A 57,671-nucleotide genomic window follows, 5' to 3' on the forward strand; every position below is an offset into this window, starting at 1 on the left:
CGGGTGGTGAACTCGCTGGGCCGCTACCGGGTGTTGCTGCTGGGCAGCCTGTGCGCCGCTCTCGGCCTGAGTCTGGCCATCGCCTTCAATCACGCCACCGTGTCGCTGGTCGGTTTCATGCTGGTCGGCCTGGGCGCCTCGAACGTGGTGCCGATCCTGTTCAGCGCTGCAGGCAACCAGCGCGACATGCCGGCCAATTTGGCGATCGCCTCCGTCACCACCGTCGGCTATGCCGGTATTCTGGCCGGCCCGGCTCTGATCGGCTTCATCGCTCAGTTTTCCAGCCTGACGGTGGCCTTCGCCTGCGTAGCCGCTCTGCTGTTGGCGGTGACCGCCAGCGCCAGGGCCGTCACTCGCTGATTCAGGAATGCGCAGCCACTATGCAAAATAAACAATTGACCATCAGCTCCAGCAACATTACCCGCTGCTTCCTGCTGTTTATCGTGCTGCTGACGATCGGCATCGGCCTGTATGGCTACAACTACACCAATGCCTGGCTGGCGGAAAAGAAGTACGCGCTGAACAGCATTGCCGGTTCGCTGCAAAAGCGCATCGATACCTACCGCTATATGACCTATCAGGTCTATGACAAATTCGGCAATGCGCCGGCGCAGAATGTCGATCCCGGTTTGCAGGAAACCCGCCTGCGGCCCGACGTCTATTATATCGAGAAACCGCACAAGAAAACCGACGCGGTGATCTTCGGCAGCCATGACGAGAGCACGCTGGCGATGATCGCCAACATCTCAGACTACCTGGACACCCGCTGGGGCGCCAAGACCGAAAACTACGCCATGTATTACCTCAATGGTCAGGACAACAGCCTCAGCCTGATCACCACCCAGCCGCTCAAAGAGCTGGCTTCGCGCTTTCGGGAAAGCTACCTGACCACCTCGGCGGACGAACGCCGCGCCGAGATGCTGCAGCAGGCCAATATGCTCGACGAGCGCGAGAGCTTTTCCGATCTGCGCAAGCAGCGCTTCCAGAACGCCTATTCGTTCTCGATTCGCACCACTTTCAATCAGCCAGGGCATCTGGCGACGGTGATCGCCTTCGACTTGCCGATCAACGACATCATTCCGGCCAATCTGGCCCGCGCCAATTTCCTGCTGCAGCCGGACGATGTCGATCTCGACGACAGTACCATCCCGGCGGAAACCGTCCTCGGCACCCATGCGACGATGAGCGGCGGCTGGGTGGAGTTCAGCGCCGCCCTGCCCAATGCGCCGCTGAAGGTGGTGTATCGCGTTTCGGCCATCAATCTGGCCATCGACCTGCTGCGCAACAACATCTGGCTGATCGCGGTCAACTTGCTGCTGCTGGCGCTGTCGATGCTGAGCATCTACTTTATCCGCCGCCAGTACATTCGCCCGAGCGAAAACATGGCGGTGGAACTGGAGGCCGAGCGCGCGCTGAATCAGGAAATCGTCTCCAGCCTGCCTTCCGGCCTGCTGGTCTACAGCTTCGCCAACAATGCGGTGATCGCCAGCAATAAAATCGCCGAGCACCTGTTGCCGCACCTCAGTCTGCAAAAGATCGCCCATATGGCCGAACAGCATCACGGGGTGATCCAGGCGACGGTCAACAACGAGGTGTATGAAATCCGCATCTTCCGCAGCCAGCTGTCGCCGGACACCTACCTGTTCCTGATGCACGATCAGGATAAAGAGGTGATGGTGAACAAGCGGCTGCAGCAGGCACGGCGCGAATACGACAAAAACGTTCAGGCGCGCAAGCTGATGCTGCACAACCTGGGCATTGAGCTGAATCAGCCGGTACGCCAGATGCACGATCTGGTCGATCGTCTGCACGGCCGGCCGGATGAGGAACAGCAGCAGGCGCTGCTGGGCCAGCTGACGGCGGCGTCGGCTTCGGTGCTGGAATTGATCGATAACATCACCCTGCTGACCCGGCTGGAAACCCAGGACTGGCAACCCTCGCGCGAGCCGTTTAGCCCGACGGCGATGATCGACGAGTTGCTGTTGGAGGCCCTGCCCGCCCTTAATCAGAAGGGGCTGGCGCTGTTCAAGCATTTCCAGCTGGACGTCGAGCAGAACTATATCGGCGACGCCAACGCGCTGCGCAAGGTGATCTCGCTGCTGGTGCATTACGCCATTATCACCACCGCCTGCGGCAAGATTTCCCTGGTTGTCGACCATGAGCCCGAGCACCCGGATCGCCTGATTTTCCAAATCAACGACACCGGCTCCGGCATCTCCAACGAAGAGATCAGCAACCTCAACTATCCGTTCCTCAGCCAGACGCTGGTGGACCGCTTCAACCACGGTTCCGGCCTCACCTTCTTCCTGTGCAATCAGCTGTGCAAGAAGCTTAACGGCCAGTTGGACATTCGCAGCAAGGTGGATATCGGCACTCGCTACACCATTCGCGTCGCCATGGAGATGGAGAAAAAAGAGCCGCAGGAGCAGGAAAAACTGCTCGACGGCGTCACCGCCCTGCTGGACGTCACGTCGGATGAAGTGCGCGGCATCGTGACCCGTCTGCTGCAGGCCTACGGCGCCGACTGCCTCGTCGCCGACGATCGCGCGGTCAATCGCGATTATGACGTGCTGCTGACCGATAACCCGCAGCGAGCCGATGATTACACCCTGCTGCTGGCGACCGATGAGCCGGGTTGGCAAGCGCTGGATAAACGCTACATTCGGGTGAACTACAACCTGAACGGCGCATTAATCGACGCCGTGCTGATACTGATCGAACAGCAAATGGCCGCGCTGGAACAGGAAGAAAGCCCGCTTTCATTGAGTTCAGAAGATATCCAACTCTATGAAAAACAATTGAAATCAAGTGATTACTATGGGCTGTTTGTCGATACAGTACCCGACGATGTCAAAAAACTGTATACTGAGGCGGGCAGCAGTGATTTCAATGCGCTGTCACAAACCGCACATCGCCTGAAAGGCGTGTTTGCCATGTTAAATCTGCTTCCCGGCAAGCAGCTGTGCGAATCGTTAGAACAGCGCATCGCAGAAGATGATGCGCCCGAGATCGAGAATAACATCAGTCAGATTGATTTTTTCGTCAGCAGACTGCTGAAGCAAGGTAGCCAACAACATGAATAACCTGAACGTAATTATTGCTGATGACCATCCTATCGTACTGTTTGGCATCCGGAAGTCACTTGAGCAAATTGAATGGGTGAATGTCGTTGGGGAGTTCGAAGACTCAACCGCACTGATCAACAATCTGTCCAAGCTGGACGCCAACGTGCTGATCACCGATCTGTCGATGCCGGGTGACAAGTATGGCGACGGCATCACGCTGATTAAGTACATCAAGCGTCACTATCCGCAGTTGTCGATCATCGTGCTGACCATGAACAACAACCCGGCGATCCTGAGCGCGGTATTGGATCTGGATATCGAAGGCATCGTGCTGAAACAAGGCGCGCCTACCGATCTGCCGAAGGCGCTGGCCGCCCTGCAGAAAGGCAAGAAGTTCACGCCGGAAAGCGTCTCTAAACTGCTGGAGAAGATCAGCGCCAGCGGCTATGGCGACAAACGCCTGTCGCCGAAAGAGAGCGAAGTGCTGCGCCTTTTCGCCGAAGGTTTCCTGGTGACCGAGATCGCCAAGAAGCTCAACCGCAGCATCAAAACCATCAGCAGCCAGAAGAAATCGGCGATGATGAAGCTGGGCGTCGAGAACGACATCGCCCTGCTCAACTACCTCTCCTCCGTCAGCATGACGCCGTTGGACAAAGACTAAAGCCTGACTCACGGCAGGTTAACGCCAAACAGGCACGGCATTCGCCGTGCCTGTTTGCTTTTCAAGCCTCGCTGCGGCTGTAGCGCACCTGCTGGCTGTAGTAAGCCAACGTCTGTTCCAGCGTCTCCAGCGTGACCGGTTTCGACAGGCAATTATCCATACCCGCCTCGAGGCAACGCTGCTTCTCTTCCGCCAGCGCGTTCGCCGTCACGCCGATCACCGGCGCGCTGAACTGCATCTGCCGCAGCGCCTGCGTCAGACGATAACCGTCCATATTCGGCATATTGACGTCGGTCAGCACAATATCGACGCGATGCTGTTTCAGCACGCCGAGCGCGTCGACGCCGTCGTTGGCGGTCACCACCTGATATCCCAGCGATCCCAGCTGATCGGACAACAGGCGACGGTTGATCGGATGATCGTCGACCACCAGCAGATGAATATCGCCGTTGTCCGCCGCGCTGGCCTTGGCGGGCACCGGCAGCTGCACCAGCGCCTCTGCCGCACCACTGCCGACGCCGAACAACCGGTTGAGCAAGGTCAGCGTTTCACGCGGCGTGGAGGTGCTGTGCATCCAATAGCCCGGCCGGGTTTCCTGTGATGGGCCAATATGCTCGGTGGAGAATTGGATCTGAGCCAGCAGCGGCGCATCCAGCATCAGCGGATGATCGCTGAGCAGCACCTCTCCCGCGGCGGTCTCCTGCCCGTCATAGCGCTGGATATCGGCGCCGTAGCCGCCCAGGATCGCCATCAGGTAGCTTTCCAGCCGCTGATTGCGGATATCCAGCCACAGCCGACGCCCCTGCCAGGTATCGCTGGCCTGCGGGATCGGGAACTGGGCGTTAAACAATGGAATGCGAATGCTGAACAAGCTGCCCAGGCCCGGCTCGGACTCGACGGAGACGTCGCCGTCCATCAGGTTGACCAATTTCTCGCAGATCGCCAATCCCAGGCCGGTGCCCTGGAAATGACGCTGCACGCCGGTCCCCACCTGGAAGAACGGATCGAACAGGCGCGAAATCTCCTTCTCCGGGATGCCGACGCCGGTATCGCGCACGCTGAACTCCAGGTAGCTGCCGCGGGTGCAGACCTGCAGCACGATACAGCCGGTATCGGTGAACTTGATGGCGTTGTTCACCAGGTTGGAGAGCACCTGCTGCAGCCGCACCGGATCGCCGAAGATGCGCTCCGGCACGTTCTGTTCGATAAAGCAGTACAGCCCCAGACGTTTCTTGACCACCAGCGGCAAATAGTTGCCGGCGATATGGGTGATCACCTCCAGACAGGAGAACTCGCGCGGTTCAATCTTCAACTGCTCGGACTCGATTTTGGAGAAATCGAGGATGTCGCTGATGATTTTCAGCAGCAGGCCGGAAGAGTTGTTCATCGCATTGACCAGCCGATCGACCCCTTGCGGCAACGCCTTGGTTTGCAGCAGATCAAGGTTGCCGATAATGCCGTACAGCGGCGTGCGCAGCTCATGGCTGACGGTGGCCAGGAACATCGATTTCGACTGGCTGGCCTGCTCCGCCGCCGCCGCCATCTCCTGCAGCGACTCTTCCATTTTCACGCGCGCGCTGACGTCCACCAACACGCAAATCGCCACCTCTTCGTTACGGTAGCGCGAATGGACAAAGCTGATCTGCAGGTTATTGTTGTTGCTGGTCATCACATCGACGAAATTCGCCTGCTGTTCGCAAATGATGCGCGTTATGCGATCGCGATCTTCGTGGGTCAACAGGTTGATGTAGTTGTGCGCCAGTTCGTTACTCAGGATGTTGGTGCCGTCGCTGATGCGCAGGATACAGATGCCCACCGGCGCCGAAGCGACGATCTTGCGGTTGAACTGCTCGTGCTCTTCCAGGCGAAACGCGTTGTCCTCCGCCGGCAGGAACATTTTACGCTCAAACAGCCACGCCAGCGTGAACAGCACGATGGCCGACAGCAGGTTCAGCAACAGCGCGTTGAGGATCAGCATTTTGAAGCGTTCCACCACGTTTTTCACCGGCAGCGCATAGACGATGCTCAGCGAAGAAGGCGGCAGCGCTTTCTTCAGGATCAGGTCGCGGTAATTGTCGACATAACCGAAGTAGGCATGCTCTTCGGGGTAGCTGTTGAGCGCAGCGGCATAGCGTTCGCCATCCGCCAGGCGCAGCACCGGCTCGTTGTTCTCATCCAGCAGCGTGACGCCGATCGGCAGGTTGCCGGCGGTAACGAAATCTTCCAGCCGAACGGTTTGCTCGATGCCCAGCAACGCCTCCAGTTTGTTGCCAATATAGAGAGGCGTCAGCACGTACAGATAACCGACGTCCGGCCGCTGCGCGCTGGGGCTGATCCAATACAGGTTGTTGTCTTTGTCGAGATTCTTGGCGTTGCGGTATTTCAGAATCCGCTCGTGCAGCAACTTCAGCATGTTTTCCCGATTGGCGCTCGCGTTGCCGCCGCCGAATTCCGCCATACACAGGCTGTCGCCGCCGATGAAGAACACCCGGTTGAGATCGTAGGCCGCCACGAAGTTCTCTTTCCAATACTGGATCAGGCCGCTCAGCGAATCGAGCGAACTGCGATAGGTGGTGCTCAGCGCGCAGTTGGACTCCGGGTACAGCGGAAAGAATTGCGGCGGGCTGCCCTTGCCGGGGATCACGCCGCTGAACATGTCCAGGCCGCTGACCGAACCGTTGAGGCGATTTTCCGCCATATACTTGATGTCGCGAATGATGTCAGCGGAGTGACGGATGTAGCCCTGCGCCTGGTCGAAGTTGAGGTTGTACTCCTGCCGGATGTCCGATTCTTTCTGATGCAGGATATTCAGAATATAAAAGGTGGTGAGCAGCGCACCCAACGACCACAGCAAAATCGCCAGTACCCGGAACAGATAGCGGGATATCTTCAGCGTAGTTCGAAAAGAGGCTAAGTATTTCAATCGGATACCATACGAAAGTCAGTGGCGGCGCACGCTGTCGCCGGCGCGGCGGCCGGCGGCTCGGTGCGCCAATTAAACCATATAACTGAAAAAGGGCCTAGCATCGCTGCCAGACCCTTTTGTCTCAGTGCATCATGGTGCCGGCATGCCGACGCCCTTTGCTTTAAACGTTGTCGTCGTCCATCGGCTCAGCCGCGTCGTCGCCATCGTCCAGCGGCGTGGTGTCTTCTTCCACCGCTTCCGCGCCCGGCTCCAGGCTGTCCAGCTCTTCGTCTTCCACCGGCTCGGCCACGCGCTGCAGACCGACGACGTTTTCGTCTTCCGCCGTGCGGATCAGCGTCACGCCCTGGGTGTTACGGCCCACCACGCTGACTTCCGAAACGCGGGTACGCACCAGCGTGCCGGCATCGGTGATCATCATGATCTGGTCGCTGGTTTCCACCTGCACGGCGCCGACCACCTGGCCGTTACGCTCGCTCACCTTGATGGAGATAACCCCCTGGGTGGCGCGCGACTTGGTCGGGTACTCGGTCACCGCGGTACGTTTACCGAAGCCGTTTTGCGTGACGGTCAGGATGTCGCCTTCGCCTCGCGGCACAATCAGCGAGATCACGCTGTCGCCTTCGCCGAGGTTGATGCCGCGCACGCCGGTCGCGGTACGGCCCATCGAACGCACCTGCGTTTCCGGGAAGCGCACCACTTTACCGTTGGCGGAGAACAGCATCACTTCGTTGCTGCCGTCGGTCAGATCGACACCGATCAGCTCGTCACCCTCGTTGAGGTTGACGGCGATGATGCCGGCGCTGCGTGGGCGGCTGAACTCGGTCAGCGCAGTTTTCTTCACGGTACCGCTGGCGGTGGCCATGAACACGTGGCGCCCTTCTTCATACTCGCGCACCGGCAGAATGGCGGTGATACGCTCATCGGCTTCCAGCGGCAGCAGGTTGACGATTGGGCGACCGCGCGCGCCGCGGCTGGCTTCAGGCAGTTGGTACACCTTCATCCAGTACAGGCGGCCACGGCTGGAGAAACACAGGATCGTATCGTGGGTGTTGGCCACCAGCAGACGATCGATAAAGTCTTCTTCTTTGATACGCGCCGCAGACTTGCCTTTGCCGCCGCGGCGCTGCGCTTCATAGTCGGACAGCGGCTGATACTTCACGTAGCCCTGGTGAGACAGGGTCACCACCACGTCTTCCTGGTTGATCAGGTCTTCGATGTTGATGTCGGAAGTATTGGCGGTGATCTCGGTGCGGCGGCCGTCGTTGTACAGCTCTTTGACTGCCACCAGCTCTTCGCGGATCACTTCCATCAGGCGCTCTGGGCTTTCCAGGATAAAGATCAGCTCGGCGATAAAGTTGAGCAGCTCTTTATATTCGTCCAGCAGCTTCTCGTGCTCCAGGCCGGTCAGTTTCTGCAGGCGCAGATCCAGAATCGCCTGAGCCTGCTGCTCGGTCAGGTAGTATTTGCCGTCGCGGATGCCGAACTCCGGCTCCAGCCACTCAGGGCGGGCGGCGTCGTCACCGGCGCGCTCCAGCATGGCGCTGACGTTGCCCAGATCCCACGGCTGCGCCACCAGCGCGACTTTCGCTTCGGCCGGGGTCGGCGCACGGCGAATCAGCTCGATGATCGGATCGATGTTGGCCAGCGCGATAGCCAGCGCTTCCAGGATATGGGCGCGGTCGCGGGCCTTGCGCAGTTCGAAGATGGTGCGACGCGTAACCACTTCGCGGCGGTGACGCACGAAGGCTTCGAGGATGTCTTTCAGGTTCAGCAGCTTAGGCTGGCCCTGATGCAGCGCGACCATGTTGATGCCGAAAGTGACCTGCAGTTGCGTCAGCGCATACAGGTTGTTCAGCACCACTTCGCCGACCGCGTCGCGTTTGACTTCGATCACGATGCGCATGCCGTCTTTATCGGACTCGTCGCGCAGCGCGCTGATGCCTTCCACACGCTTTTCTTTCACCAGCTCGGCGATCTTCTCGATCAGACGCGCCTTGTTCACCTGATACGGGATCTCGTGAACGATGATGGTTTCGCGCCCGGTCTTGGCGTCGGCTTCCACTTCCGCGCGCGCGCGCAGGTAGACTTTGCCGCGCCCGGTGCGGTAGGCCTCTTCAATGCCGCGACGGCCGTTGATGATCGCCGCCGTCGGGAAGTCCGGCCCCGGGATGTGTTCCATCAGCCCTTCGATGCTGATGTTTTCATCGTCGATATAGGCCAGGCAGCCGTTGACGACTTCCGCCAGGTTGTGCGGCGGGATATTGGTGGCCATGCCCACGGCGATGCCCGACGAGCCGTTGACCAGCAGGTTCGGGATCTTGGTCGGCATGACGGCCGGGATCTGCTCGGTGCCATCATAGTTAGGCACGAAGTCGACGGTTTCTTTTTCCAGATCCGCCAACAGTTCGTGAGCAATCTTGGACATGCGCACTTCGGTATAACGCATCGCCGCGGCGGAGTCGCCGTCGACGGAGCCGAAGTTACCCTGACCGTCCACCAGCATGTAGCGCAGTGAAAACGGCTGAGCCATACGCACGATAGTGTCGTAAACCGCGATGTCACCGTGCGGGTGATATTTACCGATCACGTCCCCGACGACACGGGCCGATTTCTTGTATGGTTTATTCCAGTCGTTACCCAATACGCTCATCGCGTACAGAACGCGGCGGTGAACCGGCTTCAGTCCATCACGAACATCTGGCAGCGCACGTCCGACAATAACGGACATCGCATAGTCCAGATACGAGTTTTTCAACTCGTCTTCGATGTTTACCGGTGTGATTTCTCTGGCAAGGTCGCTCATGGAGCTGCTATCCCTCTACTAATGATTCATCTGCCCGCTGCCATAGTGGCAAAGGTGTAAAACTATATCACAAAGCACGCTTTACGGGAAAATAACCGCCGCTGTTTCACGGAAATTGTGCAGATAAGTGCGCTAAAAACGCATCGGCGCAGACGATGCCGCGCCGGAACATGTATAATCCGCGCAACGAGAACAAGGAGCCAGACAAGCCCATGAACGCAGAATCATCCAGCCGAGTGCAAAACGTTGACCACCAGGAAATCGCCAAGTTCGAGGCCGTCGCCTCCCGCTGGTGGGATTTGGAAGGCGAGTTCAAACCGCTGCACCGCATCAACCCGCTGCGCCTGAACTACATCATGCAGCGCGCCGGCGGCATTTTTGACAAGCAGGTGCTCGACGTGGGCTGCGGCGGCGGCATTCTGGCGGAAAGCATGGCGCGCGAGGGCGCCAAGGTGACCGGGCTGGACATGGGCGCGGAGCCGCTGCAGGTCGCGCGGCTGCACGCGCTGGAAAGCGGCATGGACGTCACCTATGTGCAGGAGACGGTGGAAAGCCACGCTCAGGCCAACCCGCAACGCTACGACGTGGTCACCTGCATGGAGATGCTGGAGCACGTGCCGGATCCGGCCTCGGTGGTGCGCGCCTGCGCCCAGCTGGTGAAACCGGGCGGCCACGTGTTCTTCTCCACCATCAACCGCAACACCAAAGCCTGGCTGATGGCGGTGTTCGGCGCGGAGTACGTGCTGAAGATGGTGCCGCAGGGCACCCACGATCATAAGAAGTTCATTCGCCCTTCCGAACTGATCGGCTGGGTCGACGGCACGCCGCTGCGCGAAAAGCACATGATCGGCCTGCATTACAACCCGATCACCGATCATTTCAAGCTTGGGCGCAACGTTGACGTGAACTACATGGTGCACACCCAGCACGAAGGTTAAGCGCTGTAAACCGCGCCGGCCCTGCATTACCGGGGGGCGGCGCCGTTGGCGCATTCGGAAAAATACCTAATTTCCGCGTCTTCGATCAAAATACCCGTTGTAAACAGTTTTTTAGAATATTAAATCAGATCAATATGCCGTTTTTTTCTAACGTTTAATAAAGCGCCAAACGATCGATTTTTTCAGTTTTTCAGTAAAATCTGATCGCGCTTATTGACAAGCTTGTCGCGCCAGTCACGGCGCGCACTGAGAACGGCAAGTTACATTTCACCCCCAAGTTATCCACAAATTAGGCCGGTTTTGTTCACTTGCAAACGCCGTTTTTTCTCACTATCTTGTTACCTCACCGACATACAACCCCTATATATAGTGTTTACATACTGAGCAGAGCGACTACACTTCTGCTTAGGGGCACCATACGGACAGGTAAAACACCACATGAACCAAAGTCTGCTTGTAACTAAACGCGATGGCCGTAAAGAGCGCATCAATCTCGACAAAATCCACCGGGTCATCGATTGGGCCGCAGAGGGATTACACAACGTCTCGGTTTCTCAAGTAGAGTTGCGTTCACACATTCAGTTTTATGACGGCATCAAAACCGCCGACATTCACGAAACCATCATCAAAGCCGCAGCCGATCTGATCTCCCGCGATGCGCCGGACTATCAGTACCTGGCCGCTCGCCTGGCGATCTTCCACCTGCGTAAAAAGGCTTATGGCCAGTTCGAGCCGCCGAAGCTGCACGCTCACGTGACGCGCATGGTCGAGATGGGCAAATACGATAAGCATCTGCTGGAAGACTACAGCGCTGAAGAGTTCGAGCAGATGGATTCCTTTATCGATCACTGGCGCGACATGAACTTCTCTTATGCCGCCGTCAAGCAGCTGGAAGGCAAGTATCTGGTGCAGAACCGCGTCAGCGGCGAGATCTACGAAAGCGCCCAGTTCCTGTACATGCTGGTGTCCGCCTGCCTGTTCTCCAACTACCCGCGTGAAACCCGTCTGGACTACGTCAAACGTTTCTACGACGCGATTTCCACCTTCAAGATTTCGCTGCCTACGCCGATCATGTCCGGCGTGCGCACCCCAACCCGCCAGTTCAGCTCCTGCGTGCTGATCGAGTGCGGCGACAGCCTGGATTCCATCAACGCCACCTCCAGCGCCATTGTGAAATACGTTTCGCAGCGCGCCGGCATCGGCATCAACGCAGGCCGCATCCGCGCGCTGGGCAGCCCGATCCGCGGCGGTGAAGCCTTCCATACCGGCTGTATTCCGTTCTACAAACACTTCCAGACCGCCGTCAAATCCTGCTCGCAGGGCGGCGTGCGCGGTGGCGCGGCAACGTTGTTCTACCCGATGTGGCACCTGGAAGTGGAAAGCCTGCTGGTGTTGAAAAACAACCGTGGCGTTGAAGGCAACCGCGTGCGTCACATGGACTACGGCGTGCAGCTGAACCGCCTGATGTACCAGCGTCTGATCAAGGGCGAAGACATCACCCTGTTCAGCCCGTCCGACGTGCCGGGGCTGTATGACGCGTTCTTCGCCGATCAGGACGAATTCGAACGCCTGTACACCCAGTACGAGAAAGACGACAGCATTCGCCAGAAGCGCGTGAAAGCGGTTGAGCTGTTCTCGCTGATGATGCAAGAGCGCGCCTCTACCGGCCGCATCTACATCCAGAACGTCGACCACTGCAACACCCACAGCCCGTTCGATCCGCAGATCGCGCCGGTGCGTCAGTCCAACCTGTGCCTGGAAATCGCCCTGCCGACCAAGCCGCTGGAAGACGTCAACGACGAAAACGGCGAGATCGCGCTGTGCACCCTGTCCGCCTTCAACCTGGGCGCGATCGACAGCCTGGACGATCTGGAAGAGCTGGCGACCCTGGCGGTGCGCTCGCTCGACGCCCTGCTGGATTACCAGGATTATCCGATCAAGGCCGCGCACCGTGGCGCGATGGGCCGCCGCACCCTGGGCATCGGCGTTATCAACTTCGCCTATTACCTGGCGAAGAACGGCGTGCGCTACTCCGACGGCAGCGCCAACAACCTGACGCACAAAACGTTCGAAGCCATTCAGTACTACCTGCTGAAAGCCTCCAACCGCCTGGCTCAGGAACAAGGCGCTTGCCCGTGGTTCAAAGAGACCACTTATTCGCAGGGTATCCTGCCGATCGACACCTACAAGAAAGACCTGGATGCGGTCTGCAGCGAGCCGCTGCACTACGACTGGGAAACCCTGCGTAAAGAGATCCAGGAAACCGGCCTGCGCAACTCGACCCTGTCTGCGCTGATGCCATCGGAAACCTCTTCGCAGATTTCCAACGCCACCAACGGCATCGAGCCGCCGCGCGGCCACATCAGCATCAAGGCGTCGAAAGACGGCATCCTGCGCCAGGTGGTGCCGGAGTATGAGCGCCTGAAAGACAACTACGAGCTGCTGTGGGAAATGCCGAGCAACGACGGCTATCTGCAGCTGGTGGGGCTGATGCAGAAATTCATCGACCAGTCGATTTCGGCCAACACCAACTACGATCCGACCCGCTTCCCGGGCGGCAAGGTGCCGATGAAGCAGCTGTTGAAAGACCTGCTCACCACCTACAAGTTCGGCGTGAAAACGCTGTACTACCAAAACACCCGCGACGGTGCGGAAGACGCCCAGGAAGATTTGCAGCCTGCCAAAGCCGGCGATGACGACTGCGAAAGCGGCGCCTGCAAGATCTAAAGTTTGACCTAGCGGGCCGGAATTTTCCGGCCCCTTCATTTAGCCACGTTACGATGGATTCAGGCTTATGGCTTACACCACTTTTTCTCAGACCAAAAACGACCAGCTGCAAGAGCCGATGTTCTTCGGCCAGTCGGTAAACGTTGCGCGTTTCGACCAGCAAAAGCATGAAATCTTCGAAAAGCTGATCGAAAAACAGCTCTCCTTCTTCTGGCGCCCGGAAGAAGTTGACGTCTCCCGCGATCGCATCGATTACCAGGCGCTGCCGGAGCACGAGAAGCATATCTTCATCAGCAACCTGAAGTATCAGACGCTGCTGGATTCCATCCAGGGCCGCAGCCCAAACGTCGCCCTGCTGCCGCTGATCTCGATCCCTGAGCTGGAAACCTGGGTGGAAACCTGGTCATTCTCCGAGACCATCCACTCCCGTTCTTACACCCACATCATCCGCAATATCGTCAACGATCCGGCGCTGGTATTCGACGACATCGTCACCAACGAAGAGATCAAGAAGCGCGCGAAAGACATCTCCGGCTATTACGACGATCTGATCGAGATGACCAGCTACTATCACCTGCTGGGTGAAGGCACCCACCAGGTGAACGGTAAAACCGTCACCGTCAATCTGCGCGCGCTGAAGAAACAGCTGTACCTGTGCCTGATGAGCGTGAACGCGCTGGAAGCGATCCGCTTCTACGTCAGCTTCGCCTGCTCCTTCGCGTTCGCCGAGCGCGAACTGATGGAAGGCAACGCCAAAATCATCAAGCTGATCGCCCGCGACGAAGCGCTGCACCTGACCGGCACCCAGCACATGCTGAACCTGATGCGTTCCGGCGCCGACGATCCGGAAATGGCGGAGATCGCCGAGGAGTGCCAACAGCAGTGCTACGATCTGTTCGTGCTGGCTGCCCAGCAGGAAAAAGAGTGGGCGGAATACCTGTTCCGCGACGGCTCGATGATTGGCCTGAACAAAGACATTCTGTGCCAGTATGTAGAATACATCACCAATATCCGCATGCAGGCGGTCGGCCTCGGTCTGCCGTTCGAAACCCGCTCCAACCCGATCCCATGGATCAACGCCTGGCTGGTGTCCGACAACGTGCAGGTGGCGCCGCAGGAAGTGGAAGTGAGCTCCTACCTGGTTGGCCAGATCGACTCGGAGATCAACGCCGACGACCTGAGCAACTTCGAACTGTAAGCGATGGCGACGCCAATCGTAACGCTGCGCGCCGCCGGCACGCAGCTCTCCTGCCCCAACAGTGAAAACTGCCTGCTCGACGTGCTGGAATTGCACGACGTGCAGGTAGAGTACCAATGCCGCTCCGGCTATTGCGGCGCCTGCCGCCTGAAGCTGGTGAAAGGCGAAGTGGCCTACCGCCAACAGCCGCTGGCGTTTATCAACGCCGGCGAGATCCTGCCCTGCTGCTGTATGCCGCTGACGGATATCGAGCTGGAAATGTAAAGTCGGGTGCCGGAAACCGCGCCTGGAGACCAGAAGGCGGGGTTGCCCCCGCCCTATGATTACCGCTTCATCTCACACGCCAACCTGATCAGGATAGTGATATTTTCCTGGTAGATTTTCAGCTCGCACAGCGAGTCTCTTATCATCCAGATAAATAACAAAACCGTAATACATACAACGGTTAGCGAATGAAACACATGCCTTAAGCGCATGCTTGCCTCCTTGCTGTGAAGGGGCTACCATACCGGTGTCTAGGCGGTATGTGCAGCCCCATTCTGATTGAGAGTCAGTCTGGGGCTTTCATCTATCCGCCTTGTCACACAATGCCCAAGACGAACAGTCTCAAGCACCCGCCAAAAGAGTAACAGCATTCCCTCGCCGCGAATATCCCCTATAAGATTATGATTAATCAGGGATATATAACTATCCTCAAAGTAATTCGCTTAACGCCCCTTTCCTGCCGAGGCGGAAAAATAACGCACCGGAGAATCGCCAAAGGCTTTGCGAAGCATGGCGATAAAATTACTCGGCGAGGCATATCCCAGCGTTTCCGCGATCTGCAGCACGGTTTCGCCGCGCAGGCGCTCAGGAACTACGGTGCAGATCTGCAAACGCGGGGCGCGGCGGCGATACACCTTTCACGTCTGGCGTCCGAACGGCTGCAGCAAAGCCGTGACGCCGGCAACTCGGCGCCATGACCGTCACTCGATAATCTCCACCACCTCCAGCCAGGCGTTTTTACCGCACGCCTGGCCCCCATTCAGCCAGCGGCGCAGCATATCCAGCGCCAGCATCGCCACCGACTCTTGACGCAGCCGCAGGCCGTGGCGAGACGCACGATAACGAACGGTCTGGCCAATCCCGCCGCGCGGCGTATGCAGCGCAATGCTCACCTGCTCGTCGCACATGGCGCTGACCGCCAACGCCAACGGCGCGCCGGTCAATTCCGCCAGCGAGCGGGCGCGCGCCAGCGTGGTTTCCAGCGTTTCGATGCAGTGCGCCGGCAGCAGTTCTCCCCCCGCCAGCGGCGCTCCTTCGCTCTGCAGCTGCAGATTGATCAACCCGGCGCTGAACTGCTCGCTCAACGCCAGCTTCAGCCCTTGCTGATTCAGGCGCTGCGTCAGCGTCGACGGCAACCCGATAGTGCCTTCAAAGATGCAGTTGTCCCCCGCCACCTCGCGCACGCGCCGCCAGGCCAGCTCCATTTCCGCACGCCGGCTTTCCGGCCCGGTCAGCTTCAGCTCGATGATCGGGCTGGAGGAACGGTAACCCAGCACCACATCCGGCGGCAGCGGCATACCGTCCAGCTCGGCGGCCAGATCGCTCTCGGAGGTGCCGAAGGTGGTCAGGCGCAGGCACAGCGGCGGCGTCGGCAAGGTGAAGCGCCCACGCAGACGCGGCACGATCTGCTGTTCGACCATCACTTTGAATTCCGACGGCACGCCGGGGGTGAAGAACATCTGACATCGGTTCAACTGCAGCGCGAACCCGCAGGCGGTGCCTACCGGGTTATCCAGCATTTCCGCGTTGGCCGGGATCTGCGCCTGCTTGCGGTTGGAAGGGGCCATCGGCCGCCCGCGCTCGGCGAAATAGGCTTCCATGCGCGCCAGCCAGTCGGCCCGTTCAACCAGCTCGACGCCGCAGGCTTTGGCGGCGGCCAGCGCGCTGAGATCGTCGCTGGTCGGCCCCAGGCCGCCGTTGACGATCAGCACATCGGCGATATGGCTTCGTTCCTGCAGGATCTCGATCAACGCAGAGAGGCTGTCCCCGACCGTTTCCCGCCCGCTCATCGGCACTCCCTGCCGGAACAGGTAGTCCGCCAGCCAGGCGGCGTTGGTATCAATAATTTGCCCGTGCAGCACCTCATCGCCGGTGCTGAGCATCTCCACCCTTAACATTGATCTCTCCCACATTTTTTGGTCATTCCACTATAGAAGCCCGTAAATAACTTTTCACTAGCCGCCTGCGGATAATTTCAGCCATGGGCCCGTTCCTCATGCGCCATGCAGCCCGCCGCAATGTAAACATTACTGTACATCATGCGTAACGTCGGTTTGACACAAATTAGGGCTTCCACTATCCTGCCATCCTCATAAATCGTTACCTATAATTTTCAAAATCTTTCGGCTGGTAGAGAAAAAACGTGAAGAATCGCACTCTTGGCAGTGTTTTTATCGTGGCGGGCACCACCATTGGCGCCGGGATGCTGGCGATGCCGCTGGCGGCGGCCGGCGTCGGCTTCGGCGTCACGCTGGCCTTACTGGTCGGGCTGTGGCTGTTGATGTGTTACACCGCGCTACTGCTGGTAGAGGTTTACCAGCATGAGCAGGCGGATACCGGTCTGGGCACCCTCGCCAAACGTTATCTCGGCGGCGGCGGCCAGTGGCTGACCAGCTTTAGCATGATGTTCCTGATGTACGCCCTCACCGCCGCCTACATCAGCGGCGCCGGCGAACTGCTCGCCACCAGCATCAGCCAGTGGACGTCGCAGGACTTCCCGGTGTCGCTCGGCGTTCTGCTATTCACCCTGGTAGCCGGCGGCGTGGTGTGCATCGGCACCCACTCGGTCGATTTGTTCAACCGCATCCTGTTCAGCGCCAAAGTGGTATTTCTGGTGGTGATGCTCGGCCTGATGTTGCCGAATATCCATCAAACCAACCTGATGACGCTGCCGCTGGAGCAAGGCCTGGCGCTGTCGGCCATTCCGGTGATCTTCACCTCTTTCGGCTTCCACGGCAGCGTGCCGAGCATCGTCAACTATATGGGCGGCAACATTCGCAAACTGCGCTGGGTGTTTATCATCGGCAGCGCTATCCCGCTGATGGCCTACATCTTCTGGCAGCTGGCAACGCTGGGCAGCATCAGCTCCGACACCTTCGTCGGCATTCTGGCGCAGCAGGCCGGGCTGAACGGTCTGTTGCAGGCGGTGCGCGACGCGGTGGCTTCGCCGCACGTTGAACTGGCGGTGCACCTGTTCGCCGATCTGGCGCTGGCGACCTCGTTCCTCGGCGTCGCGCTCGGGCTGTTCGATTTCCTGGCCGACCTGTTCAAGCGGCAAGACAACGTGCGTGGCCGCCTGCAAACCGGCGCCATCACCTTCTTGCCGCCGCTGGCCTTCGCGCTGTTCTATCCGCGCGGCTTCGTGCTGGCGCTGGGATTCGCCGCCATTGCCTTGTCGGTGTTGGCGCTGCTGTTGCCTTCACTGCTGGTGTGGAAAACGCGCAAAAAACATCAGGCGCAGTATCGCGTCTGGGGCGGTACGCCGGCGCTGGCGTTGGTGTTTGTCTGCGGGGTGACGGTGATCGCCATTCAACTGGGCATCGCCAGCGGCATGCTGCCGGCGGTAGGGTAAGCGGAACAGAAAGAACAAAGGGGCCTGAAGGCCCCTTTTTCACAGTGTCAGAAGCTCAGACCCACGCCGACGTAAGGGCCATCGGCCAGCGTGTTGTCGCGACGCCCGTCTTTGCCTTCCATTTGCATGTAACGGTAGCCCACGTCCACGCTCAGCGGACGGAACTTCCAGCGCAGGCCGCCGCTGGCTTCGTTATAGGCTTTCACGCCGCTGGTGAAGGATTCAGGGGCAAAGTACCCTTCGCCGTGCAGGCTGAAGTAACGGTTGATCTCCCACTCCAGGCCGCCGCCCAGCGCCACCGCCCCGCCGCTCTTCCCGTCTTTCGGGCTGAGGTACAGCGCTTTGGCACCCACGGTCGCCGTCAACGGCCCCAGCGGCACGCCGAAGTTCAGCCCCACGCTGCCGACGTTACCGTCGTGGTCGCTGCGCGCCCAGTTGCCGGTCAGGCCCAGACCAGAAGAGCCGGTGCTCATGCCAACGCCCAGGTTGGTGTAGTGCTGCCCGGCTTCGCCCGACACGCTGATGGCGTTCGCCGCGCCGGTCACCAACAGCAATCCTGCCGCGCACGCGACCCAAGTCTTTTTCATCATCTTTCCCTCTGGTTTGTCATCCGTACCGAATGATCGAATCAACGCATAATAATAACGTCACGAGTCTATACCAAAGCGCAATGAGTATTTAAGGGATAAAAGCGAAAAAATTCTTCAATAATCAAATAAATGTAAATATTTGCAAACAAGATTCTATATTCGTCAAGGCAATGCCAACGATAACCGAGACCTATTTGCCGTCGCTCGGCAATAGGGCTACAACTAGTAGTGGCTTTGACCAAGGTCAGGGGAAGAAGCCCCGCCAAAGGACTATGCTGATGAACGCTTAAACCGCCCGAGTCTTTACTTAACTGCACTACGATAAGGAGCAAGTGATGAGCAAGAAAGGACTGACCACCGCAGCCGGCGCTCCGGTTGTCGATAACAATAACGTGATCACCGCAGGCAAACGCGGCCCGATGCTGTTGCAGGACGTGTGGTTCCTGGAAAAATTGGCCCACTTCGACCGTGAAGTCATCCCCGAGCGCCGCATGCACGCCAAGGGATCCGGCGCTTACGGCACCTTTACCGTCACCCACGACATCACCCGCTACACCCGCGCCAAGATCTTCTCCGAGGTCGGCAAACAGACCGACATGTTCATCCGCTTCTCCACCGTCGCCGGTGAACGCGGCGCCGCCGACGCCGAACGCGACATTCGCGGCTTCGCCATGAAGTTCTATACCGAAGAAGGCAACTGGGATTTGGTGGGTAACGATACGCCGGTGTTCTACCTGCGCGATCCGCTGAAATTCCCCGATCTCAACCACGTGGTGAAACGCGATCCGCATACCAACCTGCGCAACCCCGTCTACAAGTGGGACTTCTTCTCCCACCTGCCGGAGTCGCTGCACCAGCTGACCATTGACTTCAGCGATCGCGGCATTCCGAAGTCCTATCGCCACATGCACGGCTTCGGCAGCCACACCTTCAGCTTTATCAATGCCGCCAACGAGCGTTTCTGGGTGAAATTCCACTTCCGCTGCCAGCAAGGCATTGAAAACCTGATGGATGAAGAAGCGGAAGCGATCATCGCCAAGGATCGCGAAAGCTCACAGCGCGATCTGTTCGACGCGATCAAACGCGGCGACTTCCCGCGCTGGAAGCTGCAAATTCAGATCATGCCGGAACACGAAGCCTCGCAGACGCCATACAACCCGTTCGATCTGACCAAGGTGTGGCCGCACGGCGACTATCCGCTGATCGACGTCGGCTATTTCGAGCTGAACCGCAACCCCGACAACTACTTCTCCGAGGTTGAGCAGGTGGCGATGAACCCCGCCAACGTGGTGCCGGGCATCAGTTTCTCGCCGGATAAAATGCTGCAGGGCCGTCTGTTCTCCTATGGCGATGCGCACCGCTATCGCCTGGGCGTCAATCACCACCAGATCCCGGTGAACGGCGCCAAATGCCCGTTCCACAACTACCATCGCGACGGCGCGATGCGCGTGGACGGCAACAGCGGCAACGGCGCCACCTACGAACCAAACAGCTTCGGCCTGTTCCAGGAGCAGCCGGACTTCAGCGAGCCGCCGCTGAGCATTGAGGGCGCGGCCGACCACTGGAATCATCGTGAAGACGACGATTACTACAGCCAGCCGCGCGCGTTGTTCAACCTGCTGAGCGCCGAAGAGCACCAGCGCATGTTCACCCGCATCGCCGGCGAACTGTCGCAGGTGCCGGAGCAAATCCAGCGCCGTCAGGTCGAGCTGTTCACCAAGGTGCACCCGGACTACGGCGCCGGCGTCGCCAAGGCGCTGGGGCTGCAATAACCCCCTGCCGTCATCCACTCAGCCGCCCTTTCGGGCGGCTTTTTTATGCCTGAGAGAGGCGCTGCGCCACCCATTGCTGCAACTGGCGGCGCGAAATCTTGATGCCGCCGTTTTTCAGCTCGTCAGGCAGCGGGAGCAGCGCCGCCGGGCGTTGGAAATTGGCCAGCTTGTCCTGCGACCAGGCGAGCAACGCCGCCAGCGACAGCGACGGATCGCCGTCGATTACCGCCACCGGCCGCTGGCCGAACTCGACGTCCGCCGCCGGCACCACAAACGCCTGCGAGATCTGCGGGTGCGCCGCCAACACGCGTTCGATATCCTCCGGCTGCACCCCTTCGCCACCGCTGAAAAACAGGTTGTCCAGCCGGCCCAAAATGCGCAGTTCCCCCTCGGCCATCGCGCCGCGATCGCGGGTCGCGAACCAACCCTGTGCATCCGCCAGCGGCTGCAGCTGGCCATGACGCCAGTAGCCGAGCGCCAGGCTGTCGGCGCGGATCCAGACCTCTTCGTCCACCAGTTTTACCTCGCGGCCGCTGAGCGGCAGGCCGACGCCCGGCCGCGCATCGGCGCGCTTGGCGCACACCGTGGAAGCCAGTTCGGTCAGCCCATAGCCGCACCAGCAGCGGATCCCCGCCGCTTCCGCCCGTTCGGTCAGCGCCACCGGGATCATGGCGCCGCCGAGCAGCACCTCTTTCAGCGTCGTGCCCGTCAGCGGTTGCGCCAGCAGCCGCCAGAGCTGTGTCGGCACCAGCGAGGCGTGCGTGCAGCCTGCCAATGCCTCGGCCAACGGGTGCATTTCGCGCACCGCCAGCCGCGCACCCACCGCCAGCCAGCGCCAGACGATACCCTGGCCGGAGACATGAAACAGCGGCAGTGACAGCAGCCAGCAATCCTCGCGCTGAAAATCCATCAGCCGCAACACCCCGGCGGCGCTGGCCAGATGGTTGGCGTAGCTGTGCGCCGCCGCTTTCGGCAGGCCGCTGGAGCCCGAGGTCAGCGTCAGCGTCGCCAGACGTTGCGCATCCCACGCCGGCAAGTTCGGCCAGCGCGGCTCGGTCGAGGGCGGCGTCAATCGAATCACCTCTTCCGGCAGCGCCGGCAACGGATCCGGGCCGAAGGCAAAGGTGATGTCCAATTCGGGCAGCAGCTGTGCCAGCAGCGGCGTCGGCAAGGCAGGATTGAGCGGCAACAGGCGCGCGCCGCATTGCAGCAGCGCCAGATAGGCCAACAGCAGCGGGTAGCTGTTTTTACCGCACAGCGCCACGCCACAGCCCGGCTCCACGCCCTGGTGCTGGAAGTCCGCCGCCAGCTCATCCACCTGGCCTTGCAACGCCAGCCAGCTCAGCGGCTGTTCGCCAAGCAGCAGCGCCGTCGCCTGCGGTTGAAGGCTAGCCCAGTGCCGCCATGGCCAATCGCTTAACGGCGCCATAGGCACTCCAGCGCCGAGGCATCCAGCAGCGGCAATGCGCTACCCGGCCAAGGCCGCAGCACCTGCGCCTGCATCAACCCCAGCGTGTCCAGCCCCGGCACGGTGCCCGGCGTCAGCCAGCGGGCGATGCGCGCCAGCTGGGTTAACCCCAGGCTGGACTCGATGCTGGAGCTGATCACCGCCGTCAGCCCCGCCGCGTGCGCCTGCGCCACCAACGCCTGGCAGCGCGTCAGGCTGCCGACCAGCGTCGGCTTGATCACGATGGCCGCCACGCCCGGCTCGGCCTGCACCACAAAGTCCGCCTCGCGCACGCTCTCATCCCAGGCGATGGCGATGCCGGTTGCCCGGGCGAAATCGCGCGATTCATCACGGGTCTTGCAGGGCTCTTCCAAAAAGGCGATGCGATCGCGCCACGCCGGGTTGACGTATTTGGCGAAGCCGTCGGCTTTGGCGCGGGTCCAGCTGCGGTTGGCGTCCAGCCGCAGCCGCAGATCCGGCAGCGCCTCCAGCAGCACGTTGACGATCATGCCGTCGCGCACCGCCTCATACAGCCCCACCTTCACCTTGGCGACTTTCTCGCCCGGCAAGGCGCTCAATATCTCGAACAGCTCGTCCGGATCGCCGGTACACAGCGGCGCCTTGCGAAAATCCGCCTGCGTCGGCAAGCGCTGCTCCAGCTCGGCCTGCGCGCAGCTAATCCCAAAGGCCACCGAGGGCAGCGTGCTGTCATCCGGTTCGTTGCCCGCCAACCAGGCCTGCAGCCAGTCCAACGCGGCCTGTTCGGCCTGGGCCAACGTTTCCCGGCTGAATTCCGGCAGCGGCGCGATCTCGCCCCAGCCTTCACGCTCGCCCTGACGCAGCTGCACCACCCATCCGTCACGCGTTTTCAACCGCTGATTGCGCAGCACCACGCCCGCCTCCATCGGCAGGCTGTAACGGTAAAGTGCCGCGCTGCGGTTTACCTCGCTCATTACGGGTTACGCTTGAATTTGCTGAAGTCCGGCTGACGCTTCTCGTTAAACGCGTTGCGCCCTTCCTGCCCTTCGTCGGTCATGTAGAACAGCATGGTGGCGTTGCCCGCCAGCTCCTGCAAACCGGCCTGGCCGTCGCAGTCGGCGTTCAGCGCCGCCTTCAGGCAGCGCAGCGCCATCGGGCTGTTCTGCAGCATTTCTCGGCACCAGCGCACCGTCTCTTTTTCCAGATCGGCCAGCGGCACCACGGTATTGACCAGGCCCATGTCCAACGCGGCGGCGGCATCGTACTGGCGGCACAGGAACCAGATTTCGCGCGCCTTCTTCTGGCCGACGATGCGCGCCATGTAAGACGCGCCCCAGCCGCCGTCGAACGAGCCCACTTTCGGGCCGGTCTGGCCGAAGATGGCGTTATCCGCCGCGATGGTCAGATCGCACATCATGTGCAGCACGTGGCCGCCGCCGATCGAATAACCGGCCACCATCGCCACCACCGGTTTCGGGCAGGTGCGGATCTGGCGCTGGAAGTCCAGCACGTTGAGGTGATGCACGCCGCTGTCGTCGCGATAGCCGCCGTAGTCGCCGCGCACTTTCTGATCACCGCCGGAGCAGAAGGCCTTATCGCCGGCGCCGGTCAGAATAATGACGCCGATGCCGTCGTCGTAACGGGCGTTGGCCAGCGCGTCGATCATCTCTTTAACCGTTTGCGGGCGAAACGCGTTGCGCACCTGCGGCCGGTTAATGGTGATTTTGGCGATGCCGTCGGCGGACTTGTGATACAGAATGTCTTCGAAATCGCCGGTGCAATCCTGCCAGGCGATGGCGGCATACAGCTGTTCTTCATTCGGATAAAGCATGTTCGGTTCCTTTAACCAGGGTTAACGAGAAAGGTCTGCAGCTCGGCGACGAAATCCTGCGGATTGGCCAGATGCGCGTTGTGGCCGGCCTGCGGCACGATGCGCAACGGCAACCCGGCGTCGCGCGCCAGCCGTTGAAATTTGGGGTCGTTCTCACCGCACAGCACCTGCAGCGGCACGCTCAGTTGGCGCAGCTGCGGCGCCAGATAGGGCTGCCGCCCGAGCGACGTGGCTTCGAGCATGTCGGCGATCGCCGGGCCGCTGTTGACCGAGCGCGCGGCGATCAGCGCCTGGCGGTGCACATGGCTAAGCTCTTTGAACACCGGCTGCTGATACCAGTCCGCCAGGACCTCGGCGATCGGCTCACTGCGAAAACGCGCCGCCCACAGCGCATCCTGTTCGCAGCGCCGGTGGCGCTGCTCTTCGTCCTCCAGCCCCGGATTACCGCCCTCGACGATCACCCCCTGCAGGCCGGCATGGCGGCCGTGGCAGGCGTGATACATGGCGATGCGCCCGCCGAGCGAGTAGCCCACCAGCCAATAGCGTTCGATATTGCGCAGCTGCAGCGTGGCGGCAATCTGCGCGCTGATGTCGTCGAAGCCGCGGCAGCTCACCGCCACGGAATCACCGTGGCCGGGCAGATCGATGGCCAGCGATGGCCATTCCGGGCAGCGTGCGGCGATCACCCGCCATTCATTGTTGTTGCCCAGCAGGCCGTGCAGCCATACCAGCCACGGACGCCCCGCTTCGCCCTGTTGCAAAATTCGCGTCGCCAGCATCATTGCACCGCCATCTGTTGCACCAGGTATTGCAGGCTTTCGGCCCCTGCGCTCGGCGACACCTGCAGTTCTATCAGCGTGGCGCCGCCGCGCCGCCAGCCTTGCTCAACCGCCTGTTGCAGTTGGCGCCAGTTTTCCGGCCGCGCGTACTCCAGCTGGAACATCGCCGCCGCGTGGCTGAACTCGACGTTCTGCGGCATGCAGTAAAAGCGTTGGCGCTCCTCGTCCGGCGTCGGCAACAGCGAGAAAATTTGGCCGCCGTTGTTGTTGACGACGATCAGCACCGTCGGCGCCGAGCTCTGGCGCAGCAGCGCCAGCGCATTGAGGTCATACAGAGCGGAAAGATCGCCCACCACCGCCAACGTCGGTTTGGCGGTGGCGCGCTGCACGCCGGCAGCGGTGGAGATCAGGCCGTCGATGCCGCTGGCACCGCGGTTGCTGAATACCGGGTAGGCGACGGGCAATGGCGTTAGCGCGTCGATGAGCCGCACTACCAGACTGTTGCCGAGAAACAGCTGGCCGTTCTCCGGCAGCAGTTCCGGCAGGCGGTGCGCCAGCTGCGCTTCGCCAAAGTTATCGTGCAGATGCGTGGATGCCGCCGTCAGCGCTTTATCCGCCAGCACGGCCAGCCCGGCGGCCCACGGCGCGCGCGGCTGCGCCGGGTGTTGCGCCAACCACTGAGCCACGCCGGCACGCAGGCGCCGCCCCCGGTGCTGGGCCGGATCGAGCCGCCCCGGCAGCTCGTCGATGATCCAATACTCTTCAGGCCGGCACTGCGCCTGCCACTGCAGCAGGCGTTTGCCGGTCAGGCTGCCGCCGAACTGCACCACCAGCTGCGCATCTTGCAGTACGCGCTGCGCCTGCGGATGCGCAAGCCACAAATCGGCGCAGGGCAGCGGTTGCCCGGTCTGCGACAGCACGTCGCCGATCAGCGGCCACCCCAGCGTTGCGGCCCAGTCGGCCACCTGAGCGCCCTCTTGCGCGCTCATGCGCCCGGCCAGCACCACACCGCGCTTTTGCCGCCAGAAGAACCAGTCCGGCTGCGGCACCGGCGCCGCATGCGTCTCGCTTTCCTGCAGCCACGGGCGATCGCTCTGCCACCAGTCGCCCAGCGCGGCGGACCAATCGGCATAGTGACGTTCGTCGCCGCCGTACAGCGGCTCGGCGAACGGGCAGTTGATGTGCAAAGCGCCGTGTTGCAGGCGCGCCATCGCGCTGTCGACGCTGGAGGCCAGCCACGCGGCCGGAATATCCGGCGTAGGACGCGGCAGATCGATCGCCAGCGTCGGGTGGCTGCTGTAGAGGCCGTTTTGACGGATCGCCTGATTGGCGCCGCAGTCGATCAACTCCGGCGGCCGATCGGCGGTGAGAAACACCAGCCGCTCACCGGTCAGGCCGGCTTCAATCAACGCGGGATAAAGGTTGGCCGCCGCGGTGCCGGACGTGACGATCACCGCCACCGGCTCACGCGCCGCCTTCGCCAGCCCAAGCGCCAGATGGCCGAGCCCGCGCTCGTCAAAATGGGTATGACAGATAAACGATCGGTTAGCCGCGGCGGCCAGCGTCAGCGGCGTGGAGCGCGATCCCGGAGCGATACAAACATGCCGCACCCCATGGCGGGCCAGCGCCTCGAGCAGCACAGCCGCCCACCGGCGATTAAAAACACTTGTCGACATAGTTCGCTCACAAGTCAGTTAGCAGAGATCGTCTCCGGCGCAGCCGACGGACGCCGCGCCTGTAGTTACGCTCTGTATTATATGAGGTGTTATTTTCACGGCTTTTGCGCCAGCGCAAGAACGCCGTATATCCCTGGGCGTTTACACCAGATAATTATTTGATTTAGAACAAAAAATAAACAATAAAAACACAAATACTTTACACTTGCGGCGGCGCCGGCTCAATCCGTCCATACAAAAATCAGGGAAATACCCAGTGAGTTTATCCTGACGTATCTTCCCGCCACAGCAAGTCAACCTCCATGACATACCGTTGCTGATCGGGCATAGGTCAGAACGCCCCGCCTCGACAAATGTTTATTAAAATTAAACAATACGATTAAAAAACAGACACATCTCATTCTGAACAGCTATACTGGAAAGGTCTGTTCCTTCCTGCAACAAATCCACGCCATATGTTCCCGGCGCCAGATACAGGATGTTCACGCACTCCCAGCGGGTTTACCGGCTGCCCTTTTGGTCAGAAGTGAGGAGCTTTTGTGTGAAAGAAAAACTTATCAATTGGTTAAGAAGTCAACGCAAAAACAGCAAAATAAAGCCGCTCGCCGCCAGAAGCGCTAAAGGCGAACCGGAACCGCTCGGCGGCACCATCAAGGCCGAGCTGTTTTCCGTCGATCAGATGGAACGCTACGGCCAGCGTCTGGCACGCTCTCACAAACTGGCGACGCGTAAGACCCCCTACTATTTGCTGAAGCGGCTGGATCACAACGAACGGGTGCTGGCTGAGAGCTGCCGCCAGCTCAGCAACGGCAAAAAAAGCAGCATGACGCCCGCCGGGGAGTGGTTGCTCGATAATTACTATTTGATCGAAGAGCAAATCCGCGTGGTGCGACATCACTTGCCTAAGACCTTTGGCCGCGGCTTGCCGCAGCTGACTGCACCGCACAACTGCCCGCGCATTTACGACATCGCCGCCGAAGCCATCACCCACGGCGACGGGCGCTGGGACGCAGAGAGCCTGACGCGCTATATCGCCGCCTATCAAAAGGAAACCAATCTGACGCTGGGTGAACTGTGGGCGCTGCCGGGCATGCTGCGTCTGGCGCTAATAGACAACCTGCGCCGCGTTAGCGTCGAGGTAGCGCAGGCTCAGCGTGAACGCAACCTGGCCGATGACTGGGTCAATAAAATGCTCGAATCGGCGGAAAACGATCCGGCCAATTTGATCATCGTTATCGCCGACATGGCGCGATCCAATCCGCCGCGCACCAGCGCCTTCGTCGCCGAGCTGGTGCGCCGTCTGCAGGGCCACGGCACCATGCTGGCGCTGCCGCTCACCTGGGTGGAACAGCGTCTGGCGGAGGTCAGCATGACCTCCGATGAACTGATCCACCGCTTCAACCAACAGTTGGCGGTCAGCCAACTGTCGGTCAGCAACAGCATCGCCGGCCTGCGCCAGCTGAGCGAAATGGATTGGGCGGAATTTGTGGAAACCATGAGCCTGGTAGATCAAACGCTGCGTCAGGATCCGGCTGGGGTGTATCCGATGATGCACTTCGACACCCGCGATCACTATCGCCACGTGATCGAAATGCTGGCCCGCCACAGCCCGCACGACGAGGTACAGGTTGCGCGACACGTGCTCAACATGGCGCGAGTGGCGGCGGAAGATCCCGTCGGCGATGCGCGCAATCATCACATCGGCTACTACCTGATCGACGACGGCAGACCGGCGCTGGAACAGCAGTTGGCGGTACGCCTCAGCCGCATTACCCGGGTGCGCCACGCGCTGAACCAGGCGCCGCTGCTGTCCTGGCTCGGCAGCCTCAGCCTGCTCACCACCGCCAGCTGTGCGGAACTGTTGCGCCACGCGGCGGGCAGCGGCATCAGCTGGTGGGGATTGGCGCTGCTGTTTTTCCCGTTGGCGATCGTCGTCAGCCAATTCGTGCTTAACCTGCTCAGCGAGGTTACGACCCGCAGCCGGGAACCCCGACCTTTGCCGAGGCTCGATTTCTCCTGCGGCATTCCGGCCGAGTTCCGCACATTGGTGGTGATCCCCACCCTGCTCGACGAGAAAACCGGCATCGACCGGCTGCTCAACGCGCTGGAGGTCTGTTATCTGGGTAATGCGATGAAACACCTGCATTTCGCGCTGCTCACCGACTTTAACGACGCCCCGCATCAGCGGCAGGCTGACGACGCCGCGTTGCTGGCTTACGTCAGTGAAAAAATCGGCGCGCTGAATGCACGCTATCCCTGTGAAGGGCCGGGCCACTTTTTCCTGTTCCACCGCGATCGGCAGTGGAATGACAAACAGGGCGTGTGGATGGGGCTGGAGCGCAAACGCGGCAAGCTGAATGCGCTTAACGACTGGCTACGCAACCGCGACAACGCCTTCTCCAGCCTGGTTGGCGCCGGCCTTGAGGCTCTGAAAAACGTCAAATACGTCATCACCCTCGACAGCGATACCGTATTGCCGCGCGACACCGCTCACCAGTTGATCGCCGCCATGGCGCATCCGCTCAACCAGCCGCAGTATGACGAAAACAGACAGCGCGTGGTGGAAGGCTACGCCATTTTGCAGCCGCGCATGGCCGAAGAGATCCCGCGTTTTGGTCAGGGACGTTACGCCGCCTTATGCAGCAGCACGCCGGGCAACGATCCCTATACGCGCATGGCGTCGGACATTTATCAGGATCTGTTTGGCGAAGGCTCATTCATCGGCAAAGGCATTTACGACGTGGACGTGTTTGCGCGCAGCCTGCAAGGCACCTGCCCGGAGAATTTAGTGCTGAGCCACGATCTGCTGGAAGGTTGCTATGCCCGCTCGGGGCTGTTGAGCGATGTGCTGTTGTATGAGCAATATCCCAGCAACTATCTGGTCGACGTGGCGCGCCGTTCGCGCTGGATCCGCGGCGACTGGCAGTTGCTTAACTGGCTGCTGCCGCGGGTGAAAAAAGCGGACGGCTCACGCTGCGCCAACCCGCTGAGCGCGCTGTCGCAGTGGAAGCTGTTCGACAACCTGCGCCGCAGCCTGGTGGCCCCCAGCCTGTTGCTGCTTTTATTCTGCTGCCTGACAGGGTTGCCCAACACCGGTTACTGGCTGGCGGTGGTCTTTATCCTTCTGCTGCTGCCTTCCGCGCTGGCGCTGCTGCAGGACATCGCGCGCAAACCGCCACGCCGCCCGTTTCTCCAGCATGTGCGGCTGGCGCTGAAGGGCACGCTGCACCGGTTGGCACAAATCGGCCTGCGCCTCGCGGCACTCCCGCACGAAGCGCTGTACAGCCTGAAAGCGATCGCCGTTACCCTATGGCGCCTGCTGTTCAGCCAACGCAATCTGCAAGAGTGGACCAGCTACGCCCAGAGCAAAACGCGCCTGCGGGTGACGCCGACCAATTTCTATCGCGCCATGTGGGTCAATCCGCTGGCCGGGGCGGGGTTGCTGCTGCTCACCGCGTGGCATAACCCGATGGCGCTCGTCGTCGCCTTGCCGCTTTCCGCGCTGTGGGTATTCGCGCCGTTCTTGCTCTACTACCTGAGCCGCGAGCCGCAGCGCAGCAAAACGGCGATCGATGAGGAGCAACGGCGCTTCCTGCGCCATACCAGCCGCCAGACCTGGGACTTTTTCAACACCTTCGTCAATGCTCAGGAGAACTGGCTGCCGCCGGACAACTATCAGGAAATACCGGAACCGGTGATAGCGCACCGCACCTCGCCGACCAATATCGGTTTGTCGCTATTGGCCAACCTCACCGCCTGCGATTTCGGCTACCTGACGCTGTGCGAGGCGCTGCGCCGCATTGAACTGACGCTCGATACGCTGGATCGCATGGAGCACTATCGCGGCCATCTGTACAACTGGTACGACACGCGCACCTTAGAGCCGTTAAACCCGCGCTATATTTCCAGCGTCGACAGCGGCAACCTGGCCGGGCATCTGCTGACGCTCTGCGCCGGGCTGCCGGCACTGGCCCAACAGCCGGTCATCGATCCGCAGCGGATAGTGGCCGGTCTGGGAGACAGCCTGGAACTGCTGGAACAGCAGTGGGGAAACGCAGCGCCGAAAAACCTGGCCAAACTGCGCCAACATTGGCAACAGGCGCAAAACAGCCCGTACGCCGCGCTGCTGCTTGAATTGGACGCCATGCGCAACTACAGCAACGGGTTGCAGGAGCCGGCGTTAAACCACGGCGAAGAAACTAAACGCTGGGCCGGCGCGCTCCATCAGCAGCTTAATGAACTCTGTGCGGAATGGGCGCAATGGTATGGCTGGCTGAGCGATGCGCCGCCGGATCTGGCGCAGCCGCCCAGCCTGCGCTGGTTGGCCGACGCCCCGGCGAACCTGGGGCTTTCGGCCGAGCAACAAAGCCGGCTCGATGCCGCCGCCGCGCTGGCGCAACAGCGCCTGGCGCAACTCGGCAGCCTGCGGCAGCGGCTGGAAAAAATGGCGCAGATGGACTTCCACTTCCTGTATGACGAATCGACCCACCTGCTGAGCGTCGGCTTCAACTGCGACCATAACCGCATGGACAGCAGCAAATACGATCTGCTGGCGTCGGAAATCCGTCTGACCAACTACGTGGCCATCGCGACCAATCAGGTGCCGCAGCGCAGCTGGTTCGCCCTTGGCCGGCTGTTCACCGTCATCGACAAGGAGCCTGCGCTGATGTCGTGGAGCGGGTCGATGTTCGAATACCTGATGCCGCAGTTGGTCATGCCCGCCTATCCCGATTCGCTGCTGGTGCAGATGTGCCGCGCGGCGGTGGCGCGCCAAATCGCCTGGGGTAAGGAGCGCGGCGTCCCCTGGGGCGTTTCCGAATCCGGCTATTTCGGCTTCGACGCGCAGCAAAATTATCAATATCACGCCTTTGGGGTGCCCGGTTTGGGGCTGCGGCGCGGCCTGGCCGACGATATGGTGATCGCCCCTTACGCGACGCTGATGGCACTGATCGTTGAGCCCGTCGCCGCTTGCAATAACCTGCTGACGCTGGAACACAACGGCGCCAAAGGGCGATACGGTTTTTACGAAGCGCTCGATTACACCACCGCACGCCTGAGCCGCGGGCAACTGTACACGATCGTCCGCTCCTACATGGCACACCACCAGGGCATGGGGTTCCTGGCGCTGTCGCACCTGCTGCTGGATGCGCCGATGGTGGCGCGTTTCGCCCGCTATCCCGCCTTCCAGTCAGCGCGCCTGCTGCTGCAGGAACGCGTGCCGGACGCAGTCGAGCTCTATAGCCCGCGTCGTCATTTCGAAACCCACGAAGGCACCATCCAGCCGGCCAGCTTCAGCGCGCGTGAATTCACCCGCGTCGATACGCCGATACCCGAAGTGCAACTGTTGTCCAACGCCAACTATCATCTGATGCTGTCGCAGGCCGGCGGCAGTTACAGCCGGTGGCAAAACCTGGCGCTGACCCGTTGGCGCGAGGACGCCACCCGTGATAACTGGGGCGCTTTCTGCTACCTGCGCGATCCGCAAACCGGCGAAGTGTGGAGCAATACCTGGCAACCGATCGGCGGCGGCGGCGCCAAAGACTATCGCGCGGTGTTCAACGACGCCGGCGCCGAATTCCAGCGCCATCTGGGCACGCTTTCGGTCAAAACGCAGGTGGTGGTTTCGCCGGAAGATGATATCGAACTGCGCCGCCTGACGCTCATCAACCGCGGTAAACAGCCGCGCATCCTTGAGATCACCAGCTATGCCGAAGTGGTGCTGGCACCGGCCGGGAACGATCTGGCGCACCCGGCCTTTAGCAATCTGTTCGTGCAAACCGAGCTACTGCCAGACCAGGAAGCGATCCTGTGTCATCGCAGACCGCGCGAGCCCAAAGAGACGTGCCCGTGGCTGCTGCACATGATGACGGTACAGGGAAACAGCGCGCAAACCTCGTTCGAAACCGATCGCGGCATATTTATCGGCCGCGGCCGCACGCCGGCCAATCCGCAGGCGTTGTACCACAATGCGCCGCTGACCAACAGCGCCGGGCCGGTTATCGATCCGATCATCGCCATCCGCCAGCGCGTGGTGCTGGAACCCAACGTTCCGCTGACGCTGGATGTGTTTTACGGCGTTTGCGAGGATCGCGCCTCCTGTCTGGCGATGCTGGAAAAATATCGCGATCGCCACTTGGCGGATCGCGTCTTCGAACTGGCCTGGTCACACAGCCAGGTGGTGTTGCGCCAACTGAACGCCAATGAGGAAGACGCCAATCTGTTCAACCGTCTGGCCGGCGCCGTGGTGTTCCCGGCGCAGGAAATGCGCGCCGGCGGCGGTGAAATCATCAGCAACCGCCGCGGCCAGTCCGGGTTATGGGGGCATTCGATCTCAGGCGATCTGCCGATCGTGCTGCTGACGGTCAGCGACGCGGAGAATATCGCGTTGGTGCAGCAGCTGATCCAGGCACACAACTATTGGCGCCTTAAGGGGCTGCAGGTGGATCTGGTGATCCTCAACGAAGACGTCGGCGGCTACCGCCAGGATCTGCAAAATCAGATCATGGGCTTGATCGCCGCCGGCATGGAATCCACCCTGACCGACAAGCCGGGGGGCATTTTCGTGCGGACCAGCGAACATATGTCGCCGGAAGACCATCGTCTGCTGCTCAGCGTGGCGCGCATCTATCTCGACGACCGACGCGGCGGTTTGGCGGAGCAGCTCAACCAACGCCTGCAGCTGCCGCAAACCCTGCAACAGCCGCTGTCTCCGGTCACCGCGTCGTCGAAGCTGGCGACGGTAGACAACCTGCCGCGCAACCTGCATTCGCCGCAGTTGCCCGCCATCGAAGACCTGCAATTCTTTAACGGGCTGGGCGGATTCTCCAGCGACGGACGCGAATATGTCATTGCGATGAACGAGAACAAGATCACTCCGGCACCCTGGTCAAACGTTATCGCCAACCCGCTGTTTGGCACGGTTATCTCAGAAAGCGGTCAGGCCTATAGCTGGTACGAAAACGCTCACGAGTACCGGCTGACGCCGTGGGATAACGATCCCATCAGCGATCGCGGTGGCGAAGCGTTTTATCTGCGCGACGAGGAAAGCGGACACGTCTGGTCCCCCACGCCGCTGCCGGCCCGCGGTCGCGGCCACTATTTGACGCGCCACGGCTTTGGCTACAGCGTGTTCGAGCACCGCGAAGGCGGCATCGACAGCCAGCTGACGATGCTGGTGGCGCAGGACGCGCCGGTGAAGCTGTTTTTGCTGACGCTGACCAACGGTTCAGGCCGCACACGCAAACTCTCCGCCACCGGCTACATGGAATTCATCCTCGGCGATTTGCGCAGTAAAACCGCCATGCACGTCGTGACACAGGCCGCGACGACGACGGGCGGCTGCGGCATTCTGGCCACCAACCATTACGGCGGCAACGGTTCCGAGCGCACCGCCTTTTTCGGCGTTACCGGCGCCCACTGTTCCATCAGCGGCGATCGGCGTGAATTCCTCGGCCGCAACGGCACGCTGGCCAATCCGGCGGTGCTGAAACTGCGCCGGCTTTCCGGCAGGGTCGGCGCCGGGCTGGATCCGTGCGGCGCGGTACAGTCGGCGCTCAGCCTGATCGACGGCGATCAGCGCAGCCTGGTGTTCGTCCTGGGACTGGGACAAAACGCCGACGAGGCCGACATGCTGCTGCAGCGCTACCTGGATGAAGATCGCCTGCAAGACGAACGGCAACAGGTCGCCGCCTATTGGGACGGCATCCTGAATAAGGTGCAGATCGGCACGCCGCATCCGGCGGTCGATCTGCTGGCTAACGGCTGGCTGCTGTACCAAACTCTCTCCTGCCGCATTCAGGCACGCAGCGGCTACTACCAATCCGGCGGCGCCTTTGGCTTCCGCGATCAGCTGCAGGACACGCTGGCACTGACCCACGCCGCGCCGCAACGGCTGCGCGAACAGATCCTGCTGTGCGCCTCACGCCAGTTTATCGAGGGCGATGTGCAGCACTGGTGGCATCCGCCGCAGGGCAACGGCGTGCGCACCCGCTGTTCCGACGACTATCTGTGGCTGCCGCTGGCGATGTGTCATTATTTGGACGCCACCGGCGACGAGAGCATTTTGACCGAACAGGTAGGCTATCTGGAGGCGCGCCAGCTGGCGCCCGGCGAAGAGTCCGCCTATGAACAGCCGGCGCAGAGCGCAGTGCGGGAAAGCCTGTACCAGCACGGCGCGCGCGCGCTGAAACACGGCCTGACCTTTGGCGAGCACGGGTTGCCGCTGATGGGGGCCGGCGACTGGAACGACGGCATGAACAGGGTCGGGCTGGAAGGCCGCGGCGAAAGCGTCTGGCTCGGCTTCTTCCTGTTTTCCATCCTGCAGCGCTACGGCGATCTGGCGGAACGCCACCACGATGACGACCTGGCCGCACAGTGCCGCCGCCAGGCCGCCGCCCTGAAGGACAACCTGCACAACCATGCCTGGGATGGCGAATGGTACCGCCGCGGCTATTTCGACAACGGCGAACCGCTCGGCTCACACCTGGCCGCGGAGTGCCGCATCGACGCCATTGCGCAAAGCTGGTCGGTGCTGTCCGGCGCCGGCGATCCGCAGCGCAGTCGGCAGGCGATGCAGTCATTGGATACACATCTGGTCGACCCGCAGGCCAGGCTGATCAGACTGTTGACGCCGCCGTTCGACGGCAACGGCCCCGATCCCGGCTATATCCGCGGCTATCTGCCCGGCGTGCGGGAAAACGGCGGCCAATACACCCACGGCGCGGTATGGGCGGTGATGGCCTTCGCCGAAATGGGTGACATCGAACGCGCCTGGCAGCTGATGGCGCTGATCAACCCCATCAACCACAGCCTGGACAGCGCCGCCGCCGAACGTTACAAAGTCGAACCTTACGTGGCGACCGCTGATGTCTACGCAGTTGAGCCGCATATCGGCCGGGGTGGCTGGAGTTGGTATACCGGCTCGGCAGGCTGGATGTATCGCTTGATTCTCGAGTCGCTGCTGGGCCTGAAACGCCGCGGCGATCGGCTGACGATCGATACGCGTCTGCCGGCCGACTGGCCGCAATTCACGATCAACTACCGCGAAGGCGCCAGCGAATATCAGCTGGTCGTGCGCCAGGGAGAAGGCGAAACGCAGATCATCGTTGACGGCATCCCTCAGTCGGAGCCGACGATCGCGCTGCGGGACGACGGCAGGATCCATCAGGTGGAAGTGATTTTGGGGAAAGAAGATACGTAGCTGTCGGGCGGCGGCGCAGGCCGCCGCCCGACGTCGTTATTTTCTGGCCAGCAGCAGTCCCAGCACCAGCCCGACGGTGGCGCCGATGCCTACGCTGTGCCAGGGTTTATCCCGCACGTAGTCGTCGGTGCGGTGCACCGCTTCTTTGGCGCGCGCATAGTAGGATTCGCCGGTGTTCGCCCAGCGCGCCTTAACCTCACTCAGCGCCTGCTCGGCGTGCGACTTGATGTCGATGTAGGCCTGATCCGCGCGATCGCCGGTGTATTGCAGCACTTCTTCCAGCGTCTCGGTCAGCATTCTCAGATCGTCATCCAGCGTAGTTTGCTCAGCATCCGTATGTCTTGCCATAGTGAGATCTCCGTGGTTGAAAAATTAAGCGTTCCTACACTATAGACAAGGATCGCCGCCTGCGGCCATCGGACTTTTACCCTAAAATACCAATTGCACCTTGGCGGCCTGGCGCTTATCGCCGGCAAACTCCAGCGCCTGCGCCAGTTGCCCGCTGGCGAACTCCGCCGACAGCAACGGCAGCGGATCGACCACGTCGTCGGCCAGCCACGCCACCGCCAGCGCAAACTCCGCCACGAAGCGGAAGGATCCGAGCAGGTTCAACTCCTTGGCGATCAACAACATCAGCGGAAAATCGGGGAAGCTGGCGCCCATGCCCACCTGCACCACAGTGCCTTTGGCGCGGGTGATCTCCAGGCAGCGCTGCAGCGACTGCGGATGCCCCGCCACTTCGAAGGCGACGTCGAAATATCCTTTGTCCTGCTGATAACCGCTAACATCGTCGTCCGCGGCATGCAGGCACCGATCGGCCCCCATTTGCCTGGCGATCGCCAGGCAGCGCGGGCTGAGATCGGCACAGACAATTTCGGCGGCGCCCAGCGCTTTCAGCGCCGCCACCAGCAGGCAGCCGATCGGGCCGACGCCGGACACGAAGATCTTTTTCCCCGTCACGTCGCCGGGCTGCTTCGCCGCGTGGATCGCCACCGCCAGCGGTTCAGCGAACACCATCACCCTGTCGTCGCGATCGGCGCCATAAGGAATGCACTGCGCGCTGTCCACCACTTTGTATTGGGTAAAAGCACCGTCGACGTGCGGAAAATACATCGCGCTACCGAAAAAGCGCATCTCGACGCATTGATTGCTTTGCTGCGCCAGGCAGTATTTGCACTGCCCGCAGGGTTTGCTGGGATTGAGCGCCACCTTCTGCCCGACCGGCAGCTGCGGCGAATCGCTGGCGACCACCTCGCCGATCACCTCATGGCCCAGCACCATCGGCTGGCGCACCTGAAAATTGCCAACCCTGCCTTCCTGAAAGTAATGCAGATCCGAGCCGCAGATGCCGCCGCGGCTGATTTTCACCAGCGTTCCCTGCCCCCGGTAATCCACTTCTTGCGCAATCACCGCCACGTCGCGTTTGCCATTGACCACGCAGGACTGGGTTTGAATTTTCATCTCAACACTCCACGAAAAAAGATTACACCGCCGCCGACATGCCGCCATCGACAAACAGCAGTTGCCCGTTGACGAAGGCGGAGGCGTCGGCGGCCAGGAACACCGCCGCGCCGATCAACTCCTGCGGATCGCCCCAGCGTGCGGCGGGCGTGCGTTGGGTCAGCCAGGCGGTGAAGGCCGGATCGTCGGCCAGCGCCTGCGTCATCTCGGTTTTGAAGTAGCCGGGGGCGATGCCGTTGACCTGAATGTTGTAGCGCGCCAGCTCCACGCACATGCCGCGCGTCAGCATTTTCACCGCGCCCTTGGAGGCCGCATAAGGGGTGATGGTGTCCCGCCCCAGCTCGCTTTGCATCGAGCCGATGTTGACTATCTTGCCGCGCCGGCGCGGTACCATATAACGCGCCACGGTTTGCGACACGATGAAAACCGCCTTCTGGTTGACGGCGATGATGTCGTCCCAGTCTTGCTCCGGAAACTCGGTGAACGGGTGACGGCGCTGGATGCCGGCGTTGTTGATCAAGACGTCTATCGCGCCGATATCCGCTTCGATACGATCGATGGCGGCATGCACCGCCTGGGAATCGGTGACGTCGAACGCCGCCGCATCGGCGCGCAAGCCCTCTTCGCGCAGGCGATCGGCGGCGTGTCGGGCATGTTCGTCGGTGGTGGCGTTGACCAGAATATGCGCGCCTTGCTGCGCCAGGCCGCGCGCCAGCAGAAAACCGATGCCGCGCGAGGCGCCGGTGATCAAGACAATTTTGTTATCCAGTGAAAACAGGTTGTTCATGGTGATTCCCGGCCATCAGGCCTCCAATCAGACAGGCCTCTATCTCAGCCGATTGTTACCGGTAAAAACGTGATGGAAATCACTGAACATCATGTTACGAAACCCTGTTACCCTTAACGTGATCTCACGCAGGCAGCAAGCGGGCAAAAGCAGTTATCCAATTGAAAAATAGCTATTTTCAATAGGAGCGCATTCATTGTTATCGCCAAATCGATTTGTTAACATACCGCTATCCACCCTTGCCGCGCCGCCCGTGAAGGCCACCGAATGAAACACCCTCGCGTTACGCTACAGGACATCGCACAATTGGCCGGCGTGACCAAAATGACCGTCAGCCGCTTCCTGCGCACGCCGGAAAAAGTGGCGGCCAACACCGCCGAACGCATTGCGCAGGTCATGCGGGAGCTGAACATCACTGACGCCGATACCGCACAGGCCGGCAGAAAACCGCGCATCGGCGTACTGATCCCCTCCTTCAACAACCAGATCTTCGCCGATCTGCTGGCCGGCATCGAATCCGTTACCCAAGCGCGGGGTTACCAAACGCTGGTGGTGAACTACGATTACAGCCCGCAGCGGGAAGAAGAGCAGATCGCACAGCTGTTGAGCTACCCGATCGCCGGGCTGATCCTCACCGACTCTGCGCATACCTTGCGCGCAGAGACCTACCTCGGCGCCGCCAAAATCCCCCTCGCGCAGGTGATGGATCTCGACGCGCCGCCGGGGCGGATTGCGGTGGGGTTTGATAATGAACAGGCGGGGTATGACATGACCGAAGCGCTGCTCGCCAGCGGCAAACGGCATATCGTTTACTTTGGCGCCATGTCGGACGCCCGCGACAATAAACGCTATCGGGGGTACTGCCGCGCCATGGCGGCTCAGGAGCAAACGCCGCGCCAGATCACGCCGCATCGGGTCTCTTCGGTTTCGATCGGCGCCGACATGCTGGCGATGGCGCGCGAACGCTACCCGCAGTTGGACGGTATCCTGTGCACCAACGACGATCTGGCGGTGGGCGTGTTGCAGGCCTGCCTGCGTCTCGGCGTGCGCGTGCCGCAGGAGATTGCGCTATCGGGTTTTCACGGCCTGGATATTGGCCAGGCGACCACGCCGGGCATCGCCAGCGTGATCACGCCGCGCTTTGACATGGGGAAAACCGCCGCTGAAATGCTGCTGCTGCGGATCGCGGGCGAACCCTGCGCCGAGCGCCACGATCTGCACTACCGCCTCTCACTCGGCGGCACCGTTTGAGCCGGCATTCGGGCTGACCGGCTGTGCGGCACGGGCTTTTTCGCTGCGCGCCGCCCACCACAGACCGCTGTTTTTCATCGCATAGCCAAACAGCAAGCCCACCAACAGAGAAAGCGTCACCAGCGGCCAATCTCCGCCGCCGGCGAAGGTCGCACAGGCGCCGATAAAGGTGCCGGGCACAAACCCCAGCCACTGCTGTTTGGCCTGAATGCACATCAGGAACGCAACGACGCCGGTCAGCAGATACCCCAGCAGTTCCCACTGCGGCGCCAGTTCGCTGCCGTGGATGATCGCCATTGCCCAGAAGACGCCGCTGCAGCAGGTCAACGCGCCGATCAACAGCCCTTTCAGCCCACCCTGCGGGCAGGCGAAATACGCCGTGCAGCCGAGAAAACCGGCCCAACCGATCAGCCCCAGGCTGACGGCAACCCAGCCCCACACGCCGGAGAGGATCCCGGTAGTAACGGCAATGGCGAAAAGAACGTTCATAAAGTGACCCGCGACAAAAAGAAAGCGCGCAGTTTACCCGAAAGCCAGTCATTTCATGTGATTAAAATCACAATATAAATGCAATTAAAGAATGATTAATTAAATAAAAGAGACTTAAATCACAAAATTATTAACGTGGGAACCCTACACGTACCGTCATCCATGCCAACAACAGGCATACCGTGGTGCTGCTCAGGAACAGCAGATGGGTTGCCTGCTGCAGATCGACACGGTCGACCACGATCCCCAGCAAGATCGGCACCCAGTTGGCGATATAAGCGATAACGTAAAACAGTGAAAGCAAACGCGCATGGCTGGCCGGCGGCGAAATCAGGTTTACCAGGGTCGCGCTGCCGACGAAAATGGCGCCGTAAGCATAGCCGGCCACCACCAGGCCCGCAGCCGCCAGCCACAGTGAATGCCATTGGATCGCCGCAGCGAATACCACCGCCGCCAGCACCTGCGCCAGGCAACCGAACAACAGCGAATAACGGGCGTTAAGGCGGCGGCTCAGGATCTGGCTAATACCGGCGATCAACAGATACACCGCAATCGCATAGCCAAAGACGCCCCGCTGGTGCATGCCTAACAGCGTTTCCGCCACGCTGGGGCCAATAGCCAAAATGCTGGCGGCCAGGGCCCAACAGACAAACAGCGCCCCGGCACAGACAAAGAATTTACCGCCGGTGATACGCAGGCCATCGAGCAGCGTGCTTTTTTCTGTCGCCGTCGGCGCAGCGCGGGTCGGCGCCGCGACCACGCCACGCGGCCACGAGAACATCACGCCCAACGCCGCCACGGCGGCAATGATCATGATGAAAATGAACGGCAGCGTCGTGGGATGAAAACCGGTCTGCAAAGCGATGCCGCTGAAGATCGGGCCCAGCGCCAACCCTGTGGTAAAGGACAACGTGGCGATCAGCGCGGCGTTTTTACCGCCGTCCTGTGGCCCAAAACGCACCAGGGCGATGTTTGCCGCCCCGGTCAATGCCCCGGTGCCCACCCCGGCCAGCAGTCGCGCCATGAGCATCATGACAAAGGTATCCGCCAGCGCAAACAGCAGCGCACCGCTCAACACCACCAGCAATGCCGGCACGATCATGCTGCGCAGGTCTTTTACTTTCCCCGCCATATTGCCTACGCCAAACAGCGAAATCAGCACGCCGGCGGCATAAGCGCCGTAGATGATCGTCAGGCTGACCGAGCTTAGCGCAAGCTGCTGCTGATACAGCGGATAAAGCGGCGTCGGCGTACTGCTGTTCAGCAATGCCGACATCAAAGCCAGCGCCAGGAACAATAAAATGGTCCTGCGCGACGCCTGAGCATTTTGCGGCGCCGCGATCTGGCTGGCGGTATTTTCTGACATGTTTCAACTCCCAAAGTCGGCAGACGGCGGCCTGCCATCGACATCTTTCTCACCCGGCGGGCCGGGAACGGGGCTTATCATAGCGTTACGGCGGCGGGCGAAGTATCGTCAAGAATGAATCACCCTGATGCATTCTTGCATCCCCGGAGAAATAACCGCCGATGTGCAGGCCGCTAGCCGTCTTTCTCTCCCCCAGGGCAGAGCAACGCTTTATGATATAACCCGTTATCATTCGTCCGGCCCGGCCTGTTTCCTACGGCGCCGACAAATCTGCAGAGAGGAAATGGCATGATAAATTGGGACGACGCGCGCTTCTTTTTGGCCGTCGCGCGCTGCGGCACGCTACGCAAAGCCGCCAGCCAGCTGCATGTCGATCAGGCGACCGTCGGTCGACGGCTGTCCGCTTTCGAGGACGCGCTCGGTTCCAAGCTGTTTATCCGCACGCCGAAATCCTTCGCCCTCAGCCCGTTGGGGGAAGAAATGCTGGCGGACGTGATGAAGATGGAAAATGCGGTGCAGGCGATCAACCGCAAAGCCGCCAGCGGTGACGAAAGCCTGAGCGGCAACGTGCGCATCGCCACCACCGATACCCTGGCCGAAGCCTTCGTGATGCCGGCGCTGCAAGATCTGCGGGAACGCTACCCCGCCATCACCGTCACGCTGTTAACGGCGCTGAACATCGCCGATATCTCTTACCACGGCGCAGATCTGGCGATCCGTGGCGCCCGCCCCGATGACGATGAGCTGATCATCAAACGCTTAGCCACCATCGAAATGGGTCTGTACGCCAGCCCACACTACCTGGCGCGGCGCGGCATGCCGCTCAGGGGCGAGCAGCTGCGCGGCCACGATCTGCTGATGTTCCCGCGCGATCTGGTGCCGCGCCACTGGAACAATTTCTGCGGCGAGGCCCTGCACGAGCCCAACGTGGTGCTGCAATGCAATTCGCAGCTGCTGCTGCGTTCCGCTACCCGCAGCGGGCTGGGCATCGGCCTGCTCTCCGCGTTTTTGGCGGACAAAGACCCGGAGCTGGTGCGCCTGTTGCCGGAGAACAAAGACTGGGTGGATATCTGGCTGGTGTTGCATCCCGATTTGCAACGCGCCGCCCGCGTGCGCGCGGTAGTGCAGGCGCTGGAAACCTCGTTTAGCGCCCATTACGGCTGAGTGCCGTTTCCCCATAAAAAAAGGCCGCCGAAGCGACCTTTTTATCGTTTCAAGCGTTATCAGAACGTCGGCTGCGCCATCTGCACCAGCGAAATCAGCGGCTGCGGATAGACGCCCAGCAGCAGCACCAGCGCGGCGGAGATCAGCACCACGACGCCACCGGCGGTCAACGCCCAGTTGTTCGGGGTATCGCGCTGCAGCGATTCCGGCGCGCTGAGGAACAGGCTGACGGTCACGCGCAGGTAGTAGTACAGGCCGATGGCGCTGCCTACCACAACCGCGCCGGTCAACCACCACAGATGCGCGCTGACGCCCATCGCGATCACGAAGAACTTGCCGATAAAGCCCAGCGTCATCGGGATACCGGCCAGCGACAGCATCATCACCGTCATCACCGCGGACAAGATTGGCTTATGCCAGAACAGACCGCGATAAGAGAACAGCGAATCCGCATCCGGGCCGCGGTACGGGCTGGACATCAGGCTGACCACGCCGAAGGCGCCCAGGCTGCTGAACAGGTAACCGGCCAGGTAAACGCCGGCGGTTTCCAGCGACAGCTGATGGGTTTGCACCGCAATCAGCGCCACCAGCAGGTAGCCCAGGTGAGCGATCGAAGAGTAACCCAGCAGACGCTTGATGTTGGTCTGGCTGATGGCCATCAGGTTACCGAACAAGATAGAGCAGAACGCGATGATCGACAGCACCATGCGCAGCGCTTCGTTGTCGGCGGCCGGGGCATACAGGAACAGACGCATCACGACCGCGAAGATCGCGATCTTGCTGGCGGTCGCCAGGAAGGTCGAGACCGGCGCAGGCGCGCCCTGATACACGTCCGGCGTCCACAGTTGGAACGGCACCAGCGACAGCTTGAAGCCCAGACCGACGATCATCATGCCCATACCGGCCAGGATCAGCGGTTGGTGCATCATGTTTTCCTGCAGGCTCTTGCCGAGGCCGGCCAGCGACAGATCGCCGGATTCGGCATACAGCAGCGCCATGCCGAACAGCAGGAACGACGACGCGGCGGCGGACAGCAGCATGTACTTGATGGCGGCTTCCAGCGGGCGCTTCTGGCGGTAGGCGTAGCCCACCAGGCCGAACAGCGGCAGCGAGATCAGCTCGATACCGATGAACAGCGAAGCCAGATGGTTGGCGCTCGCCAGCAGGATGCCGCCCATGGCGGCGATCAGCACCAGCAGGTAGAACTCTTCGCGGTTATCCGGATAGCCGACCAGCCACGGATAGGCGAAGGTGCAGGTCGCCAGACTCGCCAGCAGCACCAGCCCGGTGTAGAACATCGAGTAACCGTCAACCCGCAGCAGCGGGGTGACGTCCATTGGGCCTGCCTGGCCGACAAAGTACAGCGAAAGCAGCGCCAGGTTGAGACCGATCACGGTCAGGGTGGCGTTGATAAAGTGGTCGCGTCGCCACGCAATGCCTAGCATCACAACCACCACCGTCAATCCGACGATCAACAGCGGCAGCAGTGCGATCAGTTGTTGAGGAGTTATTGTCATGGCGAATTACGGCCTTGTTGTTGAAATTGCTGAAACTGACGAACCAAACCAGTGTTGCACGTTGCTCATCGCCGCGTTGGAAGTATCCAGAATCGGCTGCGGGTAAACCCCCAGCAGAACCAGCAACACCACCAGCAGCAAAATGATGAACAGTTCGCGCGCGGTCATGCCCTGCAGCGGCTGGTCGGATTTAGGCGCACCGTAGTAAGCGCGCTGCATCATGATCAGCGAGTAAACCGAAGCGAACACCAGACCGAAGGTAGAGATCACGGTGATCACCGGCACCACCTGGTAGCTGCCGAACAGAATCATGAATTCGCCGACGAAGTTACCGGTACCCGGCATCCCCAGCGTAGCCACGGCGAAGAACAGCGACAGCGCAGGGATGAACTTGATACGCCCCCACAGGCCGCCCATCTGACGCATGTCGCGGGTATGCAGGCGCTCATACAGCTGGCCGCAGATGATAAACATACCGGCGGCGGACAGACCGTGCGCGATCATCTGGATCACCGCGCCCTGATAAGCCAACTGGCTGCCGGTGTAGATGGCGATCAGCACGAAGCCCATGTGCGAAACCGAGGTGTAGGCGATCAGACGCTTGATGTCGGTCTGCGCGAACGCCATCCAGGCGCCGTAGAAGATGCCGATCACGCCCAGCCACATGGCGATTGGCGCAAACTCGTGCGAAGCCTCAGGGAACAGCGGCAGGCTGAAACGCAGCAGGCCGTAGGCCGCGGTTTTCAGCAAGATGCCCGCCAGATCGACGGAACCTGCGGTCGGCGCCTGGCTGTGCGCGTCCGGCAACCAGCCGTGCAGCGGCACCACCGGCATTTTCACCGCGAAGGCGATGAAGAAGCCCAGCATCAACAGATATTGCACGTTGTGGGACATCGGCGTTTGCAGCAGGTCTTCGTAATCGAAGGTCCACACGCCGGTGGCGTTGTAGTGCACGAACACCAGGCCCAGGATCGCAATCAGCATCACCAGACCGCTGGCCTGGGTGTAGATGAAGAACTTGGTCGCCGCGGTGATGCGGGTTTTACCGTCCGACGCCTTGTGGCCCCACAACGCGATCAGGAAGTACATCGGCACCAACATCATTTCCCAGAAGAAGAAGAACAGGAACATGTCGATGGCGAGGAACACGCCGATAACGCCGCCCAGGATCCACAGCAGGTTGAGGTGGAAGAAGCCCTGATACTTCTGGATTTCACGCCAGGAACAGAGGATCGCCAGCACGCCCAGCAGACCGGTCAACACCACCATCAGCAGCGACAGGCCGTCCAGCGCCAGGTGGATGGAGATACCGAAGCGCGGGATCCACGGCAACAGGAATTCGCTCTGCCACTGCGGAATGCCTTTCGGCGTGGTCAAGGTATAGCCGCCCTGCATCCACAGCTGCAGAGAGAGCGCCAACGTCAGCCCCATTGCGATCAGCGCTATCCAGCGCGGCACCTTAGTACCGAAGCGCTCAAGCTGCCAGCACAGCAGACCGCCGATAAAGGGGATAAGAATTAGCCAAGGTAATAGCATGGCGTTTTGTGTCCCTTATACGAATAATTTCAAACTTTGTACGTAGCGCCTGCCCGGCGCTACGCCCGAAAAATGCGTCTGTTTAAATTATTCAATTAAACCAAAATCAACAGAGCCAATACGACCACTGCACCCACACCCATAGACGCTATATACCAACGCACCTGACCGTTCTCGCTCACCGTCAGACCGCGGTTCCCCCAGCGGGAGAAGACGGCCGGCAGGTTCATCAGCGAGTTCAGCGGATCGCGCTGCAGCAGCTTCGCAATGCCCAGGTACGGCTTGACGAACACTTTGTCATACAGCCAGTCGAAGCCCCAGGCATGGAACCACCAGGTCGAGAAGAAACGCCCCGGCGCGCTGTTGGCGATACTGTTGACCAGGCTGCGTTTGCCCAGCCACAGCGCGGCCGCCAGCAGAATGCCGACGATAGCCACCACGCCGGAGGTGATTTCCAGCGTCAGCACGCTGCCGTGCGCCAGCTCGGTCGTCTCCGGCAGCACGCCCTGCAACGGCGGCACGATCATCGCACCAACGAAGGTGGACAGCACCAGCAGAACCAGCAGCGGCAGGTGGTGAGTGATGCCTTTACCGGCATGCGCTTTGATTTTCTCTTCGCCGTGGAACACGATGAAAATCATACGGAAGGTGTACAGCGAGGTCATGAATGCGCCGACCAGGCCGGCCACCATCAGGTTGATGTGGCCGTTGGCCATCGCGCCCGCCAGGATCTCGTCCTTACTGAAGAAGCCGGCCGTGACCAGCGGCAACGCAGACAGCGCCGCGCCACCCACCAGGAAGCAGACGTACACCAGCGGGATGCTCTTGCGCAGACCGCCCATCTTGAAGATGTTTTGCTCGTGGTGGCAAGCCAGGATCACCGAACCGGACGACAGGAACAGCAGCGCCTTGAAGAACGCGTGGGTCATCAGGTGGAAGATCGCCGCGTCCCATGCCTGCACGCCCAGCGCCAGGAACATGTAACCGATCTGGCTCATGGTGGAGTAAGCGAGCACGCGCTTGATGTCGGTCTGCACCAGCGCGGCGAAGCCGGCCAGCAGCAGAGTGACCGCACCGACGATGCCCACCAGGTGCAGCACTTCCGGCGCCATCAGGAACAGGCCGTGCGTACGAGCGATCAGATAGACGCCCGCGGTCACCATGGTCGCCGCGTGGATCAGTGCGGAAACCGGGGTTGGGCCCGCCATCGCGTCCGCCAACCAGGTTTGCAACGGCAACTGCGCCGATTTACCGACCGCGCCGCCCAGCAGCATCAGGGTCGCCCAGGTGATGGCCGTATCGCCCACCGCCAGTTTCTGCGGCGCCAGGATCATCAGCTCGCGGATATTCAGCGTGCCCAGCTCGTTGTAGAGGATGAACAGCGCGAACGCCAGGAACACGTCGCCCACGCGGGTCACGATGAAGGCTTTCATCGCCGCCGCGCCGTTGGCCGGATCTTTGTAGTAGAAGCCGATCAACAGGTAGCTGCACAGGCCCACGCCTTCCCAACCCAGATACATCAGCAGCAGGTTGTCCGCCAGCACCAAGACCACCATGCTGGCGATAAACAGGTTGGTGTAAGCGAAGAAGCGCGAATAGCCCTCTTCACCACGCATGTACCAGGAGGCGAACATGTGGATGAAGAAGCCGACGCCGGTGACCACCGACAGCATGGTCAGCGACAGGCCGTCCAGCACCAGGGTCACGCCGATATTGAAGTTGCCGACGGCCATCCAGGTCCACAGGCTTTGCTCGAACAGCTGCACGCCGGCGGCTTTCTGGGCGAAGAAATCCATCGCCACATACACCGTGACCAGCGCAGCCAGGCCGATAGAGCCCACGCCGACGGTAGCCGCCGTGTTCTCAGACCAACGACCGCGGGAAAATGCCAACAGCAGGAACCCGATCAGCGGTAGCAGAATTGTTAAATATAATAGGTTCATCCGCGCATCTCACTGACAGTATCAATATTCAGGGTATGACGACGACGGTAGAGCTGCAGCAGCAGCGCCAGGCCGATACTGGCCTCGGCTGCCGCCAGGCTGATCGCCAGGATGTACATCACCTGCCCGTCCGCCTGGCCCCAGTAGCTTCCCGCCACGATAAACGCCAACGCCGCAGCGTTGATCATCACTTCCAGGCTGATCAGCATAAACAGCAGGTTGCGGCGCACCAGCAGCCCGGTCAGCCCGAGCACAAACAGGATAGCCGCCAGGATCAGGCCGTGTTGAAGAGGGATCATGCTTGCTCCTCCGATTTTCTTCTCGCCATTTCGCCACTCGCCGGCGCGTTGCTCAGCACCTCGCCAGGTTTGTGCTCGCGGCCGATATGGAAGGCGACAACCAGACCCGCCAACAGCAGCATTGAAGCCAGCTCAACCGCCAATACGTAAGGCCCGAACAGGCTGATGCCCACCGCCTTCGCGTCGACCATCTCGCCGCTGATACCCTGGTCGGATACGCTGCGGATCGCGACGATCAATACCACCAGCAGCGCCAGCGACAACAGGCCAGGCCCGATCCACACCGTCGGCTTCATCCAGTCGCGCTCTTGCTGCTGCACGTTGCCGAGGTTCAGCATCATCACCACGAACACGAACAGCACCATGATGGCGCCCGCATAGACGATGATTTCCAACGCGGCGGCAAAGTAGGCGCCGAGCGAGAAGAAGACTGCCGAGATCGCCAATAACGAGACGATCAGATACAGCAGCGCATGCACAGGGTTGGTATGGGTGATCACGCGAATCGTCGCGGCCACCGCAATCAAACCTGCCAGGTAAAATGCAATTTCCATGCTTGCTGGCTCCTTAGGGCAACAGACCTTTGACGTCGATCGGTTTGGCTTCGTTTTCGGCTTCGCCTTTGGCTTTGCCGTCAATCGCCATACCGGCCATCCGGTAGAAGTTATATTCCGGATATTTACCCGGCCCCGAGATCAACAGATCTTCTTTTTCGTACACCAGATCCTGACGCTTGTACTCACCCAGTTCGAAATCCGGCGTCAGCTGGATAGCGGTAGTCGGGCAAGCCTCTTCGCACAGACCGCAGAAAATGCAGCGCGAGAAGTTGATGCGGAAGAACTCCGGATACCAACGGCCGTCTTTCTGCTCCGCTTTTTGCAGCGAGATACAGCCGACCGGGCAGGCAACCGCACACAGGTTACAGGCGACGCAGCGCTCTTCGCCGTCCGGATCGCGCGTCAGCACGATGCGGCCGCGGTAGCGCGGCGGCAGGTAAACCGGTTCTTCCGGATACATCTGGGTTTCGCGCTTGGCGAAGGCATGCATGCCAATCATCCAAATGCTGCGCACCTGGGTGCCGAAACCAACCACTAACTCTTTCAATGTCATGGTTTATTCACCCCTTATTGAGCGTTGTACAAAATGACCGCGGCGGTTGCCAGCAGGTTCAGCAGCGTCAGCGGCAGGCACACTTTCCAGCCGAAGGACATCACCTGGTCATAACGCGGACGCGGCAGCGCGGCACGGATCAGGATGAACATCATCATGAAGAAGGCCGTTTTCAACGCGAACCAGATGAATGGCGGCAGGAACGGACCCTGCCAGCCGCCGAAGAACAACGTCACAATCAGGGCGGACACGGTGACGATACCGATGTATTCCCCCACGAAGAACAGACCGAACTTCATGCCGGAATATTCGATGTGGTAACCGTCGGCCAGTTCCTGCTCGGCTTCCGGCTGGTCAAACGGGTGACGGTGACACACCGCCACGCCGGCGATCGCGAAGGTCACGAAGCCGAAGAACTGCGGAATGACGTTCCAGACGTGCGCCTGGGATTCAACGATGGCCTGCATGTTGAACGAATCCGCCTGCATCACCACGCCCATCAGCGACAGGCCGATGAACACTTCGTAGCTCAGGGTTTGCGCGGAGGCGCGCATCGCGCCCAACAGCGAGTATTTGTTGTTGCTCGACCATCCGGCGAACAGCACGGCGTACACCGCCAGGCCGGCCATCATCAGGAAGAACAGAATACCGATGTTGAGATCGGACACCGCCCAGGTCGGGCTGACCGGCACGATGGCAAATGCCAGCAACAGAGAAGTAAAGGCGATCATCGGCGCCAGGGTGAAGATCACCCGGTCGGAGAATCTCGGCACCCAGTCTTCCTTGAAGAACATTTTGATCATGTCGGCGACCAGCTGCAGCGAGCCGCCCCAGCCTACGCGGTTCGGTCCGTAGCGGTTCTGGAACAGGCCGAGCAGGCGACGTTCGCCAAAGCTCATGAATGCCCCGCACGCCACGACCACCAACAGGATCACGACCGCTTTAAGAATGGCGATCAGAATGTCGATCACCTCAGGGGTAAACCAGCTCATCGTGCCGCCTCCCGCAGATTGTCTACCTTAGCACCCACCAAGATCGGCGGGATCCCTGGCAAGCCGAGCGGCAAACCAACCTGGCCCTGGGTCAGGGTTTCACTCAGACGCACCGGCAGACGCAGGGTCTGGCCCGCACAGCTGAACTCCACCAGGCTGCCCGCGTTGACGCCAAGCGTCGCCGCGTCGGCCGGGTTGACCATCACGTAGGCTTCCGGCATGCGCTGCTGGATCACGTGAGAGCGCTGCGACATTTCGTCGCTGCCGAACAGGTGGTAGTACGGCGCGACACGCCAGCCGTCGTTCGGATTGAACGCGGCAGGCACGCGGTCGAAGTAACCGAGGCTGCCCTCCCCCGCTTCGATCAGGCGCACGCCCGGATCGCCGTGGCGCAGTTTGCCGCCCACTTCGGCCTGGAACTTGTTCCATGCCTGCGGTGAGTTCCAGCCTGGCGCCCAGGCGAACGGGATCTGCTGACGATCGGCCAGCGGGCTGTTGTTCCCTTCCATCGAGAAGGCGAACATGGTGTCTTTATCCTGCGGCTGACGCGGCTCGTGCACGCTGATGTTGGCGCGCATGGCGGTACGGCCGCTGGAGCGGTGCGGCGAACGCGCCAGCTTCTGACCGCGAATGCGGAAAGTCGCGTCCGGCGCGGCGTCGACGATGCCCTGCAGCTGCGGCAACGCGGCGACGCAAGCGGCGATCACGTCATCGAGCTGGGTCCAGTCCACGTGGCGGCTGGTGTAGGTGGAGTGCAGCGAGTGCATCCAGCGCCAGCTTTCCAGCATCACGGTGAACTGATTCTTCTTGGCGTCGTCGTAGTAGGCCGGATCGTATACCTGGAAGAAGCGCTGCGCGCGGCCTTCCTGGTTGATCAGCGTACCGTCGCTCTCGGCGAAGCTGGCCGAGGAGAGGATCAGGTTGGCTTTGTCCATGATCGCAGTGCGCTGGTGGTCGGCGACGATCAGGTTATTAACCTTGGCCAGCGCCGCGTCCACCTGCGCCGCCGGCGCATGACGATAGAGATCGTTTTCCATCACGATGGCGGTATCGGCTGCGCCGCTCGCCAGCTGTTCCAGCGCCTGATCGAGCGAACCGCCGCCGATCATCGCCAGGCCCATGCTGTTGGCTGCGCCCGCCACGAAGGTGATGCCGACGTCGGAACCGCGGCCCTTCAACGCTTTGGCAATGTTGGCCGCCGCTTCGATGATGGCTTCGCTGCCGGCGTTGCTGCCGGTAATAATCAGCGGTTTGCGTGCGCCGGTCAGCGCCTGCACGATGATATCGACTTTCTTGTTCAGGCCTTCAGCCAGATCGTTCACCGCCGGCGCCGCGCTGTCCAGCGCGTGAGCGATGGCGAAGCCGAAGCGCGCCTGCTCGTCTACCGGCGCGCGGTAGTTCCAGGCGGCGATGTCGTCCAGGCGGGTGTTGTCGACGTTGGTAGTGAACAGCGGGTACTTGGCGTGCTGGCCGATGTTCTGCACCGCCGCGATCTGCCAGTCGGCCACGCGTTGCGCCGCCGCCATCGCGCGGGCTTTGCCCTTGACGGCCTGGCGCACGGACAGCGCGATGCGCGCGCCGGTTTGCGTCAGGTCTTCGCCCAGCACCAGCACCGCGTCGTAATCTTCGATCTCACGCAGCGCCGGCGTATGGACACCGCCGTTCTTCAGCACGTTCAGCATCAGCGCCAGGCGTGATTGCTCCGCCTGAGCGATACCGGTGTAGTAGTTCTCGGCGCCGACCAGCTCGCGCAGTGCGAAGTTGCTTTCCAGGCTGGCGCGCGGGGAGCCGATGCCGATGGTTTTCTTCGCCTGACGCAGGATGTCCGCCGCGCCCTGCATCGCCTGCTCGGCGTTCAGGGTGATCCAGTCATCGCCGCGCAGCTGCTGCGGTTGACGCGGACGATCTTTCTGGTTGACGTAGCCGTAACCGAAGCGGCCGCGGTCGCACAGGAAGTAGTGGTTCACGCTGCCGTTGTAACGGTTTTCGATACGGCGCAGCTCGCCATAGCGCTCACCCGGGCTGGTGTTACAGCCGATGCTGCACTGCTGGCAAATGCTCGGCGCGAACTGCATGTCCCATTTACGGTTGTAGCGCTCGGAGTGCGTTTTGTCGGTGAATACGCCGGTCGGGCACACTTCCACCAGGTTGCCGGAGAACTCGCTTTCCAGCGTGCCGCTTTCCGGGCGACCGAAGTAGACGTTATCGTGCGCGCCGTACACGCCGAAGTCGGTGCCGTCCGCATAGTCTTTGTAGTAACGCACGCAGCGGTAGCAGGCGATGCAGCGGTTCATCTCGTGCGAGATAAACGGCCCCAGCTCCTGGTTGTTGTGGGTGCGCTTGGTGAAGCGGTAGCGGCGGAAGCTGTGGCCGGTCATTACCGTCATATCCTGCAGGTGACAGTTACCGCCTTCTTCACAGACCGGGCAATCGTGCGGGTGGTTGGTCATCAACCACTCGACCACGCTTTCACGGAACTGCTTCGCTTCGCCGTCATCGATGGAGATGAAGGTGCCATCGGATGCCGGGGTCATACAGGACATCACCAAACGGCCGCGCGTATCTTCCGCGTTTTGGTATTGCTTTACCGCACATTGGCGGCAAGCGCCGACGCTTCCCAGCGCCGGATGCCAGCAAAAGTAAGGAATATCAAGGCCGAGGGAGAGACAAGCCTGCAGCAGGTTGTCCGCCCCGTCTACCTCATACTCTTTGCCGTCTACATGAATCGTAGCCATAGTCAGCATGCTTCCAAGTGGCCTGCCTTGCGGCAGGCGTTAATCAAAAATTCTGGCCGTGTTCGGGCGAGTCGGCTTACCAGCGCTGCTTCAGCAGATTGTTCGGCTGAATGCCGCCAATCGCATGGGCGTTGCTGAAGTGCTGCACGGCGATGCCCGCCTCGAACTCTTCACGGAAATATTTAATCGCGCTTTGCAGTGGCTCTACGGCACCTGGCGCGTGGGCGCAGAAGGTTTTGCCCGGGCCGAGGGAACGGCACAGCTGTTCGAGGGTTTCGATATCCCCCGGCTGCCCTTCGCCGTTTTCCAACGCACGCAGGATCTTCACGCTCCACGGCAGGCCGTCGCGGCATGGCGTACACCAGCCGCAGGACTCGCGGGCGAAGAACTCTTCCAGGTTACGCACCAGCGGCACCATGCCGATCTCGTGGTCTACCGCCATCGCCAGCGCGGTGCCGAGACGGCTGCCGGCTTTGCCGATCGCACCGTATTCCATCGGCAGATCGAGGTGATCGGCGGTCAGGAAGTCGGTCCCCGCACCGCCCGGCTGCCAGGCTTTGAAGCGCAGACCGTCGCGCATGCCGCCGGCGTAGTCTTCCAGGATCTCGCGCGCGGTGGTGCCGAACGGCAGCTCCCAAACGCCCGGATTTTTCACCCGGCCGGAGAAGCCCATCAGCTTGGTGCCTTTGTCCTCACTGCCGGAGATGCCGGTGTACCACTCCACGCCGTTCGCCAAAATGGCCGGTACGTTGCACAGCGTTTCGACGTTGTTGACGCAGGTCGGCTTGCCCCACACGCCGGCGCTGGCCGGGAATGGCGGCTTGGAGCGCGGGTTGGCGCGGCGGCCTTCAAGCGAGTTGATCAGCGCGGTTTCTTCGCCGCAGATGTAACGGCCGGCGCCGGTGTGCACGATCAGCTCGAAATCAAATCCGGTGCCGAGAATGTTCTTGCCCAGATAGCCGGCTTCGGTGGCTTCCGCGATGGCGCGACGCAGGTGCGCCGCCGCTTCGATGTACTCACCGCGCAGGAAGATGTACCCACGGTAGGCTTTCAGCGCGAACGCGGAGATCAGCATGCCTTCCACCAGCAGGTGCGGCAGCTGCTCCATCAGCAGGCGGTCTTTATAGGTGCCCGGCTCCATCTCATCGGCGTTACACAGCAGGTAACGGATGTTCATGGATTCGTCCTTCGGCATCAGGCTCCACTTCAAACCGGTGGAGAAGCCCGCGCCGCCGCGGCCCTTCAGCCCGGAGTCTTTCACCAGGCCGACGATATCGTCCGGTGCCAGGCCTTTGAGGGCCTTTTCCGCGCCGGCATAGCCGTTTTTGCTGCGGTATTCGTCCAGCCACAGCGGCTGCTTGTCATCACGCAGCCGCCAGGTCAGCGGATGCGTTTCGGGAGTGCGTACAATGTGCTTGGTCATTGATACTGCTCCAGTAGCGTCTCGATATCTTCAGGCTTCAGCTGACTGTGAGTGTCGTCATCAATCATCATGGTCGGCCCTTTATCGCAGTTGCCCAGACAGCAGGTCGGCAGCAGCGTGAAGCGGCCATCAAAGGTGGTTTGACCCGGCTTGATGTTCAGCTTCTTCTCGATAGCGGCCTGAATGCCCTGGTAACCGGTGATGTGACAAACAACGCTGTCACAATAACGGATCACGTGACGTCCTACCGGCTGACGGAAAATCTGGCTGTAGAACGTGGCCACGCCTTCTACGTCGCTGGCGGGGATGCCCAGCACTTCCGCGATGGCGTAAATCGCACCGTCCGGAACCCAGCCGCGCTGCTTCTGCACAATTTTCAGTGCTTCGATGGAAGCGGCGCGCGGATCCTCGTAATGATGCTTTTCGTGCTCGATCGCATCACGTTCTTCCGCACTCAGTACAAATGCATCAACGCCGCTCTGAGGAGCGGCTGCGTTGATGGGCTCGAGCGCATCATTGACTGCGTGATTGTCTTTTTGAGAGTGCATAATTAGCGGTCCACATCTGACATAACAAAATCGATACTACCCAGATAGACGATCAGGTCGGAAACCAGGCTGCCACGGATGACCGATGGGATCTGCTGCAGGTGCGCAAAGCTCGGCGTACGTACCCGGGTGCGGTAGCTCATGGTGCTGCCGTCGCTGGTCAGGTAGTAGCTGTTGATCCCTTTGGTGGCTTCAATCATCTGGAATGATTCGTTGGCTGGCATCACCGGGCCCCAGGAAACCTGCAGGAAGTGGGTGATCAGCGTTTCAATGTGCTGCAGCGTGCGCTCTTTCGGCGGCGGCGTGGTCAGCGGGTGATCGGCCTTGAACGGGCCTTCCGGCATGTTGTTCAGGCACTGTTCGAGGATGCGCAGGCTCTGGCGCAGCTCTTCCACCTTCAGCATCACGCGGGTGTAGCAGTCGCTGGTGCCGTCGCCGACCGGCACTTCGAAGTCGAAGTTCTCGTAGCCGGAGTACGGACGCCATTTACGCACGTCGAACTCGACGCCAGTGGCGCGCAGGCCGGCGCCGGTCACGCCCCACTCCAGCGCTTCTTTGGCGTTGTAAGACGCTACGCCGATGGAACGGCCTTTCAGGATGCTGTTCTTCAGCGCCGCTTTCACGTAGGAGTCCAGACGCTTCGGCATCCAGTCGAGGAATTCACGCAGCAGGCGATCCCAGCCGCGCGGCAGATCGTGCGCGACGCCGCCGATGCGGAACCAGGCCGGGTGCATACGGAAACCGGTGATCGCTTCCACCAGATCGTAGATTTTCTGACGGTCGGTAAAGGCGAAGAACACCGGGGTCATCGCGCCGACGTCCTGAATGAAGGTGGAGATGTACAGCAGGTGGCTGTTGATGCGGAACAGCTCGGACAGCATCACACGGATGGTGTCGACACGCTCCGGCACCTTGATGCCGGCCAGCTTCTCGACCGCCAGCACGTAAGGCATTTCATTCACGCAGCCGCCGAGGTACTCGATACGGTCGGTGTACGGAATGTAGCTGTGCCAGGATTGGCGCTCGCCCATCTTCTCGGCGCCGCGGTGGTGATAGCCGATATCCGGTACGCAGTCGACGATCTCTTCGCCGTCCAGCTGCAGAATGATGCGGAACGCACCGTGCGCGGACGGGTGGTTCGGGCCGAGGTTGAGGAACATGAAATCTTCGTTCTCGGTGCCGCGCTTCATGCCCCAGTCTTCCGGCTTGAAGGTCAGCGCTTCCATCTCCAGATCTTCTTTCTGCTTGGTCAGCACGAAAGGATCGAATTCGGTGGCGCGCGCCGGGTAGTCCTTGCGCAGCGGGTGCCCTTCCCAGGTCTGCGGCATCATGATGCGCGACAGGTGCGGGTGGCCGTCGAAGGTGATACCGAACATTTCCCAGGTTTCGCGCTCATACCAGTTGGCGTTCGGAAACACCTTGGTCGCCGTCGGCACGTGCAGGTCTTTTTCAGACAGCGCCACCTTCAGCATGATGTCGCGGTTGCGTTCGATGGAAATCAGATGGTAGAAAACGGAGAAATCCGCAGCGGGCAGGCCATCGCGGTGGGTGCGAAGACGTTCGTCCACGCCATGCAGATCGAACAGCATGACATACGGCTTCGGCTGTTTTCTCAGGAACGTCATTACTTCCAGCAACTGGTCAGGTTTAACCCATACCACGGGCATGCCGGTACGGGTGGCCTGAACAGTAAAGGCTTCCGGCCCAAAACGGTTGCGCAGTTCGCCGATCACCGGGTCGTCAAGGTGATCTCGGGTCTGCCAGGCAGGCAAGGCGTCGTGCGTCGTCAAATCTGTCATAATTTTTTTTCACCACACTAAAGGGTTATTCGCCGCAAGTTTCACTTTTCGCTGTGTTAACCAATAGCGCACTAAGATGGACGTTAAATGAACGTCTTAAATCTCGTCAGGCGTCCGGAGGTTGGTCACCGCGATGCGCTCGCCGTGTTTACGCTCTCTTTCAGACTGCATATTGGCGCGGTAAACGCCCTGATCGCCGACAACCCACGACAGCGGGCGACGTTCTTTGCCGATGGATTCCTGCAGCAGCATCAGCGCTTGCATGTAGGCTTCCGGACGCGGCGGGCAGCCGGGAATGTACACGTCGACCGGCAGGAACTTGTCCACGCCCTGCACCACGGAATAGATGTCGTACATGCCGCCGGAGTTGGCGCAGGCGCCCATCGAGATCACCCACTTAGGTTCCAGCATCTGCTCGTACAGGCGCTGGATGACCGGGGCCATCTTGGTGAAGCAGGTACCGGCCACCACCATCAGGTCAGCCTGACGCGGGGAGGCGCGCAGTACTTCCGCACCGAAACGCGCCACGTCGTGAACGGCGGTAAACGACGTCACCATCTCCACGTAACAGCACGAAAGGCCGAAGTTATACGGCCAAATAGAGTTTTTACGCCCCCAGTTCACCATGTCATGCAGCGCATGTTCGAGTTTACCCATGTAAACCGTGCGGTGGACCTGTTGTTCCAGGGGATCGGCGACGATCTCCTGTTTTTGCAGGGGATAACGGTCGTTCTCACCGTTCGGGTCTATGCGGGTGAGCGTATAGTCCATCTTAATGCCTCGCTGTTACTGCGGATGACTGTTGGTGTTAGTGATCGTGCTCGGTTTGCTGCGGCGTTGGGAACGCGCCGGAGTCCAATCCAACGCGCCGATGCGCACCAGATAAACCAGACCGGCCAATAGCACCAAAATGAAAATGGCGGCTTCGATAAAGCCTACCCAGCCGCTCTCGCGAACCGAGACCGACCAGGCGTACAGGTATAAGGCTTCAACGTCGAAAATAACGAAGAACATGGCCACCAGGTAGAACTTGGCGGACAAGCGCATGCGCGCCGTACCGACCGAGTCGATGCCTGATTCAAACGGGGTGTGTTTGGCGCGCGCCCGGGCTCTCCCGCCCAAGAAGAACGCACCCAGCAGCATTAAGCCGCAGAGCCCGATAGCCACGACGAGAAATACGGCGAGCGCCCAGTGATGAGCGATAACTTCAGTGGTTGTTGACATACTCTATGCTTACTCATCAAAAGTGGCGTCGATCGCGCTGCTCTTGTCACCGGCAGTTAGTGCGCCACATCGATTTAAGGGAAGGATAAATAACCACACAAACAAACTGCTTTTACAGCGAGTTAGGCAGCGTTTTTCTGTGGGCTTTTTACTCCTTTCTATAACCTTTTGTCAACTTTGACAAAAGTATCTACACACTAGTTTACATACGTATCATTTGATTAACATTTGATGCGCCAGGGGCTGGCTAAATCGTGTCAGTTAATTTTTGTGTAGAAACAGATAGATATAAACCAACGTGCACATTTCAGTTTTACTATACCATTGTCTCAGGAATTCCCTGTTCTTCCACTCACTACCTAGGGGTATTTTTTTGATCCAGGACACGTTTTCAGCATAAATCCTCAAAAAAAGTGTGGCCCTTTAACAATTTTCCTCAAATTAAGCCGCAAAAACGGCCGCTATAAGCTAACAAAATAACCCTGCTATTACCATGCCTTTAACCCATTCAATCTTATTGCTCAAAAAACAAACTCAGCGTCTTAAACCCGGCCAAACTCTCTTTTCAGTAACGCTTAAAAGTTAATAAAACAGTCAACTCATAACAAAATCGTCATTAAATCCCTATAACAGTAAAAATCGCCAAAAAAAGGACAAAAAAAACCTCCGCCGAAGCAGAGGTTTTCATCAGATCTAACGCCGCGGCGTTATTCTTCCTCGTCCACCAGGCTGGCGTCATCCTGATCGCCCTGGAGACCGGCTTCCGCGCCGTTGAAGCCATAACCGTCATTGCCGCCCTGCATGGCGCTGAAGATGGCCA

General features: G+C 60.5%; 42 protein-coding genes (2 of these 42 cut by a window edge). 12 read left to right on the forward strand and 30 right to left on the reverse strand.

Annotation, left to right across the window (positions count from 1 at the left end; genetic code table 11):
* The 3 genes in view from ACF8MC_RS10290 to rcsB are tightly spaced (at most 20 nt apart) and all read left to right on the forward strand, a layout consistent with a single transcriptional unit that may run on beyond the window.
* Positions 1–360, forward strand: partial view of an MFS transporter gene (locus tag ACF8MC_RS10290; RefSeq protein WP_033648025.1) — the final stretch only. 795 nt of this gene lie to the left of the window's left edge; only the last 360 of its 1,155 coding nucleotides appear in the window; its start codon lies beyond the left edge, outside the window; it ends in the stop codon at positions 358–360.
* Between the two features lie 20 nt (positions 361–380).
* Entirely contained in the window at positions 381–3,083 is a 2,703-nt protein-coding gene (rcsD, locus tag ACF8MC_RS10295) for a phosphotransferase RcsD (protein ID WP_164105218.1), read from the forward strand.
* Positions 3,076–3,726: a response regulator transcription factor RcsB gene (gene rcsB, locus ACF8MC_RS10300; protein ID WP_004935900.1), complete on the forward strand. Its 651-nt coding sequence runs from the start codon at positions 3,076–3,078 to the stop codon at positions 3,724–3,726. Before rcsD ends, rcsB begins: the two co-directional genes overlap by 8 nt.
* A 61-nt stretch (positions 3,727–3,787) precedes the next feature.
* On the opposite strand, the gene rcsC is transcribed toward rcsB, so the two are convergent.
* Both rcsC and gyrA read right to left on the reverse strand, forming a co-directional pair.
* Positions 3,788–6,649, reverse strand: a complete 2,862-nt coding sequence (gene rcsC / locus ACF8MC_RS10305) for a two-component system sensor histidine kinase RcsC (RefSeq protein WP_164105217.1) — start codon at positions 6,647–6,649, stop codon at positions 3,788–3,790.
* A 163-nt stretch (positions 6,650–6,812) separates the two neighbouring features.
* The gene (gene gyrA, locus ACF8MC_RS10310; protein WP_033653780.1) at positions 6,813–9,455 is read right to left on the reverse strand and encodes a DNA topoisomerase (ATP-hydrolyzing) subunit A; all 2,643 of its coding nucleotides are present in this window, start codon (positions 9,453–9,455) and stop codon (positions 6,813–6,815) included.
* 212 nt (positions 9,456–9,667) lie between these two features.
* Here gyrA and ubiG point away from each other — a divergent pair, with 212 nt between their 5' ends.
* The 4 genes from ubiG to yfaE all read left to right on the forward strand — a co-directional run bounded on the left by ubiG (position 9,668) and on the right by yfaE (position 14,582).
* Positions 9,668–10,393 (forward strand): bifunctional 2-polyprenyl-6-hydroxyphenol methylase/3-demethylubiquinol 3-O-methyltransferase UbiG, encoded by a 726-nt coding sequence (gene ubiG, locus ACF8MC_RS10315; protein WP_164105216.1) that lies wholly within the window; start codon positions 9,668–9,670, stop codon positions 10,391–10,393.
* Positions 10,394–10,831: 438 nt separating this feature from the next.
* Positions 10,832–13,120, forward strand: coding sequence for a class 1a ribonucleoside-diphosphate reductase subunit alpha (gene nrdA / locus ACF8MC_RS10320; RefSeq protein ID WP_033635301.1), 2,289 nt, complete (start codon positions 10,832–10,834; stop codon positions 13,118–13,120).
* A gap of 67 nt (positions 13,121–13,187) precedes the next feature.
* The gene (gene nrdB, locus ACF8MC_RS10325; RefSeq protein ID WP_164105215.1) at positions 13,188–14,318 is read left to right on the forward strand and encodes a class Ia ribonucleoside-diphosphate reductase subunit beta; all 1,131 of its coding nucleotides are present in this window, start codon (positions 13,188–13,190) and stop codon (positions 14,316–14,318) included.
* Positions 14,319–14,321: 3 nt separating this feature from the next.
* Positions 14,322–14,582: a class I ribonucleotide reductase maintenance protein YfaE gene (gene yfaE / locus ACF8MC_RS10330; protein ID WP_033653779.1), complete on the forward strand. Its 261-nt coding sequence runs from the start codon at positions 14,322–14,324 to the stop codon at positions 14,580–14,582.
* A gap of 59 nt (positions 14,583–14,641) precedes the next feature.
* Here the strand turns inward: yfaE and ACF8MC_RS10335 are convergent, their stop codons facing one another.
* The 3 genes from ACF8MC_RS10335 to ACF8MC_RS10345 all read right to left on the reverse strand — a co-directional run bounded on the left by ACF8MC_RS10335 (position 14,642) and on the right by ACF8MC_RS10345 (position 16,480).
* Entirely contained in the window at positions 14,642–14,794 is a 153-nt protein-coding gene (locus ACF8MC_RS10335; protein WP_164105214.1) for a Hok/Gef family protein, read from the reverse strand.
* Positions 14,795–15,025: 231 nt separating this feature from the next.
* Complete coding sequence (locus tag ACF8MC_RS10340) at positions 15,026–15,148, reverse strand: helix-turn-helix domain-containing protein (protein ID WP_239506358.1); 123 nt, start codon at positions 15,146–15,148, stop codon at positions 15,026–15,028.
* A gap of 135 nt (positions 15,149–15,283) precedes the next feature.
* Positions 15,284–16,480: a nicotinamide mononucleotide deamidase-related protein YfaY gene (locus ACF8MC_RS10345; RefSeq protein ID WP_164105213.1), complete on the reverse strand. Its 1,197-nt coding sequence runs from the start codon at positions 16,478–16,480 to the stop codon at positions 15,284–15,286.
* Positions 16,481–16,725: 245 nt separating this feature from the next.
* Here ACF8MC_RS10345 and tyrP point away from each other — a divergent pair, with 245 nt between their 5' ends.
* Positions 16,726–17,934: a tyrosine transporter TyrP gene (gene tyrP / locus ACF8MC_RS10350; RefSeq protein WP_033653776.1), complete on the forward strand. Its 1,209-nt coding sequence runs from the start codon at positions 16,726–16,728 to the stop codon at positions 17,932–17,934.
* A gap of 47 nt (positions 17,935–17,981) precedes the next feature.
* Here the strand turns inward: tyrP and ACF8MC_RS10355 are convergent, their stop codons facing one another.
* The gene (locus ACF8MC_RS10355) at positions 17,982–18,521 is read right to left on the reverse strand and encodes a YfaZ family outer membrane protein (RefSeq protein WP_004935943.1); all 540 of its coding nucleotides are present in this window, start codon (positions 18,519–18,521) and stop codon (positions 17,982–17,984) included.
* A gap of 338 nt (positions 18,522–18,859) precedes the next feature.
* Between ACF8MC_RS10355 and katA the strand changes: the two genes are divergently transcribed.
* The gene (katA, locus tag ACF8MC_RS10360) at positions 18,860–20,296 is read left to right on the forward strand and encodes a catalase KatA (protein ID WP_033653775.1); all 1,437 of its coding nucleotides are present in this window, start codon (positions 18,860–18,862) and stop codon (positions 20,294–20,296) included.
* A 43-nt stretch (positions 20,297–20,339) separates the two neighbouring features.
* Here the strand turns inward: katA and menE are convergent, their stop codons facing one another.
* The 5 genes from menE to menD are packed head-to-tail and all read right to left on the reverse strand — an operon-like array spanning position 20,340 to position 26,008.
* A complete protein-coding gene (gene menE, locus ACF8MC_RS10365; RefSeq protein ID WP_164105212.1) occupies positions 20,340–21,725 on the reverse strand; it encodes an o-succinylbenzoate--CoA ligase in 1,386 nt (461 codons plus the stop codon).
* Positions 21,713–22,696: an o-succinylbenzoate synthase gene (menC, locus tag ACF8MC_RS10370; RefSeq protein WP_164105211.1), complete on the reverse strand. Its 984-nt coding sequence runs from the start codon at positions 22,694–22,696 to the stop codon at positions 21,713–21,715. The genes menE and menC overlap by 13 nt, the downstream gene beginning before the upstream one ends.
* Positions 22,696–23,553, reverse strand: coding sequence for a 1,4-dihydroxy-2-naphthoyl-CoA synthase (menB, locus tag ACF8MC_RS10375; protein ID WP_033635308.1), 858 nt, complete (start codon positions 23,551–23,553; stop codon positions 22,696–22,698). Before menB ends, menC begins: the two co-directional genes overlap by 1 nt.
* An 11-nt stretch (positions 23,554–23,564) precedes the next feature.
* Positions 23,565–24,335: a 2-succinyl-6-hydroxy-2,4-cyclohexadiene-1-carboxylate synthase gene (menH, locus tag ACF8MC_RS10380; protein ID WP_164105210.1), complete on the reverse strand. Its 771-nt coding sequence runs from the start codon at positions 24,333–24,335 to the stop codon at positions 23,565–23,567.
* Entirely contained in the window at positions 24,332–26,008 is a 1,677-nt protein-coding gene (gene menD, locus ACF8MC_RS10385; RefSeq protein WP_164105209.1) for a 2-succinyl-5-enolpyruvyl-6-hydroxy-3-cyclohexene-1-carboxylic-acid synthase, read from the reverse strand. Before menD ends, menH begins: the two co-directional genes overlap by 4 nt.
* 541 nt (positions 26,009–26,549) lie before the next feature.
* Here menD and ACF8MC_RS10390 point away from each other — a divergent pair.
* Positions 26,550–35,207 carry a glycoside hydrolase family 94 protein gene (locus ACF8MC_RS10390; protein ID WP_053091954.1) on the forward strand — a complete coding sequence of 2,886 codons (8,658 nt, stop codon included), beginning with the start codon at positions 26,550–26,552 and terminating at the stop codon, positions 35,205–35,207.
* Positions 35,208–35,243: 36 nt separating this feature from the next.
* Here the strand turns inward: ACF8MC_RS10390 and elaB are convergent, their stop codons facing one another.
* From elaB to idnO, 3 genes are all read right to left on the reverse strand, one after another.
* Positions 35,244–35,555: a stress response protein ElaB gene (gene elaB / locus ACF8MC_RS10395; RefSeq protein WP_025303653.1), complete on the reverse strand. Its 312-nt coding sequence runs from the start codon at positions 35,553–35,555 to the stop codon at positions 35,244–35,246.
* An 81-nt stretch (positions 35,556–35,636) separates the two neighbouring features.
* Positions 35,637–36,668 (reverse strand): L-idonate 5-dehydrogenase, encoded by a 1,032-nt coding sequence (gene idnD, locus ACF8MC_RS10400; protein WP_033653769.1) that lies wholly within the window; start codon positions 36,666–36,668, stop codon positions 35,637–35,639.
* 22 nt (positions 36,669–36,690) lie between these two features.
* The gene (gene idnO / locus ACF8MC_RS10405) at positions 36,691–37,455 is read right to left on the reverse strand and encodes a gluconate 5-dehydrogenase (protein ID WP_033648038.1); all 765 of its coding nucleotides are present in this window, start codon (positions 37,453–37,455) and stop codon (positions 36,691–36,693) included.
* 267 nt (positions 37,456–37,722) lie between these two features.
* On the opposite strand from idnO, the gene ACF8MC_RS10410 reads away from it, so the two are divergent.
* Positions 37,723–38,706 carry a LacI family DNA-binding transcriptional regulator gene (locus ACF8MC_RS10410; RefSeq protein ID WP_164105208.1) on the forward strand — a complete coding sequence of 328 codons (984 nt, stop codon included), beginning with the start codon at positions 37,723–37,725 and terminating at the stop codon, positions 38,704–38,706.
* Here ACF8MC_RS10410 and ACF8MC_RS10415 read toward each other — a convergent pair.
* Together ACF8MC_RS10415 and ACF8MC_RS10420 are read right to left on the reverse strand one after the other, a co-directional pair.
* Positions 38,686–39,195: a DUF1097 domain-containing protein gene (locus tag ACF8MC_RS10415; RefSeq protein ID WP_033648040.1), complete on the reverse strand. Its 510-nt coding sequence runs from the start codon at positions 39,193–39,195 to the stop codon at positions 38,686–38,688. The genes ACF8MC_RS10410 and ACF8MC_RS10415 overlap by 21 nt on opposite strands.
* A gap of 130 nt (positions 39,196–39,325) precedes the next feature.
* On the reverse strand, positions 39,326–40,561 hold the full coding sequence (locus ACF8MC_RS10420; protein ID WP_164105207.1) for an MFS transporter: 1,236 nt from the start codon (positions 40,559–40,561) through the stop codon (positions 39,326–39,328).
* 288 nt (positions 40,562–40,849) lie between these two features.
* Between ACF8MC_RS10420 and ACF8MC_RS10425 the strand changes: the two genes are divergently transcribed.
* The gene (locus ACF8MC_RS10425) at positions 40,850–41,725 is read left to right on the forward strand and encodes a LysR family transcriptional regulator (protein WP_049233912.1); all 876 of its coding nucleotides are present in this window, start codon (positions 40,850–40,852) and stop codon (positions 41,723–41,725) included.
* A gap of 59 nt (positions 41,726–41,784) precedes the next feature.
* Here the strand turns inward: ACF8MC_RS10425 and nuoN are convergent, their stop codons facing one another.
* The 14 genes from nuoN to lrhA form a co-directional block, all read right to left on the reverse strand.
* A complete protein-coding gene (gene nuoN / locus ACF8MC_RS10430) occupies positions 41,785–43,242 on the reverse strand; it encodes an NADH-quinone oxidoreductase subunit NuoN (protein WP_033635324.1) in 1,458 nt (485 codons plus the stop codon).
* A 6-nt stretch (positions 43,243–43,248) separates the two neighbouring features.
* A complete protein-coding gene (nuoM, locus tag ACF8MC_RS10435) occupies positions 43,249–44,778 on the reverse strand; it encodes an NADH-quinone oxidoreductase subunit M (protein ID WP_025303660.1) in 1,530 nt (509 codons plus the stop codon).
* Between the two features lie 95 nt (positions 44,779–44,873).
* Positions 44,874–46,721 carry an NADH-quinone oxidoreductase subunit L gene (gene nuoL, locus ACF8MC_RS10440; RefSeq protein ID WP_015378577.1) on the reverse strand — a complete coding sequence of 616 codons (1,848 nt, stop codon included), beginning with the start codon at positions 46,719–46,721 and terminating at the stop codon, positions 44,874–44,876.
* Positions 46,718–47,020 (reverse strand): NADH-quinone oxidoreductase subunit NuoK, encoded by a 303-nt coding sequence (nuoK, locus tag ACF8MC_RS10445; RefSeq protein ID WP_004936014.1) that lies wholly within the window; start codon positions 47,018–47,020, stop codon positions 46,718–46,720. The genes nuoL and nuoK overlap by 4 nt, the downstream gene beginning before the upstream one ends.
* Entirely contained in the window at positions 47,017–47,574 is a 558-nt protein-coding gene (nuoJ, locus tag ACF8MC_RS10450) for an NADH-quinone oxidoreductase subunit J (protein ID WP_019453717.1), read from the reverse strand. The genes nuoK and nuoJ overlap by 4 nt, the downstream gene beginning before the upstream one ends.
* Before the next feature lie 13 nt (positions 47,575–47,587).
* Positions 47,588–48,130 (reverse strand): NADH-quinone oxidoreductase subunit NuoI, encoded by a 543-nt coding sequence (gene nuoI / locus ACF8MC_RS10455; RefSeq protein WP_025160170.1) that lies wholly within the window; start codon positions 48,128–48,130, stop codon positions 47,588–47,590.
* Between the two features lie 14 nt (positions 48,131–48,144).
* Entirely contained in the window at positions 48,145–49,122 is a 978-nt protein-coding gene (gene nuoH / locus ACF8MC_RS10460) for an NADH-quinone oxidoreductase subunit NuoH (protein WP_004936022.1), read from the reverse strand.
* A complete protein-coding gene (gene nuoG / locus ACF8MC_RS10465) occupies positions 49,119–51,857 on the reverse strand; it encodes an NADH-quinone oxidoreductase subunit NuoG (RefSeq protein WP_049234003.1) in 2,739 nt (912 codons plus the stop codon). Before nuoG ends, nuoH begins: the two co-directional genes overlap by 4 nt.
* A 76-nt stretch (positions 51,858–51,933) precedes the next feature.
* A complete protein-coding gene (gene nuoF, locus ACF8MC_RS10470; protein ID WP_060438454.1) occupies positions 51,934–53,280 on the reverse strand; it encodes an NADH-quinone oxidoreductase subunit NuoF in 1,347 nt (448 codons plus the stop codon).
* Positions 53,277–53,828 (reverse strand): NADH-quinone oxidoreductase subunit NuoE, encoded by a 552-nt coding sequence (gene nuoE, locus ACF8MC_RS10475; protein ID WP_033635327.1) that lies wholly within the window; start codon positions 53,826–53,828, stop codon positions 53,277–53,279. Before nuoE ends, nuoF begins: the two co-directional genes overlap by 4 nt.
* A gap of 2 nt (positions 53,829–53,830) precedes the next feature.
* A complete protein-coding gene (gene nuoC, locus ACF8MC_RS10480) occupies positions 53,831–55,627 on the reverse strand; it encodes an NADH-quinone oxidoreductase subunit C/D (RefSeq protein WP_004936036.1) in 1,797 nt (598 codons plus the stop codon).
* 96 nt (positions 55,628–55,723) lie between these two features.
* Complete coding sequence (locus ACF8MC_RS10485) at positions 55,724–56,398, reverse strand: NADH-quinone oxidoreductase subunit B family protein (RefSeq protein WP_004936039.1); 675 nt, start codon at positions 56,396–56,398, stop codon at positions 55,724–55,726.
* A 15-nt stretch (positions 56,399–56,413) separates the two neighbouring features.
* Positions 56,414–56,851 carry an NADH-quinone oxidoreductase subunit NuoA gene (nuoA, locus tag ACF8MC_RS10490; RefSeq protein WP_025303663.1) on the reverse strand — a complete coding sequence of 146 codons (438 nt, stop codon included), beginning with the start codon at positions 56,849–56,851 and terminating at the stop codon, positions 56,414–56,416.
* 707 nt (positions 56,852–57,558) lie between these two features.
* Positions 57,559–57,671, reverse strand: the end of a protein-coding gene (gene lrhA / locus ACF8MC_RS10495) for a transcriptional regulator LrhA (protein WP_033653761.1). The gene runs 832 nt beyond the window's last position; the window shows 113 of its 945 coding nt (coding positions 833–945); its start codon lies off the right edge, out of view; its stop codon occupies positions 57,559–57,561.

The organism is Serratia sp. LACPHL-BACT-2024-00286 (assembly GCF_043109535.1).
GTDB classification, from domain to species: Bacteria; Pseudomonadota; Gammaproteobacteria; order Enterobacterales; family Enterobacteriaceae; genus Serratia; species Serratia sarumanii.

Bases quoted from the DNA above. Each gene is read 5' to 3' on its own strand.
- menE (WP_164105212.1), bottom strand. From the start codon at position 21,725: ATGGCGCCGTTAAGCGATTGGCCATGGCGGCACTGGGCTAGCCTTCAA.
- rcsD (WP_164105218.1), top strand. From the start codon at position 381: ATGCAAAATAAACAATTGACCATCAGCTCCAGCAACATTACCCGCTGC.
- elaB (WP_025303653.1), bottom strand. From the start codon at position 35,555: ATGGCAAGACATACGGATGCTGAGCAAACTACGCTGGATGACGATCTG.
- nrdA (WP_033635301.1), top strand. From the start codon at position 10,832: ATGAACCAAAGTCTGCTTGTAACTAAACGCGATGGCCGTAAAGAGCGC.
- ACF8MC_RS10410 (WP_164105208.1), top strand. From the start codon at position 37,723: ATGAAACACCCTCGCGTTACGCTACAGGACATCGCACAATTGGCCGGC.
- nuoM (WP_025303660.1), bottom strand. From the start codon at position 44,778: ATGCTATTACCTTGGCTAATTCTTATCCCCTTTATCGGCGGTCTGCTG.
- nuoG (WP_049234003.1), bottom strand. From the start codon at position 51,857: ATGGCTACGATTCATGTAGACGGCAAAGAGTATGAGGTAGACGGGGCG.
- nuoE (WP_033635327.1), bottom strand. From the start codon at position 53,828: ATGCACTCTCAAAAAGACAATCACGCAGTCAATGATGCGCTCGAGCCC.
- gyrA (WP_033653780.1), bottom strand. From the start codon at position 9,455: ATGAGCGACCTTGCCAGAGAAATCACACCGGTAAACATCGAAGACGAG.
- ACF8MC_RS10485 (WP_004936039.1), bottom strand. From the start codon at position 56,398: ATGGACTATACGCTCACCCGCATAGACCCGAACGGTGAGAACGACCGT.
- ACF8MC_RS10425 (WP_049233912.1), top strand. From the start codon at position 40,850: ATGATAAATTGGGACGACGCGCGCTTCTTTTTGGCCGTCGCGCGCTGC.
- ACF8MC_RS10420 (WP_164105207.1), bottom strand. From the start codon at position 40,561: ATGTCAGAAAATACCGCCAGCCAGATCGCGGCGCCGCAAAATGCTCAG.
- nuoF (WP_060438454.1), bottom strand. From the start codon at position 53,280: ATGACCAAGCACATTGTACGCACTCCCGAAACGCATCCGCTGACCTGG.
- nuoJ (WP_019453717.1), bottom strand. From the start codon at position 47,574: ATGGAAATTGCATTTTACCTGGCAGGTTTGATTGCGGTGGCCGCGACG.
- nuoI (WP_025160170.1), bottom strand. From the start codon at position 48,130: ATGACATTGAAAGAGTTAGTGGTTGGTTTCGGCACCCAGGTGCGCAGC.
- nuoH (WP_004936022.1), bottom strand. From the start codon at position 49,122: ATGAGCTGGTTTACCCCTGAGGTGATCGACATTCTGATCGCCATTCTT.
- nuoA (WP_025303663.1), bottom strand. From the start codon at position 56,851: ATGTCAACAACCACTGAAGTTATCGCTCATCACTGGGCGCTCGCCGTA.
- ACF8MC_RS10345 (WP_164105213.1), bottom strand. From the start codon at position 16,480: ATGTTAAGGGTGGAGATGCTCAGCACCGGCGATGAGGTGCTGCACGGG.
- menH (WP_164105210.1), bottom strand. From the start codon at position 24,335: ATGATGCTGGCGACGCGAATTTTGCAACAGGGCGAAGCGGGGCGTCCG.
- nuoL (WP_015378577.1), bottom strand. From the start codon at position 46,721: ATGAACCTATTATATTTAACAATTCTGCTACCGCTGATCGGGTTCCTG.
- ubiG (WP_164105216.1), top strand. From the start codon at position 9,668: ATGAACGCAGAATCATCCAGCCGAGTGCAAAACGTTGACCACCAGGAA.
- idnD (WP_033653769.1), bottom strand. From the start codon at position 36,668: ATGAAAATTCAAACCCAGTCCTGCGTGGTCAATGGCAAACGCGACGTG.
- nuoK (WP_004936014.1), bottom strand. From the start codon at position 47,020: ATGATCCCTCTTCAACACGGCCTGATCCTGGCGGCTATCCTGTTTGTG.
- menD (WP_164105209.1), bottom strand. From the start codon at position 26,008: ATGTCGACAAGTGTTTTTAATCGCCGGTGGGCGGCTGTGCTGCTCGAG.
- yfaE (WP_033653779.1), top strand. From the start codon at position 14,322: ATGGCGACGCCAATCGTAACGCTGCGCGCCGCCGGCACGCAGCTCTCC.
- rcsB (WP_004935900.1), top strand. From the start codon at position 3,076: ATGAATAACCTGAACGTAATTATTGCTGATGACCATCCTATCGTACTG.
- idnO (WP_033648038.1), bottom strand. From the start codon at position 37,455: ATGAACAACCTGTTTTCACTGGATAACAAAATTGTCTTGATCACCGGC.
- nuoN (WP_033635324.1), bottom strand. From the start codon at position 43,242: ATGACAATAACTCCTCAACAACTGATCGCACTGCTGCCGCTGTTGATC.
- menC (WP_164105211.1), bottom strand. From the start codon at position 22,696: ATGAGCGAGGTAAACCGCAGCGCGGCACTTTACCGTTACAGCCTGCCG.
- menB (WP_033635308.1), bottom strand. From the start codon at position 23,553: ATGCTTTATCCGAATGAAGAACAGCTGTATGCCGCCATCGCCTGGCAG.
- nrdB (WP_164105215.1), top strand. From the start codon at position 13,188: ATGGCTTACACCACTTTTTCTCAGACCAAAAACGACCAGCTGCAAGAG.
- katA (WP_033653775.1), top strand. From the start codon at position 18,860: ATGAGCAAGAAAGGACTGACCACCGCAGCCGGCGCTCCGGTTGTCGAT.
- ACF8MC_RS10335 (WP_164105214.1), bottom strand. From the start codon at position 14,794: ATGCGCTTAAGGCATGTGTTTCATTCGCTAACCGTTGTATGTATTACG.
- ACF8MC_RS10415 (WP_033648040.1), bottom strand. From the start codon at position 39,195: ATGAACGTTCTTTTCGCCATTGCCGTTACTACCGGGATCCTCTCCGGC.
- nuoC (WP_004936036.1), bottom strand. From the start codon at position 55,627: ATGACAGATTTGACGACGCACGACGCCTTGCCTGCCTGGCAGACCCGA.
- ACF8MC_RS10355 (WP_004935943.1), bottom strand. From the start codon at position 18,521: ATGAAAAAGACTTGGGTCGCGTGCGCGGCAGGATTGCTGTTGGTGACC.